At 62.9% G+C, this 57,671-nt stretch carries 50 protein-coding genes, 1 tRNA gene and 1 pseudogene; 28 read left to right on the forward strand and 24 right to left on the reverse strand.

What is annotated here, in order from left to right; genetic code table 11:
* Together folP and QN345_RS00010 are read left to right on the forward strand one after the other, a co-directional pair.
* On the forward strand, positions 1-669 hold a 669-nt coding region (folP, locus tag QN345_RS00005), incomplete at its 5' end, for a dihydropteroate synthase (protein WP_323508271.1).
* Positions 670-672: 3 nt separating this feature from the next.
* Positions 673-1,389, forward strand: coding sequence for a pyrimidine reductase family protein (locus QN345_RS00010; RefSeq protein WP_322137245.1), 717 nt, complete (start codon positions 673-675; stop codon positions 1,387-1,389).
* A 28-nt stretch (positions 1,390-1,417) separates the two neighbouring features.
* Here the strand turns inward: QN345_RS00010 and QN345_RS00015 are convergent, their stop codons facing one another.
* The 3 genes from QN345_RS00015 to QN345_RS00025 are packed head-to-tail and all read right to left on the reverse strand — an operon-like array spanning position 1,418 to position 5,315.
* Positions 1,418-3,094: a DNA repair helicase XPB gene (locus QN345_RS00015; RefSeq protein ID WP_134450056.1), complete on the reverse strand. Its 1,677-nt coding sequence runs from the start codon at positions 3,092-3,094 to the stop codon at positions 1,418-1,420.
* Between the two features lie 54 nt (positions 3,095-3,148).
* Complete coding sequence (locus tag QN345_RS00020; protein ID WP_322140970.1) at positions 3,149-5,035, reverse strand: helicase-associated domain-containing protein; 1,887 nt, start codon at positions 5,033-5,035, stop codon at positions 3,149-3,151.
* Positions 5,036-5,039: 4 nt separating this feature from the next.
* Positions 5,040-5,315: a hypothetical protein gene (locus QN345_RS00025; protein ID WP_134450058.1), complete on the reverse strand. Its 276-nt coding sequence runs from the start codon at positions 5,313-5,315 to the stop codon at positions 5,040-5,042.
* Between the two features lie 93 nt (positions 5,316-5,408).
* On the opposite strand from QN345_RS00025, the gene QN345_RS00030 reads away from it, so the two are divergent.
* Together QN345_RS00030 and QN345_RS00035 are read left to right on the forward strand one after the other, a co-directional pair.
* Positions 5,409-5,789: a cold-shock protein gene (locus QN345_RS00030; RefSeq protein WP_134450059.1), complete on the forward strand. Its 381-nt coding sequence runs from the start codon at positions 5,409-5,411 to the stop codon at positions 5,787-5,789.
* Positions 5,782-6,366, forward strand: a complete 585-nt coding sequence (locus QN345_RS00035) for a DUF3027 domain-containing protein (RefSeq protein ID WP_323508272.1) — start codon at positions 5,782-5,784, stop codon at positions 6,364-6,366. The genes QN345_RS00030 and QN345_RS00035 overlap by 8 nt, the downstream gene beginning before the upstream one ends.
* A gap of 11 nt (positions 6,367-6,377) precedes the next feature.
* Here the strand turns inward: QN345_RS00035 and QN345_RS00040 are convergent, their stop codons facing one another.
* On the reverse strand, positions 6,378-6,611 hold the full coding sequence (locus QN345_RS00040; protein WP_322137249.1) for a DUF2530 domain-containing protein: 234 nt from the start codon (positions 6,609-6,611) through the stop codon (positions 6,378-6,380).
* Positions 6,612-6,619: 8 nt separating this feature from the next.
* The gene (serC, locus tag QN345_RS00045) at positions 6,620-7,738 is read right to left on the reverse strand and encodes a phosphoserine transaminase (protein ID WP_322140969.1); all 1,119 of its coding nucleotides are present in this window, start codon (positions 7,736-7,738) and stop codon (positions 6,620-6,622) included.
* A gap of 70 nt (positions 7,739-7,808) precedes the next feature.
* On the opposite strand from serC, the gene QN345_RS00050 reads away from it, so the two are divergent.
* The 7 genes from QN345_RS00050 (at position 7,809) to QN345_RS00080 (ending at position 14,179) form a co-directional block, all read left to right on the forward strand.
* Entirely contained in the window at positions 7,809-8,516 is a 708-nt protein-coding gene (locus tag QN345_RS00050) for a metal-dependent transcriptional regulator (protein WP_134450063.1), read from the forward strand.
* A 272-nt stretch (positions 8,517-8,788) separates the two neighbouring features.
* Entirely contained in the window at positions 8,789-9,640 is an 852-nt protein-coding gene (locus QN345_RS00055; protein ID WP_322137251.1) for a C40 family peptidase, read from the forward strand.
* A gap of 388 nt (positions 9,641-10,028) precedes the next feature.
* Positions 10,029-10,526, forward strand: a complete 498-nt coding sequence (locus QN345_RS00060; protein ID WP_134450064.1) for an HNH endonuclease — start codon at positions 10,029-10,031, stop codon at positions 10,524-10,526.
* Between the two features lie 118 nt (positions 10,527-10,644).
* On the forward strand, positions 10,645-11,580 hold the full coding sequence (locus tag QN345_RS00065) for a CHAP domain-containing protein (protein WP_322137252.1): 936 nt from the start codon (positions 10,645-10,647) through the stop codon (positions 11,578-11,580).
* Between the two features lie 38 nt (positions 11,581-11,618).
* Positions 11,619-11,690: transfer RNA gene (locus tag QN345_RS00070), tRNA-Arg, on the forward strand.
* A 144-nt stretch (positions 11,691-11,834) separates the two neighbouring features.
* A complete protein-coding gene (locus QN345_RS00075; protein ID WP_322188372.1) occupies positions 11,835-13,169 on the forward strand; it encodes a site-specific integrase in 1,335 nt (444 codons plus the stop codon).
* A 170-nt stretch (positions 13,170-13,339) separates the two neighbouring features.
* A complete protein-coding gene (locus tag QN345_RS00080; RefSeq protein WP_322188370.1) occupies positions 13,340-14,179 on the forward strand; it encodes a hypothetical protein in 840 nt (279 codons plus the stop codon).
* 138 nt (positions 14,180-14,317) lie between these two features.
* Here QN345_RS00080 and QN345_RS00085 read toward each other — a convergent pair whose 3' ends face one another.
* The 4 genes from QN345_RS00085 to QN345_RS00100 all read right to left on the reverse strand — a co-directional run bounded on the left by QN345_RS00085 (position 14,318) and on the right by QN345_RS00100 (position 17,847).
* Positions 14,318-14,530, reverse strand: coding sequence for a helix-turn-helix domain-containing protein (locus QN345_RS00085; protein WP_322188368.1), 213 nt, complete (start codon positions 14,528-14,530; stop codon positions 14,318-14,320).
* Entirely contained in the window at positions 14,527-15,942 is a 1,416-nt protein-coding gene (locus QN345_RS00090) for a replication initiator (protein WP_322188366.1), read from the reverse strand. The genes QN345_RS00085 and QN345_RS00090 overlap by 4 nt, the downstream gene beginning before the upstream one ends.
* A 41-nt stretch (positions 15,943-15,983) precedes the next feature.
* A complete protein-coding gene (locus tag QN345_RS00095) occupies positions 15,984-17,387 on the reverse strand; it encodes an FtsK/SpoIIIE domain-containing protein (protein WP_322188364.1) in 1,404 nt (467 codons plus the stop codon).
* Positions 17,388-17,460: 73 nt separating this feature from the next.
* Positions 17,461-17,847, reverse strand: a complete 387-nt coding sequence (locus QN345_RS00100) for a hypothetical protein (protein WP_322188362.1) — start codon at positions 17,845-17,847, stop codon at positions 17,461-17,463.
* Positions 17,848-18,008: 161 nt separating this feature from the next.
* Between QN345_RS00100 and QN345_RS00105 the strand changes: the two genes are divergently transcribed.
* Complete coding sequence (locus QN345_RS00105) at positions 18,009-19,220, forward strand: helix-turn-helix transcriptional regulator (RefSeq protein ID WP_322188360.1); 1,212 nt, start codon at positions 18,009-18,011, stop codon at positions 19,218-19,220.
* Here QN345_RS00105 and QN345_RS00110 read toward each other — a convergent pair.
* The 3 genes from QN345_RS00110 to QN345_RS00120 form a co-directional block, all read right to left on the reverse strand.
* Positions 19,146-19,739 (reverse strand): NUDIX hydrolase, encoded by a 594-nt coding sequence (locus QN345_RS00110; protein ID WP_322188358.1) that lies wholly within the window; start codon positions 19,737-19,739, stop codon positions 19,146-19,148. The two genes, QN345_RS00105 and QN345_RS00110, sit on opposite strands and share 75 nt — an antisense overlap.
* A gap of 216 nt (positions 19,740-19,955) precedes the next feature.
* Entirely contained in the window at positions 19,956-20,252 is a 297-nt protein-coding gene (locus tag QN345_RS00115; RefSeq protein ID WP_134564062.1) for a hypothetical protein, read from the reverse strand.
* A 484-nt stretch (positions 20,253-20,736) separates the two neighbouring features.
* Positions 20,737-21,243 carry a hypothetical protein gene (locus tag QN345_RS00120; protein WP_322188356.1) on the reverse strand — a complete coding sequence of 169 codons (507 nt, stop codon included), beginning with the start codon at positions 21,241-21,243 and terminating at the stop codon, positions 20,737-20,739.
* A gap of 1,104 nt (positions 21,244-22,347) precedes the next feature.
* Between QN345_RS00120 and QN345_RS00125 the strand changes: the two genes are divergently transcribed.
* The gene (locus QN345_RS00125; RefSeq protein ID WP_322188354.1) at positions 22,348-22,782 is read left to right on the forward strand and encodes a DUF3846 domain-containing protein; all 435 of its coding nucleotides are present in this window, start codon (positions 22,348-22,350) and stop codon (positions 22,780-22,782) included.
* 269 nt (positions 22,783-23,051) lie between these two features.
* Here QN345_RS00125 and QN345_RS00130 read toward each other — a convergent pair whose 3' ends face one another.
* Together QN345_RS00130 and QN345_RS00135 are read right to left on the reverse strand one after the other, a co-directional pair.
* Positions 23,052-23,975: an Ltp family lipoprotein gene (locus QN345_RS00130; RefSeq protein WP_322188352.1), complete on the reverse strand. Its 924-nt coding sequence runs from the start codon at positions 23,973-23,975 to the stop codon at positions 23,052-23,054.
* 81 nt (positions 23,976-24,056) lie between these two features.
* Positions 24,057-24,584 carry a hypothetical protein gene (locus QN345_RS00135; protein ID WP_323508273.1) on the reverse strand — a complete coding sequence of 176 codons (528 nt, stop codon included), beginning with the start codon at positions 24,582-24,584 and terminating at the stop codon, positions 24,057-24,059.
* Between the two features lie 306 nt (positions 24,585-24,890).
* Here QN345_RS00135 and QN345_RS00140 point away from each other — a divergent pair, with 306 nt between their 5' ends.
* The 8 genes from QN345_RS00140 to QN345_RS00175 all read left to right on the forward strand — a co-directional run bounded on the left by QN345_RS00140 (position 24,891) and on the right by QN345_RS00175 (position 39,493).
* A complete protein-coding gene (locus QN345_RS00140; protein ID WP_322188348.1) occupies positions 24,891-27,077 on the forward strand; it encodes a hypothetical protein in 2,187 nt (728 codons plus the stop codon).
* Positions 27,077-28,693, forward strand: a complete 1,617-nt coding sequence (locus tag QN345_RS00145) for a class I SAM-dependent DNA methyltransferase (protein ID WP_322188346.1) — start codon at positions 27,077-27,079, stop codon at positions 28,691-28,693. The genes QN345_RS00140 and QN345_RS00145 overlap by 1 nt, the downstream gene beginning before the upstream one ends.
* The gene (locus QN345_RS00150; protein ID WP_322188344.1) at positions 28,690-29,886 is read left to right on the forward strand and encodes a restriction endonuclease subunit S; all 1,197 of its coding nucleotides are present in this window, start codon (positions 28,690-28,692) and stop codon (positions 29,884-29,886) included. The genes QN345_RS00145 and QN345_RS00150 overlap by 4 nt, the downstream gene beginning before the upstream one ends.
* Positions 29,886-33,074 carry a type I restriction endonuclease subunit R gene (locus QN345_RS00155; RefSeq protein WP_322188342.1) on the forward strand — a complete coding sequence of 1,063 codons (3,189 nt, stop codon included), beginning with the start codon at positions 29,886-29,888 and terminating at the stop codon, positions 33,072-33,074. The genes QN345_RS00150 and QN345_RS00155 overlap by 1 nt, the downstream gene beginning before the upstream one ends.
* Positions 33,075-33,184: 110 nt before the next feature.
* Positions 33,185-34,387, forward strand: a complete 1,203-nt coding sequence (locus QN345_RS00160) for a type II toxin-antitoxin system death-on-curing family toxin (protein WP_322188340.1) — start codon at positions 33,185-33,187, stop codon at positions 34,385-34,387.
* 183 nt (positions 34,388-34,570) lie between these two features.
* On the forward strand, positions 34,571-35,080 hold the full coding sequence (locus QN345_RS00165; RefSeq protein WP_323508274.1) for a hypothetical protein: 510 nt from the start codon (positions 34,571-34,573) through the stop codon (positions 35,078-35,080).
* The gene (locus QN345_RS00170) at positions 35,080-38,268 is read left to right on the forward strand and encodes a type I restriction endonuclease subunit R (protein ID WP_322188338.1); all 3,189 of its coding nucleotides are present in this window, start codon (positions 35,080-35,082) and stop codon (positions 38,266-38,268) included. The genes QN345_RS00165 and QN345_RS00170 overlap by 1 nt, the downstream gene beginning before the upstream one ends.
* A 124-nt stretch (positions 38,269-38,392) precedes the next feature.
* Positions 38,393-39,493 (forward strand): IS110 family transposase, encoded by a 1,101-nt coding sequence (locus QN345_RS00175; protein WP_322188336.1) that lies wholly within the window; start codon positions 38,393-38,395, stop codon positions 39,491-39,493.
* 369 nt (positions 39,494-39,862) lie between these two features.
* Here QN345_RS00175 and QN345_RS00180 read toward each other — a convergent pair whose 3' ends face one another.
* The 5 genes and pseudogenes from QN345_RS00180 to QN345_RS00195 all read right to left on the reverse strand — a co-directional run bounded on the left by QN345_RS00180 (position 39,863) and on the right by QN345_RS00195 (position 43,763).
* The gene (locus QN345_RS00180) at positions 39,863-40,297 is read right to left on the reverse strand and encodes a hypothetical protein (protein WP_322188334.1); all 435 of its coding nucleotides are present in this window, start codon (positions 40,295-40,297) and stop codon (positions 39,863-39,865) included.
* 249 nt (positions 40,298-40,546) lie between these two features.
* Positions 40,547-40,795: pseudogene (locus QN345_RS20475) on the reverse strand (DUF3037 domain-containing protein); the annotation flags it as partial.
* On the reverse strand, positions 40,743-41,519 hold the full coding sequence (locus QN345_RS00185; RefSeq protein WP_322188332.1) for a hypothetical protein: 777 nt from the start codon (positions 41,517-41,519) through the stop codon (positions 40,743-40,745). The pseudogene QN345_RS20475 and the gene QN345_RS00185, both read right to left, overlap by 53 nt.
* A gap of 96 nt (positions 41,520-41,615) precedes the next feature.
* Positions 41,616-42,614, reverse strand: coding sequence for a hypothetical protein (locus tag QN345_RS00190; protein WP_322188330.1), 999 nt, complete (start codon positions 42,612-42,614; stop codon positions 41,616-41,618).
* Positions 42,615-42,956: 342 nt separating this feature from the next.
* A complete protein-coding gene (locus QN345_RS00195; RefSeq protein ID WP_322188328.1) occupies positions 42,957-43,763 on the reverse strand; it encodes an IclR family transcriptional regulator in 807 nt (268 codons plus the stop codon).
* Positions 43,764-43,833: 70 nt separating this feature from the next.
* On the opposite strand from QN345_RS00195, the gene QN345_RS00200 reads away from it, so the two are divergent.
* The 7 genes from QN345_RS00200 to QN345_RS00230 all read left to right on the forward strand — a co-directional run bounded on the left by QN345_RS00200 (position 43,834) and on the right by QN345_RS00230 (position 51,559).
* Complete coding sequence (locus QN345_RS00200) at positions 43,834-44,952, forward strand: 2-dehydro-3-deoxygalactonokinase (protein ID WP_322188326.1); 1,119 nt, start codon at positions 43,834-43,836, stop codon at positions 44,950-44,952.
* A 2-nt stretch (positions 44,953-44,954) separates the two neighbouring features.
* A complete protein-coding gene (locus QN345_RS00205) occupies positions 44,955-45,605 on the forward strand; it encodes a 2-dehydro-3-deoxy-6-phosphogalactonate aldolase (RefSeq protein WP_322188324.1) in 651 nt (216 codons plus the stop codon).
* Positions 45,602-46,750, forward strand: coding sequence for a galactonate dehydratase (gene dgoD, locus QN345_RS00210; RefSeq protein ID WP_322188322.1), 1,149 nt, complete (start codon positions 45,602-45,604; stop codon positions 46,748-46,750). Before QN345_RS00205 ends, dgoD begins: the two co-directional genes overlap by 4 nt.
* A gap of 5 nt (positions 46,751-46,755) precedes the next feature.
* Positions 46,756-48,078, forward strand: coding sequence for an MFS transporter (locus tag QN345_RS00215; protein ID WP_322188320.1), 1,323 nt, complete (start codon positions 46,756-46,758; stop codon positions 48,076-48,078).
* Between the two features lie 207 nt (positions 48,079-48,285).
* The gene (locus tag QN345_RS00220) at positions 48,286-49,407 is read left to right on the forward strand and encodes a nuclease-related domain-containing protein (RefSeq protein ID WP_322188318.1); all 1,122 of its coding nucleotides are present in this window, start codon (positions 48,286-48,288) and stop codon (positions 49,405-49,407) included.
* Positions 49,408-49,986: 579 nt separating this feature from the next.
* Positions 49,987-50,388, forward strand: a complete 402-nt coding sequence (locus QN345_RS00225) for a hypothetical protein (protein ID WP_322188316.1) — start codon at positions 49,987-49,989, stop codon at positions 50,386-50,388.
* A 13-nt stretch (positions 50,389-50,401) separates the two neighbouring features.
* Complete coding sequence (locus QN345_RS00230; RefSeq protein WP_323508275.1) at positions 50,402-51,559, forward strand: cation:proton antiporter; 1,158 nt, start codon at positions 50,402-50,404, stop codon at positions 51,557-51,559.
* Positions 51,560-51,786: 227 nt separating this feature from the next.
* Here the strand turns inward: QN345_RS00230 and QN345_RS00235 are convergent, their stop codons facing one another.
* The 5 genes from QN345_RS00235 to ftsW all read right to left on the reverse strand — a co-directional run bounded on the left by QN345_RS00235 (position 51,787) and on the right by ftsW (position 57,306).
* Complete coding sequence (locus tag QN345_RS00235) at positions 51,787-52,599, reverse strand: anti-sigma factor (RefSeq protein WP_323508276.1); 813 nt, start codon at positions 52,597-52,599, stop codon at positions 51,787-51,789.
* Positions 52,600-52,974: 375 nt separating this feature from the next.
* Complete coding sequence (locus QN345_RS00240; protein WP_323508277.1) at positions 52,975-53,676, reverse strand: DUF4397 domain-containing protein; 702 nt, start codon at positions 53,674-53,676, stop codon at positions 52,975-52,977.
* Between the two features lie 573 nt (positions 53,677-54,249).
* Positions 54,250-55,188: an undecaprenyl-diphosphate phosphatase gene (locus QN345_RS00245; protein WP_322188310.1), complete on the reverse strand. Its 939-nt coding sequence runs from the start codon at positions 55,186-55,188 to the stop codon at positions 54,250-54,252.
* A gap of 148 nt (positions 55,189-55,336) precedes the next feature.
* Entirely contained in the window at positions 55,337-55,930 is a 594-nt protein-coding gene (locus QN345_RS20480) for a low affinity iron permease family protein (RefSeq protein ID WP_416347643.1), read from the reverse strand.
* Positions 55,931-56,049: 119 nt separating this feature from the next.
* Positions 56,050-57,306 (reverse strand): putative lipid II flippase FtsW, encoded by a 1,257-nt coding sequence (gene ftsW, locus QN345_RS00250; RefSeq protein WP_323508280.1) that lies wholly within the window; start codon positions 57,304-57,306, stop codon positions 56,050-56,052.
* Positions 57,307-57,671: the final 365 nt, after the last annotated feature.

Raw genomic sequence — 57,671 nt, forward strand, 5'->3', positions numbered from 1 at the left:
GCGCCCGGCCCGCCCGTCCCCGTCGAACAGGAGATCGACCGTGTCGTCCCGGTCGTCCTGGCCTTGCGCGGCGCCGGCGCGGTCATCTCCGTCGACACTTTCCAGCCGGCCGTCGCACGGGCGGCGCTCGCGGCAGGCGCCGACGTCATCAACGACACCACCGGCATCCACGACCCGCTGATGGCGGACATCGTCGCGGACAGCGACGCGACCCTCGTCGTGACGCACAGCCTCGCTCGCCCGCGGATGCCGCACCCGGCCCCGCGCTACGGCGACGTCGTTGGCGAGGTCGCCGCGTTCCTGCGTGAGCGCACCGAGCTGGCCCTCTCCCGGGGGATCCCCGCAGAGCGGATCATCATCGATCCCGGCCATGACCTCAACAAGAACACCCGGCATTCGCTCGAGCTCACCCGGCGCCTCCCCGAGATCGCCGCGCTCGGCTACCCGACCCTCGTCGCGGTCTCCAACAAGGACTTCATCGGCGAGACCCTCGGCCGCGCCCGTGACGAACGTGTCGAGGGCTCCCTCGCCGCCGCCGTGTTCAGCATCATGCAGGGCGCCCGGATCGTGCGGATGCACAACGTGCGCGCCGCCGTGGACGCCGTTCGGATGACCGAGGCGATCCTGGGCTTCCGCGAACCGGCGTACGAGCGCCACAACCTGGCCTGAACGATGACCGACTTCAGCCAGGCGGGTCTCCTCGACGCCTACCGCATCGAGGACAGGACCGCCGCGCGGCTGCGGGTGAACTTCATCGCGAGCCTCGACGGCGCCGCGACCCACGACGGCCTGAGCGGTGGCCTGAACAATGCCGACGACAAGCTCGTCTTCGACACGCTCCGGACCCTCACCGACGTGATCCTGGTCGGCGCCGGAACGGTCCGCGCCGAGGGCTACGGTGGCATCCGCCTGGATGCCGCAGCCGAGGCCTGGCGCGTCGCGCACGGGCTCCCGCCGCAGCCGCGGATCGCGGTCGTGAGCGGGCGCCTGGATCTCGAGGCCGGGCATCCGCTGTTCACGGACGCCGCGACGCGCCCGATCGTCATCACGCACGCGGGGTCACCTGCCGACAAGCGCGCCGACCTCGAGGCCGTGGCCGACGTGCTCGTTTGCGGGGCGGCGACGATCGATCTCCCGCTCGCGCTCCGCGAGCTTGCCGCGCGGGGCCTGCGCCAGGTGCTCTGTGAGGGCGGCCCGAGCCTGTTCGGGGCGCTGCTCACGGCCGATGCCGTTGACGAACTCTGCCTGAGCCTGAGCCCGGTTCTCGAGGCAGGCACCTCTGGCCGTATCGCGCACAGTGCCGCGGCCGCGTCACGCCCGATGCGTCTCGGCCACGTGCTCACTGCCGGAGACATGCTCTTCCTGCGCTACACGCGCCCGTCGCCCTGACCGATTCCGTCGGATCGGTCAGGGCAGGTCAGCGGATGCCTGCTGCGGCCTCGTCGACCAGGGCGTCGGTGTCGAGGTTGTTCGCGTCGAGAATGGTGTAGCTGTACCCCTGCTCCGCGAGGAAGCGCTGGCGGTTCTGTGCGAAGTCCTGGTCGACGGTGTCGCGGGCGACGAGCGTGTAGAAGTTGGCGGCGAGGCCGGACTCCTTGGGACGGAGCAACCGGCCGAGCCGCTGCGCCTCCTCCTGGCGCGAGCCGAACGACCCGGAGACCTGGATGGCCACGGTCGCCTCGGGCAGGTCGACGGAGAAGTTCGCGACCTTGGAGACGACGAGCAGGTTCTCCTCGCCGACCCGGAAAGCCTGGTAGAGCCGTTCGCGTTCGTCGACGGGGGTCGCCCCGGTGAGTTTCGGCGCGTTGAGGGCGTCGGCGAGTTCGTCGATCTGGTCGAGGTACTGGCCGATCACGAGGATGCGTTCGCCGGGGTGCTTGGCGACGAGACGCTTGACCACGTCGAGCTTGGCCGGGGCGGTCGCGGCGAGCCGGTATCGCTCGTCGTCCGCTGCGGCGGCATAGGTGAGCCGCTCGGACTGCGGCAGGTCGATCCGTACCTCGTAGCAGGAGGCGGGGGAGATGAAGCCCTGGGCCTCGATCTCCTTCCACGGTGCGTCGAAACGCTTGGGGCCGATCAGGCTGAACACGTCGCCCTCGCGGCCGTCCTCGCGGACGAGCGTCGCGGTGAGGCCGAGGCGGCGGCGGGCCTGCAGTTCGGCCGTGAGCTTGAATACCGGCGCGGGAAGGAGGTGCACCTCGTCGTAGATGACGAGGCCCCAGTCCATCGCGTCGAGGAGTTCGAGGTGGGCGTACTCGCCCTTCCGCTTCGCGGTGAGGATCTGGTACGTCGCGATCGTGACGGGCTTGACTTCTTTGACCTGCCCCGAGTACTCGCCGATCTCGTCCTGGGTGAGGGTCGTGCGTTTGAGGAGCTCGTCGCGCCACTGCCTGGCCGAGACGGTGTTGGTCACGAGGATGAGCGTGTTGGTCTTCGCCGTCGCCATCGCGCCGGCGCCGACGAGGGTCTTGCCCGCTCCGCAGGGCAGGACGACGACGCCGGAACCGCCGTCGAAGAAGCTCGCGACGGCCTTGTTCTGGTAGTCGCGCAGCGCCCAGCCGTTCTCGAGCAGCGCGATGTCGTGCGGGGTTCCCGGCGTGTAGCCGGCGAGGTCCTCGGCCGGCCAGCCGAGCTTGACGAGTTCCTGCTTGAGTTGACCGCGGGCCCAGGGTTCGACGAGAAAGGAATCCGGGGTCGGGTGGCCGATCAGCAGGGGGGCGATCCGCTTGGCGCCGGAGATCTCCATCAGCACGGCCCGGTCGTTGCTCTGCAGCACGAGCTGGCCCTCGTCGTCGCGCTCGATGATCAGGCGGCCGTAGCGCCCGACGGTCTCCTCGATGTCGATCCGCACGGTCTGCGGGATCGCGAACTTGGAATACTTCTCGAGGGTCCCGAGCATGTCCGAGGCCGCATGTCCCGCCGCGCGGGCGTTCCAGAGTCCGAGCCGGGTAATCCGGTAGGTGTGGATGTGCTCAGGGGCCCGTTCCAGCTCGGCGAACACGGCGAGGTCGTGGCGCGCATCTTCGGCGAGGGGGTGGGCGACTTCGAGCAGAACCGTGCGGTCGCTCTGGACAATCAGTGGGCCATCAGACATAGCCGTTAATCCTACGCCCGCATGGCTGGGAGCCTCCCATCGGCCCACCCCCGCTTATGGGGCGGGTGTGATGCTGATGATGCTCGAGAGCGGCAGAGTGCGTTCGATGTCGGCACGGCGGTCCCTGGCGCGGAATCGGCCTCCTCCGACACTGGCCGGTTCGAGCAGGTAGTCGACGACGACCCCGCCCGGCATCGCAATGCTGACGATGACGGTCTGCTTGGACTTGATCGCCGAATCGAGTTGGCGGGCGAGCCAGGCGTCGGCGGCGACGTCTTCGCCGCCGTCCGTGGCACGGAGCTTTTCGACCAGGATGAGTGCAAGGTCAGGGGCCTCAGGGGGGAGGACCCTGGCGAGCTGGTGCCTGCGGAGGTGCAGGACCTCTCCGTCGGAGCTCTCCGCTGCGACCGGGTACTTGGCGTCGTTGAGCGCCCAGAACACGACGTCCGAGGTGAAGCGGCTCGTGAGGCGGTGGGCGTCCGCGCGGACGAGTCCGAGCGGGCCGAGGGTCTGGTCGACGGCGAGGGTGCCGAGGAGTTCATCGTCGTCCGAGCGGACGTAGCTCCGGCTGAGCGCGGTCGGTGCGGCCACCTCGCCGACCCGGATCCGTCCATACCGGCCTGCGGACTCCCGGATCAGGTACTCGATGGGCTGGGGGATACCGGTGAGTGAGATCGTGCGCAGGAAGTCGAGGAGTGACTCGGCGGTTTCACCCGCGGCGAGTGCCCGGTTGACCGAGGTCGCCGAGATTCGGTAGCTGAGGGCCAGTTCGCGGCTCTCGACGTCGGCGAGGCCGCGGAGCCGGGCGTCGATCGAGGGAGCCAGGGGGCCTGGGGAGACGATCGAGAGGTCGTTCTGCAGGTAGACGGCGCCGACTTCTGCAGGCAGGGACGCCCCGATCGTGGCGATGGCGCCCTCGAGGTCTTCGGCCAGGACAGCGGCACCGGCCGGGCTCGTGGTCTGGTGAGCGGTGATGCCGATCAGCTCGGCGTCGCGGGCGAACTCGGTGACGCGGGTGTCCATCCACTCGCCGCCTGCTGGGTAGAGCCAGGTCACGAAGCTGCGAAGTCCCTCGCCCCAGGAGACGCCGGGGCGGTGCGCGAGGATGCTGCGCACGTCGGCGGGCAGTGCCGCCTGCCAGGAGCCGGCCAGGGCCGCCCAGCGGTGCGCAGTGCCCTCGAGGAGCCAGGCCTCGCCGGCCTCCGTCTCGTTCCAGTACCCGGTCGAGTGCGCGATGAGCTGCGCCCTGGCTGCTGTCGCGACGTAGGTGGCGACGGCGTCGATATCGATGCCCATGACGGACGAGAGGCGCTTGGTGTCCGGCAGGCCGAGTCCGCCCCGGCTGAGCTCGCGCACGGGCTCCCGGGAGAGTTCGGTGACGAGCTCTGCGATTGAGGAGACCGCCGCGAAGGCACGTTCGGCGGCGAGGCGGTCGGTGAAGCGGCTGTCGGTCGTGATCACGGTAGCGAGTGCGGAGGGCGCGGGTGTCGATGCGAGTTCGAGGGCGGACGGCAGGCCGAGGTCGGGCCAGGTGGCCAGGTGCTCGGCGACCGCCGGATATACCCTGAGGCCGTCGTCGGACAGGAGTGCGAGCATCAGTTCGTCGAGCACGGCTGCGCGCGCGGCGACATCCGCTCGGGTGACGGGCAGGCCGCCGAGCTCGGTGAGGCGGGAAGTGAGCGCATCGAGGCCGAGGGACGCGCCGGGCACACCCGTCGGCTCGGTCGGTTCGGCGGGCGCCTCGGTGGCGGTGATCGCAAGCACGGCCAGAGTCGACCGGTCGAGCCGGGAGAGGGCTGCCTGGACCGCGGCCGGATTCAGCAGGGCTTCGGCGAGGTCGAAGAAATCACGGATGCCGTGGGCTGAGATCGCGCGGATCTCGATCGTGCGGCGCAACGCCGCGTCGTCGAGGGCACGAAGGCGTGAGGCGAGCGTCAGCACGGCGTTACTCCCCGTTCTGTCGTGCCTCGCGAGCGCGGCGGACGGTGGTCGTCACCAGGAGAACGATAATCAGGATGAATCCAATCGGCAGTCCGACAAGCGGGAGCGCGAGGATCGCGGGCCAGACACCCTCGCCGAAGCCGTTGTTGGCGCCGGCGCCGAGCCAGGTGCCGATGATGACGGCGAAGAACGCGAGGATCGACAGGCCGACGGTGGCGGCGACCATATAGGCGAGGATGCGTTCCGGCCGGCCGGCGGCGTGTGGAGTTTGATTGGTCACAGTGTCAAGGATACGGGGCGGGGACGAGTGCAACCGAATAAGCTGGGTGCGGTTGGCGCGCATGTCGCGCGCCCGGAATTCAGCGAGGTCCAGATGCCCACCGGCAAGGTCAAGTTCTACGACGAGGAGAAGGGTTTTGGCTTCATCAGTTCCGATGACGGCCAGGAGGTTTTTCTCCACGCTTCTGCGCTGCCCACCGGAGTGACGGTCAAGCCAGGAACGAAGCTCGAATTCGGCATCGCCGATGGCAAGCGCGGCGCCCAGGCGCTGTCCGTGCGCATCATCGAAGCGCCGCCGAGCCTCGTCAAGCTCAGCCGCAAGCCCGCCGACGACATGGCCATCATCATCGAGGACCTCGTCAAGGTGCTCGACGGCATCGGTGCGAGCCTGCGTCGCGGCCGTTACCCCGATAGCGCCCACAGCCACAAGATCGCCGCCATGCTTCGCAAGGTCGCAGAGGAACTCGATGCCTGAGCAGATCCAAGACACCACACTCGACGTACCGGCTGTCGACGCCGTCGCCGATGACGCCGTGGCCGACGACGCCGAGTCGACGGCAGCGGATGCCGTTCCCACCGACGAGACACTCGTCGCTGCTGTCGAGGTGGCCAGGGCCGCCCTCCTCACCTTCACGCCGGAAGACACCATCGGCGACCCCCTCGGACACGTCGTCGAGGGTGACCGGGTCGTGTCGCTGCTCTTCGACTGCACCATGACCGGGTATCCGGGCTGGCGCTGGACCGTCACGCTCTCGCGCATCGACGGGGAATCCCTGCCGCAGGTGCTCGAGACCGAGCTCACGCCGGGGGACGAGGCCCTCGTCGCACCCGAGTGGATCCCGTGGTCCGATCGCCTCGCCGACTACCGCACGGCCCAGGACCTGGTCGCTGCGACCGCGGCCGCCGACGCTCTCGACGACGACACCGATGACGATGACGATGACGACGACACCGATGACGACGACACCGATGACGACGACGCAGACGACGACGATGATGACGAAGAAGAAGACGATGACATCGACCCGGACGACATCGACGAAGACGAATAGCGTCTGACGCGCTACCGGCGCCTCAGGCGCAGCCAGACCAGCCCGGCGACGCCGAGACCGACCCCGGCCACCGCGCACCACAGCCACCAGCCGAGCCCGCGGGCCGCGAGCTCACCCTGGAAAGCCAGGGCGAGACCCGCGGCCACGAGCCAGGCGAGTGCTCCGATCAGGATCGGCGTGCGCGCATCCGCTTTCGCCGGCTCAGGATCGGGCCGGCGCTCGCTGTCTCTCAGCCAGAGGCGCACGAGGACCGCTATTTGCCCAGGTTGGCGACGACGAATTCGATGGACTTGACGAGCTGGCGTACGTCGTTCGGCTCGATCGCCGTGAACGTCGCGACGCGCAGCTGGTTGCGGCCGAGCTTGCGGTAGGGCTCGGTGTCGGAGATGCCGTTCGCGCGCAGCGCCTTGGCTACGGCGGAGGCATCGATCGCGTCGTCGAAGTCGATCGTCGCGACAACCTGCGAACGGTGGTCGGGGTTGACGACGTACGGCGTCGCGTAGTCAACGGTCGCTGCCCAGTCGTAGAGCACCGAGGAGGACTCGCGGGTGCGTGCGGAGGCCCAGGCGAGGCCGCCATTGCCGTTGATCCAGTCGAGCTGGTTCTCGATCAGGAGCAGGGTGGCCACGGCCGGCGTGTTCAGGGTCTGGTTGAGGCGCGAGTTGTCGATCGCGTTCTTCAGGCTGAGGAACTCCGGGATGTACCGGCCGCTCGCGGCGATCTGCTCGACGCGCTCGATGGCCGCGGGGGAGAAGAGCGCCATCCAGAGGCCGCCGTCGGAGGCGAGGTTCTTCTGCGGGGCGAAGTAATACGCATCCGCCTGGTCGGCGGCGTAGTCGATGCCGGCGGCGGCGCTCGTGGCGTCGATGACGGTCAGCGCTCCGGCGTCGCCGTGCACGCGGGTGACGGGCGCCATCACACCGGTCGAGGTCTCGTTCTGCGGCCAGGCGTACACGTCGACGCCCTCGGTCGGAACGGCCTCGCTGCGCGAGCCCGCCGGGGCCTTGATCACGTCGGGTGCTTCGAGGAACGGTGCGCTCGCCGCGGCAGCGAACTTGCCGCCGAACTCGCCGAAGACGAGGTTCTGGGCCTTCTTGGAAATAAGGGAGAACGCGGCTGCATCCCAGAAGGCGGTGGACCCGCCGTTGCCGAGGACGACTTCGTAGCCTTCCGGAGCGCGGAGCAGCTCCGCCAGGCCGGTTCGGACCCGGCCGACCAGGTTCTTCACCGGCGCCTGACGATGGGAGGTACCGATAATGGACGTGCCAGATTTAAGGAGGTACTCAAGCTGTTCCTGACGGACTTTGGACGGGCCGCAGCCAAATCGTCCGTCAACGGGCAAGAGTTCGGAGGGAATTATCAGATTCGACATGAGGCGATTCTAACGACCCCTAACACGGCGATAAGGTTGTGACGCACACGGAGGCACTGGGAGGCCGGCGATGACTGATCTGATCGACACGACCGAAATGTATCTCCGCACCATCCTCGATCTGGAGGAGGAGGGGATCGTCCCCCTCCGGGCCCGGATCTCCGAACGACTGGGCCATTCCGGCCCGACCGTCTCGCAGACCGTCGCGCGCATGGAGAGGGATGGGCTCGTCGTCGTGTCCGGCGACCGCCACCTCGAACTCACGATCAACGGGCGCCGTAAGGCCGTGCATGTCATGCGCAAGCACCGCCTCGCCGAGCGCCTGCTGAGCGACGTGATCGGCCTCGAATGGGAGTTCGTCCACGACGAAGCCTGCCGCTGGGAACACGTCATGAGCGAACAGGTCGAGCGCAAGATCCTGGAGATGCTCGGGCATCCCACCGAGTCACCGTATGGCAACCCGATCCCTGGGCTCGACGAACTGGGCGACTCGCCCGCCGTCGCATTCATGGCGGGAGTCACGAACCTCGTCGAGGTCGTCGCGGGGTCGACGACCCCGGTGACCGCCGTCATCCGCCGCCTCGGCGAACCGGTGCAGTTCGACCCGGAACTCCTCGCCCAGCTCAAGAACGCCGGCGTGATGCCGGGCAATTCGGCGGTTTTCTCGGCACTCGGCTCCTACGTTCTCGTCGAGGTCGCGGGGTTCGCTGAGGGTCTCGAACTGCCCAATGAAGTCGCGAGCCACATCTTCGTGGCTACCCCGGTCGCCGCTCTCTAACCGCCCGTTTCGCGGGGCAAAATCCGAACGGATGCCGGGTTGTCGTCGGTCGAAAGATGACCCTTTCGTTACGCGTTCGTTACTAAATCGTCACCAAGGGGTGACAAACGGAGAAACCTCACGTACTGTCGGACGAGTCCCACAGGCCAGAACCGGCCGCCGGGCTCGAAGCAGGACGTCTCTCTTCCCGTCTCCTGGTTCGGTAACACATGCGACCAACGCATTGGACGGGGCAACTACCTAGTGTTGTCGAGGCGCCGGAGGTACACACTTTGGCCGAAGAATTAGGTAGAAGACTGTCCCGTCGAGGTTCTGCCCCGACACCCGCACGGCCGGCCCCGACGCCGGCGCAGCGTGAAGAGGCCCCCGCGCGCGGGATCTTCACCCGCCCGTCACGCCGGCGCGGCGCCATCGCCAACGTCGTGATGATGACCCTGGCCGGCGGACTCGTCGCCACCATGGCGATCCCCGCATACGCGTTCGCGCCGAGTTCTCCCGGCACGGATATCGCGCACGGCACGACGGCATCCACGGCCCTCACGCGGTCGGGCGCCCAGTCGCTCACCGTCGCCGACCAGGCCTCGACCGTCAGCGTCGCCCGCGACGGCTTCAGCGCCACGACGCCGGAAGAGATCGCCGCGGCCAAGGCAGCAGCAGCATCTGCGGCCGCCGCAGCAGCAGCCGAAGCGCGCCGCGTCGCCGCGGCCGCCTCCATGACGACGTATGCGGCCGCGTATTCGGGGCCGTCGGTCTCCGACTTCCTGGCGAACCCGTCCTACCCGACGTTCAGCCTCGCATCCGTCTATAACGTCGGCCTGCAGTACCAGGGTGTTCCCTATGTCTACGGTGGGTCGACCCCCGCCGGTTTCGACTGCTCGGGCTTCGTCATGTACGTCTACGCCCAGTTCGGGATCAGCCTGCCGCATTCGGCAGCAGGCCAGGGCGCCGCGGGCACCCGCATCTCCCTCGCCGATGCGCAGCCGGGTGACCTTGTCATCATGGACGGTCACGACGGCATCTACGCCGGCAATGGCAACATTCTGCACGCGCCCTATGAGGGGGCTTCCGTGAGGGTGCAGCCCATCTGGACGAGCTCGTACTACATCGTCCGCCTCGGGATCTGAGTCGCTCCGACGGGCCCGGCGCGGCCGTGACGGGGCCTCGCCGGGCGGCAACGATGTGAACAATGCGTAACAGCTTGCCCACGAAGTGTTGTGGGGTGCTGCGCGGCGTGTCGCTTGTGCGTTAACCTGATGCTCTGTAGTACTGCGAGTCTTTTGGGAGAGCCAATGCGCGAGCGATGCACGATCCACACCATGGATGTGCGCTGCCGCTTTGCGTTGCGGCACGGCAGTCAAACTTGTCTGAGTTGTGCGTGTTCTCGCGTTTCAGACCGTAGGGCGTTGTCATTGTGACAGCGCCCTTTTTGTTTGCCCGTTTGCCCCTGACTCTCGGTGCGAGGGAGTAGATCGAATGGCTGGAAGCCGTCCAGCCCTTTTCGAAAGGGAACGAATGCGCACACTTGTTCTGAACGCGGGCTACGAGCCCCTCGCCGTGGTCTCGTTCAAACGGGCCATCGTGCTGGTCATGAATCAGAAGGCCACCATCGTGGCCGCCGACCAGGCCCACCCGGTCTGGGCGACGACAGGCTCGTGGGATCGACCGAGCGTGATCATCCTCACGCGGTACGTGCATCTCCCGCGCTCCCGTTCGCTGCCGGTGAGCCGGCGCGGCGTACTCCGCAGGGATGACCATCGCTGCGCGTACTGCGGCCGGACTGCGAATACGATCGACCACGTGCAGCCCCGTTCCCGCGGTGGCCGGGACAGCTGGGACAACCTCGTGGCCTGCTGCCTGCGCTGCAACAACATCAAGAGCGATCGCACTCCCGCCGAGATGGGCTGGGATCTGCTCTTCCATCCGAAGATCCCGATCGGGTCCAGCTGGGTCGTGCGCGGAGTCGAGCGACCATTGCCGCAATGGGACGAGTATCTTGCGCCTGCCGCCTGATCAGGCAATGTAACGGATGTGTAACGCCGGGGGTGACTTCTTCGACGGTTTCCCCTAGGGTGGGATGAACCCGATTGATACGCCACGATCCAGAGGAATCCTGTTGCCCGAGTCTGGCGTGTCCGATTCCGAAGCGAGCCCCGAGGTCTTTCTCACTCGTCGCGAACTCCGGGCCAAGCGCGACGCGCTCCCGGCTTTGAGCCCGGCCACGGAGCAATTCCTGGCACCGAAGCCCGAACCCGTCGTCGTTCCCGCAGTGAGGCCGCGTAGCCGTTTTTCGGCCTCGCCCGCGAAGCCGGTCGGTCGTTTCCCACGCAAGCGGCGGCATCCGGTCAAGATCGCGATCGCCGTGTTCGCCATCCCGGCCATCTTCCTCACCGCGGCATTGCCCGCGTACGCCTTCACTCCGCGCGCAGCCGGTGACATGACGAGCGCAACGCACTCGTCGGGGAACAAGACCGTGCAGGGCCTCACCGTCGCAGCAGCGGCGACCGCGGTCACTGTTTCGCGTGACGGCTTCGCTGCCACCACGAAAGAGCAGCTCGCGGCGCAGGCGCTCGCGGCCAAGAAGGCCCTCGCTGCCCAGCAGGTGGCGACCGCCCGTGCCGCTGCGGCGGCCTTCGCCGTCTACGGCGTGCGTGCGGAGGGTGATGACTACCCCTGGTACAACATGCCCACCGAGTCGCAGGGTGGCGGCCTATCCCCGCTCAGTTACTACTACCGCGAGTGTGTCGACTTCGTGGCCTGGCGCCTGAACCGCGACGCCGGTTCGACCGGCTCTTCCTGGCGCTGGACCTGGAACAGCCTGACCCCCGGCGGCGGCAACGCGAGCGCCTGGGCGAGTGCGTGGTCCAACCACGGCTGGACCACGAGCAAGACACCCGTCGTCGGCGCGGTCGCCTGGTTCAACTACAACCATGTCGCTTATGTGCAGTCGATCGGCGGTGACGGATCCGTCGTGCTCGAGGAGTACAACTGGATGGGCAGCCACGCGTATCACAAGCGCACGGTCTCGCCGAGCGACGTCGCGCTGTTCCTATACCCGCCCGCGTGATCCTGATCGGGCTCGCACCAGCTAAACTTTGACAGCCAGCCTCTGTAGCTCAACGGAAGAGCAGTTCCGTCCTAAGGAAACGGTTGGGGGTTCGAATCCCTCCAGGGGCACACTGAAATAGCCTTCGATGCCAGTAAAAGACTGGTGAAGCGCATTTCCTCGTCATCACTAGTCGTCACCTGATATCAGGTGTATGTGTGTACCTATGTGTGTACCCATGTGTGTACTTATGTGTGTACCGAATCGCACGGCTCATGCCTAAGAAGCGATCGCCTGGCGACGGTGCTCTGTTCTACATCCCATCGAAGAATCTCTGGCGCGGCGTCATCGACATCGGCTTTACTCCCGATGGACGACGGAAGCAGGAGACGGTCACCTCGCGCACTCAGCGCGGCGCCCGCGACAAGCTGAACGAGCTCAAGGAGGAGATCAAGATCTATGGCGCGCCACTGGATCGACGGCGAACCGTAGAGCAGTGGGCGAGCCATTGGCTTGAAACTGTCTGTCGGCCCAAGCTCAAGCCGAAGCCGTTCGCCGCCTATGAGTCGGTGACACGCAGCTGGATCGTCCCCGTGATCGGCAAGAAGCGGATGTCCCTTGTGAAGCCTTCCGACGTGCGCGAGGTCTACCAGCGGATTGCGCAGGCGGGCCGCTCGTCGTCGACAGCGCTGAAGGCGCATAACATCATGTCAGCCATGTTCGAATCGGCCCGCCGCGACGGCATCGTCGGCCGTAATGTCGTCGCCGACGTCGATGCGCCGCGGGCCGCGATCTCGAGCCGGGACGCCTTGCCGACTCAGGACGCGATCAAGATCCTCGCGGCAGCAAGCGTGCGAACCGATGGGACCCGATGGTGGACAGCCCTGCTCGGTGGCGTGCGGCAAGGGGAGCGCCTCGGGGCCACCCTCGACAGTCTCGACCTAGACAAGGGCTTGTTCACAATTCAGTGGTCATTGACGGAAGCACGGTTTGAACATGGCTGCGGCGGCAAGTGCGCTGTCAAACGCGGCGGATCTTGCCCGAAGCGTCGATTGATCTTGGCCGATGGCCTTGAGTACCGACAACTCGACGGACGCCTTTGTCTCGTGCGGCCGAAGTCCGGGAAACCTCGGACTTTCCCCTTGATTCCCCAGCTCGTCGAAGCACTCCGTCGCTATCTCGCTGCGACCGCGGATCGGCCAAACCCGCACGGTCTCATCTGGCGCAACCCCGACGGTTCTCCGATCACGTCGGGCCAGGACAGCGAGGAATGGCGAGACCTCCTTTTGGCCGCCGGCGTGATCACCGCTGAGCAGGCGAAGCCACTCAAGGACCAGGCCGAGGGAACGCCACCCGCGCCGACGACACATTGGGCACGGCACACAACGGCGACGGTTCTTATGGAGCTGGGCGTCGACGCCCGCATCATCGGAGAGATCGTCGGTCACGCCTCCGACGAGATCACTCGCCGCTACCAACACGTTTCGAGTGCTGCTGCCAGGGATGCCATGGACCGCTTGGGCACCCACTTCGCCGGGGCGCTATCACCGCATTCAACTAGTCTAGGTACTGCACGACAGCGGGCGGTCAGTCCGTCAATCGACTCGTAGGTGTACACCGCCACCTACGAATCTCGCACGTGGCGGAGGCGATTGCTGGCGGTGTACCTTTCCAAGAATCGCAAGGCCTAACCTGCCGGGCGCCAGCAACACGAGCCGAGTTGTAGGCTGAGGAGCCCTCCGGCAGACCTGAAGAATGCATATAGCTCACAGAGACGATCATGAACAAACTGACCGTAAGGCTCATCTCCTTCCTTGCACTTCTGGCAGCGGCTGGAATTGCTGTCGCTCTCCTGCTGGATGGCCTGATCCCGGCGTGGATGCAAGACCACGCGCTGACTGCCGGAGTCTTATCTGGAACTATCGGTTTGCCGCTCACGACGCTTGTCGCCCTCTTTCTCGTTGATTACTTTGTGGACCGCGCTGAGGCAGCACGCCGGCAACCTCTGATCGCGTTCCTCGTGACGGCGGTTACTCACGATGCCTGGAAGATTCTGAACTATCTGGTACCCCGCGACCCGCACATCAAAGAGAACCGAGTCGGGGCGCAGATGTCGGCCGTTCGCCATGCCGTGGTTGCGTCAGACATGTTCGATATCGTCCAACAAGACTTGGAACAGTCGCCTTCGCCCTTCCTTCCAGAAGGGTGGACGCCATTTCCACCATCGCCTTTCGTGCCAGGCGGCAGCGTTCCCCGCGCTATGCACACGGAACCACGAGTCGTCGACGCGCTCGGCCGCGGGACAGCGGCCCTCCGGCAACATATGCAACAACTCTCAGATGCCCAGGGCAACGTAGCGCTGTTGCACTTCACACATATCCTTGAGGCCGAGTGCCTGCAGTGGGTAGATTTTTATCTTGAAACGGCCCGGATTTCCGGTGGCTCCCAGCCTGATCAAGTTCAGGAACTCGACATATATCGGCGCTGGACTGGCGCCGAGTTGCTGGCAGGCCTACTTATCCACTTAGGTGCAATAGACGTCGGAGAAGAACAGAAGAAATCATGGATAAAGGAACCTCGGAGTCTCGACGATTTTTGGGCGGTATCTAGCCGGACCTAGGTTTGGACCCCCGCCTAACGACCGCGGCTTAGTTTCAGACGGGCTCCCATTGACGGGAGACGAATATGACATCGTCTTGCGAAACGAGGCGTCGGAGCTGACTCGGAGCGACTAGGGACCGAGGATGCCACCCAGCGGTTACAATCGCCTCGGCTCGTCTGGCAGCGTCTCAACGAACTTCCTCAGCTCGTCGATCGTGAAGATCGGCTTCCGCCCTGAATAGCGGGGGAGCAGGTCTCCGCGACGCATGTACGCCCGGACCGTTGACGGGCTCAACCCGAGTAGTCGCGCGGCAGTGCCCGTATCGACGGCGATTGGTTCAAATGCCACCTCGCCGGATTCATCGCTCATATTTCTGGTCCTCCTGCGGAATCGGATAGTTGGCGAGCCGCCCATCGTGCCTCACGTTCGCGGACGGCCGCGGAGACAGCCAGCAAACGCTCGCCGCTTGTCGCGAGACCATGCTTCTCGTACTGCCACTCGGAGTCGCGCTGTGCCGGCTGCTGGGGTGCTGCAGTAGTGACGCCCATTGCCCCTAAGAGGGGGGCGTCATATCTATGGCTTTGACTCTGCTTCCTGTACTCGGACCGGCGTGCCCGCAGGGCAGTCATTGTCGTGGAGTAACTGCGCGACTTCGTCGTGATGTGACCGCGGTAGCCGAGTGCGTGAAGCCAGTCGAGCATGCGCTCGCGCTCAGGATCGGCGGCGATCAGAACGATCGTCCGAAGCAAGTTGCGGAAATGGTCAGAGACTTGCAGATGCTCAATCGCGTATCGACTGATTCGTCGTGGTGCCAAGCCGAAGTCTGCAACGGACTTCGTGACGTACTTGGCGAGGTAACCGGCAACACGGCGACCGCTGGCGGTGGACCCGCCATTATTGAAAGAGGACGCGGTCTCGTTGGTCTCGTCCGGCGTCGGGAGACACTGCGCGTCCATCTGACTGCCGAATACAAGCGCAATAACGTCGCCGTCAGAGCCAGGCACCTCGATGTGCGTTGAGATCGCGGCTTGGCGTGCCAACCCGGCGAGAACATCCGCCGTGATCGTCGTGACAGGCGGTTGAGGTGGCTCCTTAGAGGGCACGTCCGCCGAGTCGAGCCGAATGACCGAATGGAAATGCGGTGCACCCCGACGCTGCATCTCCACAACTTTGACGAACGAAACCCGCAAAGCTTTCGGAGATTCGCCGCGCGATACCAACTCCCGCCGCAACATCCGGCGCAAAGTCAGTGTGAACCGCGCCCACAGCTCCGGTGCGTGCCAAGTGAAGAGCACGTGACCGACATAGTCATAGCAGTCCGGGCAGATCGGCTGTCCAATGAGCTCGTCTGCACCGTCGTGGACCCTGTGGCATTCCATCGGCCGCCCGTGTCGACATTGACGAGGGCGCGAGAACCCATCGTCTTTCGTCGGTGTGCACGTTAGCGGCCCCGCGGAGTGGACGGCGCCGAAGCTTGGTGCCGTGAGAGTGACGAAGACCTTCGGATGAACTGACACGGACTGGGGGACGTCCTGGCCACCACCGAGTCCCGCATGCACGAGGTGCCAAGTGTCGCCGGCATAGAGATCCGAGCACGACGGGCAGACGGCTTGGCGCCGGTTCTTGCAGCGGACCAGAATCTTCGCGCTACCCGTCTCGTCGCTACGTGTGAGGTGAATCGGTGAGGCGCAGTAGCCTGCCGCCGCCACGCGGGCCCACCATCGGTCGTAACCGATCGAGGACGCGCGGGCAATGATCTCGGCGATTTCGTAGTCGTCCACTTGGAGCAGTCGTTGGTCGAACGTGCCAGATCGGGCAATCACTATGCGGACCCTTCGTCGGTGTGTGGTTCCGGCGCGCGGTACGTCGCCGCGAGAATAGCAATGTCGGTGTCGGTGACGTGAAACGCGCGTACGCGGCTAATCCGTGCTTTTCCGTCTTCGGAGACGTAGCCGACACCGGGGGTCTGATCACTGATCAGATCGCACAGCGCGCCGCGCTCGCGTGCGCCGGTTCCGAGGACCATCCCCACTTGAATGCCCTCGGTCAAACGCAGGCCGATCCGGATTGGGAAGAGCTGCCTGAGCGACAGCACCTGCTTGCTCGGATCTTGAACGCAAGCGATGACGGTTACCCCGACGGCGCGGCCCTGCGACAGGATGAGACCGAGTAACTGCTCGATCTCCGCCTTAAGCTTCCTGTCGGTCAGATACTCGGTAAGTGTCGCGAGCTCGTCGATGACGATCACGATCAGTGGTTCCTCGACTGTGGGGACGTGCTGACGGGTCACCCCGCGAAGTCGGTTCGCGCGAGCTACGAGAATCGAGCAGGCGTCCCGGAGGAGTGCGAGGGTGTTCTCTCCGGTGTCATGACTGAAACGGGTGAAAAGGGCTTCGCCGGCGGCGAACTCCATTCCGCCCTTGGGGTCGACGACCCAGAGGGCGACCAGCCCGTCTCGAATCGCGGGCGCCAGGCCGCAGATCACCGACCAGACAACGCTGCCTTTGCCGGCACCGGTGGCGCCCGCGACCAGCATGTGGTGCCCTTGGATCCCAAGATTCCAACTCAAGCCATCGTCGCGCAGACCGACCCGGACGTGCCGCAGGTCGGTGGGCTCCGTTGGCGCGGGCGTGATCAGGGGAGTCGCGAGGACGTCGGAGTGCTGCACGGTGATCACGATCCAGCCCGGCGCGATCGGTTCGATGTGCACGGCCATGGCCCCGAAGGCGTAGGCGAGCGATTCGGATCGTGAGGACCAGTCGCTAAATGTCTGGCCGATCAGGATATTGACCGTCAATTTATCTCGGTCATAGCCCACCTCGACCTTGCCGAGCACCGGAACCAGCACGGTGCCATCGAGACCGGCCGTCAGACCGTGCAGAGCGCACACGCTCGGCCACCGGCGCAGGTAGTGAAACCGGCGGCGCCGCTTCCACATGCGGCCGGTGATCCAGGCTCGAAAGGACAACGGTCGGAAGATTCGCCACAGCACGAGCGCAGCAACGAAAGTCAGGGCGAGGGCGGAACCCTGCTGCCAGCCACCCTTGGTGAATACCCACACGGATAGGAGAATCGGGACGCTGAGGATCGGGAAAAGAAGGGACCACCACGTCAGGCGTGCCACGGTGCGGATAGCCAGCCAGGTGAGCTGAACCACGGCGACGATCAGAGCGTCCAGGATGCCGGTCGCGACGAGTGGCGGCTGACTGTTTTCGCTTCGTACCACTTTGGACCTCCCTACAGTTTGGTTGCAGGCCCGCTCAGCTCGATGGGGTGAGCTGAGCGAGCCTGCGTCTGGACTACGCGCCTGGCTTGCCGGCCGGGTTTCCGGTGGTACCTGCCGGGCGTTCGGCACCCGTCGCGGAGTGAGCTCCCGGAATTGCGCCGCTGGCTGTTCGCAGCGCGGATGCCCGGTATGCAACACCGGACCTGTCGCCCTGGGTCCACGGGATCGCAACCAGGTTGTCCACAGCTACGGCCGACCCCACCGCGACGGCGGGCTGTCCGACGACGGTGATCGCCAAGACCTCACCGCCCGTCGAGTCGAGTGCCGCCACCTGCACCTGCCACAGGGGCAGCCCGGTTTCGCGGTCCAAGCGAGCGGCCCCGCTCTCGCGGTCTGTCCGCGCTTCCGGCGCGCGAGTGCAGAAGAAGGCAACGCCCTCCGTATTGATCATGAGCTTCATGTGTGTTTCTCCTCCTCGATGTGTGGCCTCGGAGCGGGCCATACCTGAAGCAAATCGCCACGGAGGAATGAAGATAAGTGACGCTGGTTGACGGGGGCTGACGCAACCGTCTCTTCGAGTAACCCTTGAATTCCGCCTTGATCAGGGCATGATGAACGATCATGGTCGCTCCCGCCGCGGTCCCAACAGGTGCTGGTCCCGCCTTGCGCGGCGCGCGCCAGGCACGGGGTTGGAGTCAAGACGCCGCGGCGAATACGTTTATCCGGATCTCCGAGCGCCTCGGCATATCGGCCGGCGAGTTCGGCTCCGTTCGAACGGCTTTCTCCCGCTGGGAGAACGGGAAGCGAACACCGGACGCGGCCAACCGTCGAGTCCTTCGCGAGATGTACGGCCTCACGGATGTTGAACTCGGCTTCTCAAATGGCGACCCGGCGCTCGGATCCGTCGATGCCTTTGCAGAGCTGTCGGCTCGCGTGCTTAGCGCCGAACGAGTCGACAGCGCTCTCGTCACCCTCATGAAAACCCAGACGCACTACTTCAGGCTGCAAGACCGACGCTTTGGCGCTGCGATCATGCTCGATCAGATGACCGCGCACGTCGACATGCTTAAGGGGTTGCTCGCACATTCCGTCGCTGCCGGCCAGCGGGAAGCGCTGGCCCGTGTCCTTGCTGACGCTGCGGCCCTGGCCGGATGGCAGGCCCTTGACTCAGGCGCCGCGAAGCGCGCATGGGATCACTTCACGACTGCTCGCCTCGCGGGTCTTGAGGGGAACCAACCCGCACTGCTCGCGCACGCCATCGGCGAACAGGCCTATGCGCTGCTCGAGTTGGGCCGACCGACGAAAGCCCGCGAACTGATCGCGTACGCCTCGGCACTTGCGCCGCTTCCTCCGATGTTGCGTGCATGGCTGCTTGCAGCGGAGGGGGAGTTCCTGGCGGCCGAAGGCGCTGCCGAACCAGCCCGACGCGCATTCGAGCAGGCCTTCAAGATTCTTCCCGCTGATCCGGTGGACTTCGAACTACCGTTTCTAACGCTGGATGTCACTCACCTGACTCGATGGAGGGGCAGTGCATTGTCACAGCTGGGCGACCCGGCTGCGATTGACGATCTCAGGAACGTGCTCGTCGACCTCGATCCGGACTTCGTTCGCGCGCGGTGCGCCGTTCACGCTGATCTTGCGCGAGCCTTGGCCGCTGCAGGTCAACGTGATGAGTCGAGGCAACACATCCGGCTCGCCAAAGAGCTTGCTCGCGAAGTCGGGTCGCAGCGGCTTCTCAATCGCCTTGCGGCAATCGAACTACCCAGTCCTCGAGGCCAACAATTGGAGCAACCCGACGATCGACCCAGCACCGGCGATCAACCCCGCCGATAGGAGGGATGCAACTTCTGTCAGCGGCACCCATTTAACGATCGACGCTTCTTCGGCATCCGTGGGCTCGCCGACATGCTCAGCTCCATAGGCCGTGAAGATGACGTGCGGGCTGTCGACCATCCCAGGCATCGGCTGAAACTCTGCCAACCGTTCCAACGTCAGCGGCTTCCAGCCAGTCTCTTCAACGACTTCCCGAATGGCAGTTCGATCATCGCTCTCACCGGCCTCTGCGATCCCGCCAGGAAGTTCCCAGCCCCAGGAATCCGGTACGAAACGATGCCGCCAGAGAAGCAGAACGCGGTCGATGTCGTCAACGACCGCGACCATGACCACGCGCTGCAAGCGGACGACGTGGTGTTCGAACCGGTTGCCGTCGGGAGGTGTCACGTCGGCAAGCGTCAGACGCACCCACTTATTCTCATACAGGGACCGTTCCCCGTGCTGTACCCAGCGCAATTCGTCGATCTCTCCGAGACCGCCCAGCTCTGGCAGAGAATCCGCCCCAACGTTAGGTTCCACGGTCTGATCGTAGCCAGATGCGGCGGCAACCGACTCCGGGTCAGGGCGATTCTACTGAGAATTTCATTCGCGTCGGATTTCTGCAGGCAAGGCGGCGCGGTCCGCTTCGCTCCCCGCTCCGCCGCTGCGCAACCACCGGGCTGGACCTCAGCGTGAAATCAACCCTCGGTCCGTGTCCAAATTATCTCTACTCCGTCAAGTAGGCGGAGCCCGCAGTCAAAAGGGCCGTACGACGGACCAGATACTTGCTACAGCCCCGAGTAACAGACCTGAACCGATGAAGACAAAGTCCCTGATCGCAGCTTGTGGCCGGCCAAGTGCCGCGCGGCTTAGAAAATCGACAAGAACATTCATTTGTCCGAAGGTTGTCCCTTCTCCGTTGGCTGACGTTGGAGCGACCTCGTATGTTCTCGTATCGCCAACAGCAGTGCGATACAGGCCCCACAGGCCAATGGCTGGCAACACGGCGGAGCCAACATAGAGGCCGACGATCGATAAAGTATCCCAAGTCATGATTCGGACTCTATCGGCCCAGCAACTCAAACCGGCCTACAGCTTCGCTATCCCGAAAGTGGATCAACTCCGCTAGAGGCAGCTCCAGCGTCGAATGACGAACCTTGGAAACACTAAGGACGTCCGCTGCATTGTTGAAGCACGGAACGCACTCGTCGCCTCCTCGGTGCCGAGGTCCGAATTGGCGACCTGACTGAGCCCTGGGATGACGCCGGGTATCGAGTCAAGAGGTCACTCCGTCCTACTCCGGCAAGATCATTCAGACCCATGTCGTGTGGACGCTGCATTGCGGCCTCACTCCCGCCCGCGGAGCATCAGTACTCTTGCTCTACAAGCACGAACGCTATGCATGGCGCTGCGGACGCAAAAGCGTGTTCCGACGGGCAATCGCGATCTTTCGGTATAGCCTTCCCCATAGTCAGTCGGCCAAGGCTGTGGGCTGGCTGTCGAGGTCCTTGCTCGCACTCTGCTCCCCGACTTTGAGTCAGCCCATGCAGTGCACGTCGGTTATCTTGAATGACGTTCCGTAGCCAAGATAGTTTTCCAACATCGCGCTTGCGTCACTGGCTGCGGAGAGCGCGCCAGTTATCTTGTTCGTGAACCCAACTGACGACGACCCGTCCATGATGCTTGCGGCGATGTAGACGCCAGAGGCACAAGCGGCAAACGTGTAGATGTAGACCGCCGCGCACGGAACGCTGCCGCAGGTGAAATTCTTGTCGGGCGCGAATCGGAAGTACAAGTCCTTGGATGCGGGGGAATAACCCTGGTCCTTCATCGCGTCGTCTTGCGACTTCTGTGCAGCTGATGCCGTGGCGGCGGCTGCGTTGGCGGCTTGACGAGCCTGGAGTGAGGCCGCGGCTTTGGCGCTGCGCTGGTGGGCAGCTACTTGCGCTTGGTCAACGTCAGACTGGGCGGTCGCGACCTGTGAGGCCGTGTATTGGTTGAAGCCGATGCTCCCTCCGAGTAAGAGGCCCGGTATCAGAATCATCACGGTCGCCCAGGTCGCAGACAGGCCTAATCGCTTTTTCGGCTCCTTTGATCGAGGAGCTTCCTGAACCGAAGTTCGAACTCCTTCGTCCGGCGATATCAATGAGCGTCCCACGTGCTGACCTCGGAGGTCAGCTTGTGAACGAGTTCCATGTTGAGCTGGCTTCGATATCCGTAATACGCGGCTGCGCCTACCAGCAGGGCTGCGATCGTTATGACGATCCAGGGATGCCTGACATGTCGTCGCAACCTCGTCGGCTGACGCGGCGCCTTGAGCTTGGCGCGTGGGTGGGAGCGCACTCCCTCGGCCTCAAGATCCAGCCTTGCGTCCGCAGCAGCTTCGTCTGCCCATAGTTGGTCGCGCATAGGTCGAACATTGAATCGCTCGACATAGTTGACTTCGTATTCGGTAAGGAACCACGGCCAACCAGACTCGGGCCTTGGGTTAAAGCCCCTGACCGGAACCGCCAAAGCTATCTCGGTACCCCGAACGCTGTCGTTCAAGGTTTCGACCCCCCCATTTTCATCGTGCGCCAACTTGCATCCCGGTCCCGCGCTCGTCGCGTGGAGAGCTAGTGCCCCTCTCGACACACTAGCTTCGAAGGTGCATCTCATTCCTGTTTGAGGAGGGTGGGAGCACGAATTGAGCCCATCTTTGGGGTGTTCCCTCCCGGCCTCATCCAGCAGTTGATGGAGACTCCTCGATCCGGACGAATCGTCGGTCGATTCAGCTGAGGCTCGACGACAGCTGCGACCACCTCCACGTCGACGTCGTCTACATAACCGACCCGCTCAATCTGCTCTGAAACGCACAACCCATCGCATGATCCGTTCGCATCGCTCGAGGAAGGAGGCGCTCATGCCCAGGACGAAGGGCCTCATGCCAGTGCTGGGTGGAGCCGCTACGCGGCACTGTGCTGGTGAGGCTTTTTTGACCTTTCCGGCTGTCGACCGTAGCTCGCTCCGTGGCTCCGTGCCCAGATTTTCGGACGCGGTCGCACGCTCCCTTATTTCGCCCCAAATTCTGGGCACTCCACCACTCCCGCTCGCTATCGATTCTCTCGCCGGAAGGCAAAAAAACCAGTCGATCGAGAAGGAGAGACCAATGACCACCACACCCAAGACCCCGCTCCGGGCCCTGCGCATCACCCACGAGCAGATCCAGCACGTCCACATCCAGCCCGACCCCAACAACGTCGAAGCCCTCCAGCGCAGCATCCCCTGCGACTACTTCGACGTCGTCCGCCTCGACGGAGACATCGACCTCTTCGTCGACGACGAAGGCGCCATCAACGGATCCCCACTGAACCTCTACCTCACCATCGTCGCCCACGCCCTCGGCACCCCCGCCGTGCTCTTCGGAACCGGCATCGCCCTCGGCTGCAACCCCAACACCGGTGACACCATCAGCCTTACCGACACCCAGCTCTCCCGCATCAACCGCGTTTTCCAGAGCAAGCCCGACCCGAAGATCGTCGACCGCCTCGCCGAGAGCCTCGCTCCCTTCCCCGCCCTCGTCGCCCTACTCCGCCGCAACTAACGCCCCACGCTAGTCAGGGACTATGCCATTCAACGGTGACCGGTGAATAGCCGGCCGAGTTGCTTCGGCAGGACAGCAGGACACCCCGACGAACGCAATGCTCGTCGGGGTGCCTGGCGTGATGGCTTCCAATCCTTCGGACGAAGTGGGCAGAACCGCAATAGATGAAGCAGCGGCCTGACGCTGCGAGGGATCTGGTAGTGGAATTTGTCTGGACCCGGGACGCGAGGCCCCCGAGAGCGAGCGTCGTCCTCGCGTTGATCGACCGCCTAGCCGTTCAAATGCTGGACAGCGTAGTCAGCTTCATCAGCTGTGAACTTTTCGCCGTAAGCGCTGGAGAGCTGATCACGAATCGCCTCGGGCGACATGGACATTTGATCCTGGTACGACTTCGCCTTGGCGAGAGCGTTCGCGTTCCAGTCGGCCTGGACATTATCCACCGCGTATTGAGCCGCCTCCGGCGGGAATTGCTCGCCAAACTCCGATGTGAGCTGATCGTAGATTCCCGCCTTACTCATATGCATCGTCTTCGAGTAGCTCGTGGCCTTGGCCAACGCGGACTTGTACGCGGCGGGCACCGCAGGAGCCGGAGCAGCCGCAACCGGTACGGCAGGCGCAGGTACGGTCGTCTCCTGGACCGGCGCAGTCGCCTCCACCGGTGCGGGTGGCACGGTTGCAACCGGCGTCGGTGTTGCAGTCGCGAGGGGCGTCGGTGCAGCACTGGCGGTCGGTGCCGCGCTGGGGGCGCTGACGGACACCGTTGTCGCAGACTTGCCCGCGTTGGCCGCGTTGACAGTCGAGGTGATGATCGAGAGCAGGATGCCGGCGGCCGTGATGATCAGGGCGATCTTTCGGTGTTCCCGGTAGCCGACTAGCGAGTGGCCCTGCTTGTCGCGCTGAGCTCCCGCGAGCACAAGGATCAGGTCCACGAGCCACCAGACGCCGAAGCCGCCGAAGGTAACCAGTTTGAGTAGGCCGGTGCCGATCTTGCCGAGGTAGAAGCGGTCGATGCCGAGCCCGCCGAGCAGCCAGGCGAAGAGCCAGGTGACGACGAAGGATTTTCCGGGGGTGGGTGCCGGCGTGTAACCGCCGGGCGTGCCTTGGGTTGTCGGCGCGGCGTAGGTATTGACTGTCTGTTCCTTCTGTCCGGCGGGAACGCCAGCTGGGTTGGTCTGGGGGACGTTGTTGGTCATGGTGTGTTCTCCGGTTCGGTGTGTGTGCTGCTGACAAATGTGAGTGGGACTGAGTTGGACAGGGATAGGAATGCGAGGCTGCTACTTCGCGACGACCTCGATCACGATGTCGAGGCCGTTGTCCGGGTGATATCCCCACGACGCGGAGTAGTCCTTCCAGCTCGCGGTCTGGCGGCCGTCGAGAGCGCGGGTGCTATCGATGCGGCTGATCATGCTGTCGGGGGCTTCGAGCTGGGTGAATATGCAGGAGAGGTCGGTCATCTTGGCACCTGTGGACTTGGCGCCGGTGCTCTTCATCGAGATGCTCTGTCCTTTGTCGCCGACGGTGATCGACGCGTTCCCCGTGACGTGGCAGGCCGTGGCGGCATCCGTCATCGGCGTGGTCGCCGCGAGCGTGCTGATATTGCTGGCGAGCAACCCGATGCCGACGGTGCCGAGAACGCCGACAAATAGTCCGAGCCCAATGCCGGCGGCCCCGAGACGGAGCTCTCGTTTGGTGAAGGCCGATGCCGACGTGAGTGCCGGATGTTCCTCACGCGGGGCGCCCGTTACTGGGTCGCCACTGGCCATTGTCGATTCCGGTGTCGCGTGTTCATCGTCTATGTGCATGTTGGGCCCTCGTGTCGGTGTCATGGTGGGGGTAGTGCTGCGAGTAATTGGTCGTTGTTCGGCTGGCGTCTCAAGGTGGGGAGTGGGTTGCAGGCGCCGAGCGGTTGTTCCCCCTGGTGCTCGCCCGGCGCCTGCCTACGCCGAATCCTTCGGGTGAATCGGGCGCAAAGCCAAGGTAGAGCCGGGTATCGGACGCTATGGAACGAGAGTGTGATAAAGGGGGTTATCACTAATCCGACTCTTCAGTACGAATTGTGGCCTAGCCTGAACTCACGCCAACAACGGACGATGAAGGGGGAATCGCACATGAGCATCGCCGAACCGGCACTTATGGTGTCGATGTCCGACATCGCAGCGCTCGCCCGCGTGCAGCGCCCCGTCGTCTCGGTCTGGCGCAGCCGGTCCGCGCTGACGGACACGCCATTCCCGGCCCCTGCTGCCGTGCGAAATGGTCGCGAGTTGTTCGACGCCCACGCGGTCGGGACCTGGCTGCACGATACCGGCCACGGCAACAATCCCCAGGCGTCAGCGGATGCCGCTGCGCACGCGGTCCTGGACGGTCAGACTCACACCCAGGCCGATACCTTCCGCAAGGTAACGGCACTCCTCGCCCTCCGCAGTGTGATCGGTCGGTCTCTGGGTGTGCTGACGGGTTCAGACCTCGTCGATGCCGCCGATGAACACGACCCCGACGATGACGCGTTCTACCGTGAGATCGAGGCGATCGGCGCGGAATGCGCTGGCCTCGTCGGCTATGTCGACGCGCTAGTCGAGGCTGCATATGGCGAGGCCGAAGCATTCGAGCGGCTCCTCGCGGATCGGTTCAAACGCGAGCCCCAGGGCGCTAGCGATACGACCCTGAACGACCTGGGCCTAGACCTGATTGCTCGCACCGCCCTCGCCCTCGCCGCAACCCAGCCCAGCGAGCCAGCGTTTGTCGACGCGACCGGCGGCGCAAGCGACGTGCTCCTTGCCATCGCCCGCACTGAATCCGCCTCTGGCGACGTGACCGTTCTCACTGCGAACGACGACAGCGACACCGCGCGGCTGGTGCGCCGACGCCTGCTCGTGCACCGCATCGCCCGGGACGGGCTTGAGATTCAACCGTCGGGAGCCTTCTCCGTGACCGGCCGCGCCGTGCATGTCGCCCAGCTGCCCTCGGCGAACGAGCCCCGCATGAGTGCAACCGACATGCTCTCCGCGGTCGAACAGATCGTGCTGCAGATGGACGATGACCAGCTCGCCGTGATCCTGGCGCCGAGCGCCGTGCTGAGCGACTCCGGCCTCGCCCGTGACACCGACGCCGTGCGGTCGTCCCTGCTGCGCTCCGGACGCGTGCGGGCCATCGTGCGGCTCCCCGCTGGGCTCCTCACTTACAAACCGCAGCAGGTGCAGACCCTCTGGGTACTGGGTGCCGCCCACGCCCGCGTCCCACTGGCCGATCGCTGGACCATGGTCGCCGACCTCTCAGCCCAACGACTCAATCCAACAGCCATCGAGGACCTGGTCAGCGACCTCGTCGCATCCCTCGGCGACCGTGTCACCGTGCGCGCCCACGCGTTCCGCTTCGCCCGCCTCGTGCTCACCCGCACCCTGCTCGCGAGCCGCGACTCCCTTGTTGCCGGCGCGCACATTGCTGCATGCGCGGCGAGCAGCACGCGGGGTACAGAACTGGCCGTGCGCGTCGACGAGCTCCTTCGTGCTCTTAACGACCCGGCATCTGAAGTGCCGCCGGTCGGAGAGGCGACGACCGCCTCGGATACGCCCGTCCGCTCCGTCGGCCTCGCGATCACGCTCCCACCAATCAGCGCCGACAACGCCGCCAGCTCCGTAGCGCAGCCAACGACTGCATCAGTCGAGCAACTACTCGCAGGGCGGCATCTCCGCTACTTCCCGGGCAACCGCATCGATGGCGCTGATCTCAACGAGACGCCTCGAGGCGACGCCGGCGCTCCGGCCACAGGCACTCGCTCAACGGGCATCCGTGTGATCGGTCTGGCAGAAGTCCGTGGCGAGGCTGCCGTTGGGGACCGTCGGATCGACCCATTGCTTTTCGCCACCGACTATCCCGCCGGCCGTGTGACGGAACCAGGCGACGTGATCTTCTGCACGGCCCCGACCCCCGCCGCCATCGTGGACGAGAACGGCACCTCCGCTGTTCTCTTCCCCGCCCGGATCCTGCGCATCAACCCCGGCAACCCGAACGGGCTACTCAGCGCGGTACTCGCCGCCGACATCGCAGCGCTTGCCGCAGGAGACAGGCGCTGGCGACGGTGGCCGCTACGCCAGATACCAGACGCGCAGGGCGCTGCCCTCGCCCGCATCCTTGCCTCGCTACGGTTGGAGCAGGAACACGCACGGCGACGCCTCGCGCAGCTCGACGAACTCGCCGGCCTGCTAATGGCCGGTGTCACCGCCGGCACCCTCACCCTTTCTCAGGCCGCTGGCCTACAGAACTCATCATCATTCGCTCCACCGGAAGGAACCCCCTAGTGCCACCGAAGGTCAAAGTCACCGCGCTGCCGTCGACAATGAAAGAGCTCAAGGACACCCTGTGGAAAGCCGCAGACAAACTTCGCGGCTCCATGGATGCCTCGCAGTACAAGGACGTCATCCTTGGCCTCGTCTTTCTTAAGTACGTCTCCGACGCTTTCGATGAGCGCCGCGAGCAGATCCGCTCCGAGCTGGAGGCCGATGGCCAAAACGACGACCAGATCGGCCAACTAATCGACGATGTCGATGAGTACACCGGTCGGGGCGTGTTCTGGGTCGGCGCCCGCGCCCGATGGAGCTACCTCGCCGAGAACGCGAAGGGCCTGCCAGCCATCCCAGGAGAGACACCGAAGTTGATCGGACTACTCATCGACGAGGCGATGGACCTGATTTCCTCCGACAATCCCACTCTCGCCGGGTCGCTCCCGCGCATTTACAACCGTGACAACGTCGACCAACGGCGGCTCGGTGAACTTCTCGACCTGCTCAACTCCGCTCGCTTCACTGGCCACGGTGCCTCCAAGGCCCGTGACATCCTCGGCGAGGTATATGAATACTTCCTAGAGAAGTTTGCACACGCCGAGGGCAAGCGCGGTGGTGAGTTCTACACGCCTGCCGGCGTGGTCCGAGTGCTCGTCGAGGTGCTCGAACCCACCCACGGTCGAGTGTACGACCCGTGTTGCGGATCGGGCGGCATGTTCGTGCAGACCGAGAAGTTCCTCGAGTCGCACAACAAAGAGGGCTCCAACATCTCCGTCTACGGGCAGGAGCTGAATGAGCGCACTTGGCGGATGGCCAAGATGAACCTCGCCATCCACGGTTTGAACGGTAACCTCGCCAGCCGTTGGGGCGATACCTTTGCCCGCGACCAGCACCCCGAGCTTCAGGCCGATTTCATCCTCGCCAACCCGCCCTTCAACATCAAGGACTGGGCGCGGAGCGAGAGCGACCCGCGCTGGAAGTACGGCGTCCCCCCGGCCGGAAACGCGAACTACGCCTGGATTCAGCACATCATCTCGAAGCTCGCCTCCGGCGGTAGCGCCGGCGTCGTAATGGCGAATGGATCGATGACGTCGAACTCCGGGGGCGAGGGTGACATACGCTCTCAGCTAGTCGAGGCAGACCTCGTCTCCTGCATGATAGCGCTGCCCACTCAGCTGTTCCGCAGCACGCAAATCCCGGTCTGCACCTGGTTCTTCGCCAAGGACAAGGCGGCCGGAAAGCACGGCAGCATCGACCGCACTGGTCAAGTGCTCTTCATCGATGCGCGCAACCTGGGTGACATGGTCGACAGGGCAGAGCGTGCACTTTCGAGCGCGGACATCGCGAGAATTGCTGGCACCTTCCACTCGTGGCGCGGCACGACATCGGAAACGGAGATTTCGCTCGCGTACGAAGACCAGCCGGGCTTCGCGTACTCCGCGTCTTTAGCCGAGATCAAAGATGCGGACTATGCGCTCACTCCTGGCCGATACGTCGGTGCTGCGGAGGTTGAGGGCGACGGGGAGCCGATCAAAGAGAAAATTGCGCGGCTCAGTGCCGAGCTCTTCGCGCAATTCGACGAGTCGGAGCGGTTGGGTGTTGTCGTGCGCGAACAGTTGGGGCGCGTTTCATGACGAAGGAAATCGTCTTCAACGAGCTCTTGGATTACCCCCTGCGCAGCGGTGTCACGGTTGCGGCCGCAAGTCGCGGTTCAGGCATCAAAATGCTCAACATGGGCGAGCTTTTCAGATTCCCCCGAATTCCAAACGTTGAGATGGCGCGTGTGAATCTCACAGGATTCAATGCGCAACGGAGCTTGCTCAAGCGCCATGACCTCATGTTTGCGCGCCGTTCCCTGACGCTCGAAGGTGCGGGAAAGTGCAGCATCGTTGAGCAGGTCCACGAACCGACTACGTGGGAGAGCTCCATCATTCGTGCTCGATTGGACCCCTCGATTGCCGATGCGCGCTTCTATTTCTATTACTTCAACTCTCCATCTGGCCGTCGGCAAATGGAAACGATTGTGGAGCAGGTGGCAGCAGCAGGTATTCGCCTAACCGAGCTGGGGAAGCTCACGGTACCATTCCCCACACTTCATGCGCAGCGAGCAATCGCCGATGTCCTTGGAGCGATCGACGACAAGGTCACTTCTAATTCAAGCGTTGGAGACGCGGCCTTCAGCCTCGCGGGCGCCCTATACGACCAGGCAGTGGCCGGTGTCCCCGTGCGCGCAATGGGCCAGGTATTGAACCCAATCCTTGGGGGTACTCCGGCGAGAGCCAACCTTGAATTCTGGGAGGGTTCACATTTCTGGGCGTCCGCCAAAGATGTCACGGGGGCGAGCTGCGGAGTGATCATCGATACTGACGAAAGGATCTCAGACAGTGCGATTACGACCACCAAAGCGAAGCCCCTCCCTGCGGGTAGTGTGATCCTCACGGCGCGTGGGACGGTCGGAGCAGTTGCCAGGCTAGCCAAACCTTCTTCCTTCAACCAGTCATGCTACGGGTTTGCGCCGGGAAGGCTCCCCGCGGGAGTTCTCTATTTCTCGATCCTTCGTGCGACCGCACGCGCGAAAGCATTTGCGCACGGATCGGTCTTCGACACCATCACGATGAAGACTTTCGATCACTTGCATCTTCCAGACTTGGACGCAGCAGGAGCGTCTCGCATCGAGGCGGTCGTGACACCGCTCTTAGACTCGGTGACTGCCGCTGTGATTCAGAACAGTGTGCTCGTCGCAACCCGCGACGCACTCCTCCCGCAGTTCATGTCTGGCAAGCTTCGGGTGAGGGATGCAGAGAAAGTACTTGAGGGGGTGCTCTGATGGCGGGGTTTTCGGAGGCGGAGTGGGAGCAGGTGGCTCTCGAGCTGCTCAGCGAACCGCTGGGTTGGCAACCGACGGTGGGTGAGCAGATCGCGCCGGGTAGCGGGGAGCGGGACAGCTGGGATGAGTTGCTCATCCGCCCGAGACTGTTGGACGCGCTCCGCCGGCTGAATCCGGCAGTTCCGGGGGAGTACCTGCTGCAGGCGCTCGCCGAGATCGCCTCGCCCAAGTCGCAGGACGCAATCACTGAGAACCAGCGCATCCATGAATACCTGATCGACGGGTTCCGACTGAGCTACATCGGTGACGATGGCATGGAGGTGAGTCCGAGCATCCGTCTGGTCAGTGCCGAACCGTCGGAGAACGACTGGCTCGCGGTGAACCAGGTCACGCTCATCCACGGCGACTTCAAACGGCGCTTCGATCTCGTGATGTACTGCAACGGCATGCCGATGAGCATCGTGGAGCTCAAGAAAGCCGGCAGCGAAACTGCCGATGTCGCCGCGGCGCACGCCCAGCTGCAAACCTACCTGCGCGAGTTCCCGATGGCCTACCGGTTCTGCGTGTTCACGCTTGCCAGCGACGGGATTCTCGCCAAGTACGGCACGCCATTCACACCGCTCAACCACTTCTCGCCGTGGAACGTCGACGACGACGGCATCCCGGTGAAGCCGGGTGACACGAACGACTGGGACGCGACCACCGGCATGGAGATAGCGCTGCTGGGCTTGTATAACCAGGAGCGGTTCCTGCAGCTGTTGCGTTCCTTCACCGCTTTTGATGAGGGGGCTGATGGCCTGGCCAAGCGCATCGCCAAACCTCACCAGTATTTCGCCGTAACGAAGGCCGTGGGCAGCACGGTGCAGGCGGTGGAGAGCAACGGCAAGGCCGGCGTGGTGTGGCACACACAGGGCTCGGGTAAGTCGATGGAGATGGAGCTCTACACCAACCTGGTGTCGCGGCATCCGATGCTCAGAAACCCTACAGTCGTGGTAATCACCGACCGCAACGAACTCGACGGGCAGCTATACGAGACGTTTGCGGCAAGCCTGTTGCTGCCGGAGAAGCCCCGGCAGATCAAGCGCCGCAGTGAACTGCGGGACGAACTCAGCAACCGCACGACTGGTGGCATCTACTTCACCACGCTGCAGAAATTCGGCCGCAGCGAGGCTGAGAAGCAGGCTGGTGCGGAGCATCCGCTGCTTTCGGACCGACGCAACATCATCGTGGTCGTCGACGAGGCGCACCGCAGCCACTATGACGACCTAGACGGATATGCTCGCCACTTGCGCGACGCCCTACCGCACGCCACCCTCATCGCCTTCACAGGCACGCCCATCTCGTTCGACGACCGCAATACCCGCGAGGTTTTCGGTGAGTACATCGACATCTATGACCTCTCCCGTGCCGTCGATGACGGCGCCACCGTGCCGGTGTATTTCGAGCCGCGTCTGATCAAGGTGACCTTGGCAACGGCCGTCACGGACGAGATTCTCGACAAAGCCGCAGATGAAGCCACCGTGGGACTCGATGACACCGAACGGGCGCGGATCGAAGCATCCGTCGCTGTTGTAAACGCCGTCTACGGCGCACCGGAGCGAATCGCCGCCCTCGCCGAGGACATCGTGGCGCACTGGGAGAACCGGCGCGCGCAGATGACCAAGTTCATCGAGTCGCCCGGCAAGTCCATGATCGTGGGTGGTACGCGCGAGATCTGCGCGAACCTGTACTCAGCGATCGTGGCGCTTCGACCCGACTGGCACGCCGACGACCTCGACAAGGGCGTCATCAAGGTCATCTATTCGGGCACGGCATCCGACAAGCCGCCCGTCATCGACCACGTGCGCCGCGATTCAGCGAATGCCGTTATCAAAGCACGACTCAAAGACGTCGACGATGAGCTACAGCTGGTGATCGTGAAAGACATGATGCTCACCGGCTACGATTCACCGCCGTTGCACACGCTGTACCTGGACCGGCCGCTGAAGGGCGCGCTGCTGATGCAGACTCTCGCCCGGGTGAACCGCACGTTCCGCGGCAAGGAAGATGGGCTGCTCGTCGCCTATGCGCCGCTGGCCGACAACCTGGCCAAGGCCCTGGGCGAGTACACGAAGACCGATCAGGACCGGAAGCCCATCGGGCGCGATATCGACGATGCCATCGTGCTCACGGTGTCCCTCGTCGACACGCTGCGGGAGATGCTGACCGGGTACGACTGGAATGCCGATCTCGCTAAGGCTGGCCCCAAGCGCTACCTGCACGCAGTGACCGGGTCGGTAAACTACCTGCGTGATCCGGCGACGCCGGGCAACCAGGTCGAGGAGGGTGTTGAGAATCTTGCGGCCGCGTATAGGCGCTATTCGGGGCAGCTCTCACGGGCGTGGGCGCTTTGCTCGGGTTCCGGATCGCAAGAGCTCGAGGAACGTCGGCCTGAAATCCAACTCTACGAAGAGGTCCGGGTATGGATGGCCAAGTTCGACGCCGCCGACCGACAGGCCAGGGGAGAGCCTGTGCCCGAGGATGTTCAGCGTCTGCTCGGTGAGCTGATCGCATCCGCCACGTCATCGGGCGGTGTTCTCGACATTTACGAGGCCGCAGGCATGCCAAAGCCGACCCTCGACGACCTTAGCCCTGCGTTTATCGCTAAGACGCAGCAGGCCCGCAACCCGCAGCTCGCAATCGAGGCGCTACGGAAGCTGCTCACTGAGGAGTCCGCGCGCTCCACACGCCATAACCTCGTGCGCCAGCGCGCCTTCTCGGACCGGATCTCCGAACTGATGAGCAAGTACACGAACCAGCAGCTGACATCCGCGGAAATCATCGCCGAGCTCGTTGCCCTGGCCCGTGAGGTCGCAGCAGAGGCGAACCGCGGGGCCGAATTCGCTCCTCCGCTGAGCCACGACGAGCTCGCGTTCTACGACGCCGTCGCGCAGAACGAGTCGGCCGTCGCAGTGCACGGCGAGGGGGTGTTGGCGGAGATCGCCCGGGAGCTGGTTGCCGTGATGCGCCGTGACGTGCGTACCGACTGGACCGTACGCGACGACGTCCGCGCGAAGCTGCGTTCGTCGATTAAACGTTTGCTAGTGAAGTACGGGTATCCGCCAGACCGTCAACCCGTCGCCATCAAGCTCGTGATGGAGCAGATGGAGTCCATGGCACCGCGGTACAGCGAAGAGCGAGCGGCCTAGCTTGGACGATATTTAGCGTTGGCCCGCAGTACGTTAACGCGCTCGGGAATTTCGGGGGGCATGTCGACTTTCGCCGTGCAAGTCACCTAATACCAAAAAGTGGGGGAGAAGTGGCAAGAAAAAACTGGTCCGTAGCGAGTCTTGTGGAAGAAAGCGGCCTCGATGTTGAACAGGTCCTTGTCGCCTTATGGGGTGAGGGGATCAACTACGTTGATGAGTCCTCGACACGTCTCCGACCTGAGGATTCCAAGCGGGCCGAAGTCGCCGTCGGAATTGCTGGTTCCCGTCGTCGACGAGTTTCTTACTGGGAGTACGAGCTGGCCATGTCAAGGTCGGAGATTTCAGCGCTCCTCCTGGAGACTGGATACACGCTTCACGAGCAGGCCCGCAACATCCCAAAGGGGGCCATCAAGCGCCTCGAGCACATACAAGACCTGCGCGCAACTGCGTCATCGACGAACGAGACCCAAGAAGCTCTCCCGGCTGCTCCTCCATTCGAATGGGCCTCTGTTGGCACCCGTCGAGCGGTGTTGTGTCTCGAATCCCACGAGGTCCGAGACATTCACGCGGAGCTGGAGCAGGATTTTCTTCTCACTGACGATCCCATCTATCCCCCGGGTATCCGATACGAGGACCTTCTGGAGAGTGCTGTTGAACGCCAGAACGCAGGCTACGGTGGCGAGCGTAAGTACACTTCCCTGTCTGCAACTGCGGCGGCCTTGCTTCACTCCCTGGTGCAGAATCATCCGTTTCATAACGGAAACAAGCGCACGGCGTTGGTCGCCATGCTCGTCATTCTCGACCGAAACGGTGTGGTCCTGGAATCGAATCAGGACGACTTATTTCGTTGGATGGTGCAGGTGGCAGCTCACGATCTCCTACCCTCGGGCCTTGAGTATGACCAGAAAGCCGAACGTGAAACCTATGCAATCAGCGAGTGGATTCAGAAGAATAGTCGCCCCATCAGGAGGGACGAGCGCACCGTAACGTGGCGCACCCTGCAGCGGATCCTCAGAGGCTATGGATGTGAAATTCGACAAGTGCGGGGGGAGAAACTGGAAATCTCTAGGGCGGTGGAAGTTCGACGGCGTGGCCTATTTAGATCAAGGAAGATGGAACTTCTGGCAACCCATTTTGTCAGCACGGGCGATGGGCGAGACGTGCCGCGAGGCCAGTTGAAACGAATACGCGATGATCTGAAATTGAATGACGAAAACGGAATTGACTCCGAGAACTTCTATTCGCGTGACCGTGAGCCTGATTATTTCATTGCTGAATACTCGAAACTCCTGCGGAGGCTTGCACGAGTTTGACTGTATCGGGGAGTACGTCGTTGCGCTCGTGCGGCAAGGTGAGGCCGAAGTTACCACTTGATCTGGTTCTGAACCCAGAGACGAACGGCAGGCGGCCTGAGAACTGATCCTCACAAATCAGGAGTCAATCAAACCGACAGCAGTCCCGACTCACTTGACGATCAAACAGTTGACCATTTCAGTTTGCCCGCCTTCGACGGCGGAGCCATGCCGGCGCCGGATTCAGCCAGTGACATCAAGAGCGCCAAATTCCGACTCGATCGACCGGTCGTATTGCTCTCAAAGTTGAACCCACGTTTCCCACGGGCGTGGAATGTTGAGTCAGTCGGCGACCGGCCTGCCTTGGCCTCCACTGAGTTCCTGGTCTTGGAACCAGTGAATTCGAATACGGCTGCGCTCTGGGCTGCTATTTCGCAGCCTGAATTTTCAATCGCGCTTGACGCAAAGGTTTCTGGGACTTCAGGGAGCCATCAGCGTGTTAAACCGAACGACGCGCTAAACACGTTGATTATCGATCCGCGCCTAATCAGTCGCGAACGTAGCGAACTAGTCACCAATCTCGTCAGTCTCGCGGGGAGAGCGCGCAGAGAGAGCCGCACCCTCACCGCAACCCGCGACGCGCTCCTCCCGCAGTTCATGTCTGGCAAGCTTCGGGTGAGGGATGCAGAGAAAGTACTTGAGGGGGTGCTCTGATGGCGGGATTTTCAGAAGCAGAGTGGGAGCAGGTGGCGCTCGAGCTGCTCAGCGAACCGCTGGGCTGGCAGCCGATGGCGGGCGAGCAGATTGCGCCGGGCAGCGGGGAGCGGGACAGCTGGGATGAGCTGCTCATCCGGCCGCGGCTGCTCGACGCGCTGCGGCGGCTGAACCCGACCGTTCCGGGGGAGTACCTGGTGCAGGCGCTCGCCGAGATCGCCTCGCCCAAGTCGCAGGACGCGATCACCGAGAACCAGCGCATCCACGACTACCTGATCGAGGGGTTCCGCCTCAGCTACATCGGTGACGACGGCACCGAGGTGAATCCGAGCATCCGTCTGGTCAGTGCCGAACCGTCGGAGAACGACTGGCTCGCGGTGAATCAGGTCACGCTCGTCCGTGGCGACTACAAGCGGCGCTTCGACTTGGTGCTCTACTGCAACGGCATGCCCGTGAGCGTCATCGAGCTGAAGAAGGCCGGCAGCGAGACGGCCGATGTCGCCGCGGCGCACGCCCAGCTGCAGACGTACCTGCGGGAGTTCCCGATGGCGTTCCGGTTCTGCGTCTTCACGCTCGCCAGCGACGGGATCCTCGCCAAGTACGGCACCCCGTTCACACCACTCAACCACTTCTCGCCGTGGAACGTCGATGACGACGGCACCCCGGTGAAGCCCGGTGACACGAACGACTGGAATGCGACCACCGGAATGGAGATCGCGTTGCTCGGCCTGTACAACCAGGAACGGTTCCTACAGCTTATGCGCTCCTTCACCGCGTTCGACGAGGGAGCCGACGGCCTCGCCAAGCGGATCGCCAAACCGCACCAGTACTTCGCCGTCACCAAGGCCGTCGGCAGCACCGCGCAGGCGGTGGAGAGCAACGGCAAGGCCGGTGTGGTCTGGCACACCCAGGGCTCGGGCAAGTCGATGGAGATGGAGCTCTACACCAACCTGGTGTCGCGGCACCCGAAGCTGAAGAACCCCACGGTCGTGGTGATCACCGACCGCAACGAGCTCGACGGGCAGCTCTACGAGACGTTCGCGGCCAGCCTGCTGCTGCCGGAGAAGCCGCGGCAGATCAAGCGCCGTAGCGAGCTGCGCGACGAGCTCAGCAACCGCGCCACGGGCGGCATCTACTTCACCACACTGCAGAAGTTCGGGCGCAGCGAGGCCGAGAAGCAGGCCGGCGCGGAGCATCCGCTGCTCTCCGACCGGCGCAACATCATCGTGGTCGTCGACGAAGCGCACCGCAGCCACTACGACGACCTCGACGGCTACGCCCGCCACCTGCGCGACGCCCTGCCGCACGCCACCCTGATCGCATTCACCGGCACGCCTATCTCCTTCGACGACCGCAACACCCGCGACGTGTTCGGCGAGTACATCGACATCTACGACCTGTCCCGCGCCGTCGACGACGGTGCCACGGTGCCGGTCTACTTCGAGCCGCGCCTGATCAAGGTGAACCTGGCAACGGATGTCACGGAAGAGATCCTCGACGAGGCCGCGGACGAAGCCACCGTGGGGCTGGACGACACCGAACGGGCGCGGATCGAGGCCTCCGTCGCCGTGGTCAACGCCGTGTACGGCGCCCCGGACCGCATCGCCGCACTCGCCGAGGACATCGTGGAGCACTGGGAGAACCGGCGCGGTCAGATGAACAAGTTCATCGAGGCGCCCGGCAAAGCAATGATCGTGGGCGGCACGCGCGAGATCTGCGCGAACCTATACTCGGCGATCGTGGCGCTGCGCCCGGACTGGCACTCCGACGACCTCGACAAGGGCGTCATCAAGGTCGTCTATTCGGGCACCGCGTCGGACAAGCCGCCGGTGATCGACCACGTGCGCCGCACCTCGGCCAACGCCGTGGTCAAAGCCCGACTCAAGGACGTCGACGACGAACTGCAGCTGGTGATCGTGAAAGACATGATGCTCACCGGCTACGACTCGCCGCCGCTGCACACGCTCTACTTGGACCGGCCGCTCAAGGGCGCTCTGCTCATGCAGACGCTCGCGCGGGTGAACCGCCCGTTCCGCGGCAAGGAGGACGGTCTGCTCGTGGCGTATGCGCCGCTCGCCGACAACCTGGCCAAGGCGCTCGGCGAGTACACGAAGACCGACCAGGAGAGCAAGCCCATCGGGCGCGACGTCGATGACGCCATCGTGCTGACCCTGTCGCTGGTCGACATACTGCGCGCGATGCTCGCCGGGTACGACTGGAAGGCGGAGCTCGCCAAGGGCGGGCCGAAGCGCTACCTGAACGCGGTGACCGGTTCGGTCAACTTCCTGAGGGATCCGGCGACGCCGGGCAGCCAGGTGGCCGAGGGCGAGGAGACCCTGGCGGCCGCGTATCGGCGCTACTCGGGCCAGCTGTCCCGGGCCTGGGCGCTGTGCTCGGGTGCCGGGTCGCAGGAGCTCGAGGAGCGTCGGCCGGAGATCCAGCTGTACGAAGAGGCCCGGGTGTGGATGGCCAAGTTCGACGCCTCCGACCGTCAGGCCCGGGGGGAGCCGGTGCCCGAGGATGTGCAACGCCTGCTCGGCGAGCTGATCGCTTCCGCGACGTCAGCGGGCGGGGTGCTCGACATCTACGAGGCGGCCGGGATGCCGAAGCCGTCGCTTTACGATCTCAGCCCGGGGTTCATGGCCAAGACGCAGCAGGCGCGTAACCCGCAGCTTGCGATCGAGGCGCTGCGCAAGCTGCTGACCGATGAGGCGGTGCGCACGACGCGCAACAACCTGGTGCGCCAGCGCGCCTTCTCAGACCGAATCTCCGAGCTGATGAACAAGTACACGAACCAGCAGCTCACCTCGGCCGAGGTAATCGCGGAACTCGTCGCCCTGGCACGTGAGGTCGCCGCCGAGGCCAACCGCGGCGCCGGCTTCGCGCCGCCGCTGAACCACGACGAGCTCGCGTTCTACGACGCCGTGGCGCAGAACGAGTCGGCCGTCGAAGTTCAGGGCGAGGGGGTGCTGGCCGAGATCGCCCGCGAGCTCGTTGCGGTGATGCGACGCGACGTGCGTACCGACTGGACTGTGCGCGACGACGTTCGCGCGAAGTTGCGTTCCTCGATCAAGCGTCTGCTCGTAAAATACGGCTATCCACCGGACCGCCAGCCCGTGGCCATCAAGCTCGTGATGGAGCAGATGGAGTCCATGGCCCCGCGCTACAGCGAAGAGCGAGCGGCATAGTGGACACCGACAATTGCATGGGTATCTAGACGATATGAGTGTGTTCAGCTCTTGAGGCTGGGGCCTCCGTTCAAGTAGACGTGGGTTACCAGCCTTGGAGGGTTGGCCTATCCACAGTTGAACTTTGGAGGCCCCAGTGAGTATCTCTCGTAATTTCATTGGCTTGGATGTCCATGCCCGCAGTGTCGTAGCTTTCGCAATCGACGAGGAGACAGGTGAGGTTTTGCGGCGTCGCTTCGGCGGCGATCTGCTCGAAGTCGTGGCGTGGGTTCGGTCGTTGCCGGGCCCGCAGACGGCGACGTATGAGGCCGGCCCGACCGGTTTCGGTTTGTTCCGGCAGCTCTCTGAAGCGGGAGTGACGTGCGTGGTCGCAGCGCCGTCGAAGCTGCAACGTCCAACGGGTGACCGGGTGAAAACGGATGCGCGTGACGCCGAGCACCTGGCTCGGCTGCTGCGGATGGACGAGATCACCGCGGTGCGGGTTCCCTCGGTCGAGGAAGAAACCGCTCGTGATCTCGTGCGCTCCCGAGAAGACACCCGACAGGACCTGATGGGCGCCCGGCACCGGCTGTCGAAACTGCTCCTGCGACACGGATTCGTCTATGCCGACGGCGCAGCGTGGACGCAGAAACACGATGCTTGGCTGAGATCCCACCGCGGCGGTGACCTCGCGTTCACGACCGCGTTCGACGCGAACTATGAAGCCGTGATCCAGACCTCCGCCAGGCGAGACCGTCTCGACAAGGCCATCAACGCGATGGCTGCGGACTCACAGTTCACACCATTGGTGAACCGGCTTGGTTGTTTGCGTGGCATCGGCCCGTTGACGGGTTTCGCGTTGGCTGTTGAAATCACCGACTGGCACCGCTTCACCGGCAACACCATCGGATCCTTCCTCGGGTTGGTGCCGGCCGAGTATTCCTCGGGCCAGTCCCGTCAGTTGGGCGGGATCACCAAGACCGGCAACTCCCACGCCCGAAGGCTGCTCGTCGAGGCAGCATGGCAGCATCGCCGCGATTACCGCCCAGGAAAACAGTCCGTGATGCAGGCCAGGTGGGACAGAGCGCCTGTCGAGGCGCGCCTCCGCGGCCAGGCCGGCAACGAACGGTTATATCGCCAATGGGCGTCATTCACGATGAGGAAGAAGCGGCCCGTGATCGCGAACGTCGCCATCGCTCGAGAACTCGCCGGCTGGTGCTGGTCCCTCGCCGTCATGGACGGATAAGCCCCTCAAGACCGGCTGATCGCCCCGGCCGGAGCGACCGGCAAGCATGTGGAGTGACCCGCTTTTCAACTATGAGCAGCACGACATTCAGGTCGTGCGACGCCCGACCCTAGACCTGCGGCACCACTCCCGCCGAACACTTCGCCCTGCGGTAACCAACCCGCGCATATCAGTCTGACCATGCGTCGATAAGACACGCTCGACGCTCCGGCCCCGGCGACCAGCCCCGCAGCACCCGAGACTCAACTCTCTCGGATCGTGGCCGGCGGAAGCGGGGAAAAAGCACCCCCGCAGCCACCAACCACAACCCGAACGGCCATCATCACGGGCGCCGCTCAAACACGCCCTCTTGACAAAAAACCGCACATATCAGTTGACAGAAACTAGATCGTCTTCCCGTGCCGAGTTAAGAAACTCGTCAAGTGTTCTAAAAGTCACATGGTTGATTTCCCAAGCCTCAATAGCGGCCTCAAATATGTCTGTGCGCCATTGGCGGTCGGATTGAGACCGCAGCGGGTCGTAGATGACTTCGACCGGAGTGTCTGGAGCTAGCGCGAGTTCTCTATTGCCCGCGATGCGCAAGGAAGCACCATCCTGGCGCAGACGGCTGACGAGGAAATTCCAGGACTGAATCTCGCGTTCCAGCGGCTCCAAAGTCGCCACATTGAACGCCCAGACGTTAGTGACGCGCTCGACTAACCGCTGGGTGCGGACGACATCGAACGATCCACGTTGCTTCCCGATGATCGCTTGAGGTTGAACAAACAAGTCGTGACCAAGTCTGAAACCCATCTCGTGAACCATGGTGTCTCGAACCTCGGCCCTTAGGGAACGCCTATTCACAGTTCGTTGGCGCCGAGAACTTTCGCGCTCGACCAGATGAGGAAAGAGGAGAGCAACCCCTTCTCGCCCGGACGACACGTCAATCGGTGCTCTCGACGAGAACTGCACGGAGTTTGCCTGCCGCGACCGAAGGTGCTCGATCCAACCGCTGCCGACGACCATGTCATTGGCGGATAGCGACGAACGGCCAGGAGACTCGACTGTTCGCCTAAACCATGTAATCCACGAAGTTAACTCACTCAAATCATTGCTTAGCGTCCCGTGATTCTTTACCGAGTGCCTGTCGAATTCCACCGCCCAGTCGCCGCCGTCGCGTCCGCACACAACGCCTATGTTGGTGAACTCGCCGCGCGCGACATTTGGGACATATCGAATCACCCAATACTGGTACTCCACAGGTCGCCTCCTAGTCGTAGCTTGAGTTCTTAGCTGCCGTCGCCAGACGTTTGGCGACACCATCGGTACGTAAATAAAGCATGTCCGCCAGGATGGAAAGGTCCGACGAGGGAATTCCCCATTCTATGGGCACTGACTGCGTAACGCTACGGATCGCATCCCGATCCAGTGCATCTACGGCCGTGGCTGCGTCTCGGAGAGCTGCGGCGGACGCGACGCTGGGGTCAAGATCGTATTGCCACGGACTCGTTCTAACTCTTTTGAGTGATTCGCTTGACCAATCTCCATCGCCTCCCAACCAGAATCCATGATCGAAGGTCCAGATCGAGTAGTCATCCGATGTGTCATGGAGCCATTGAGGGTCGCCGCCCATGCAAAGGTCCCAGAGCGCAAACACTTGCGCTTGCCGGGCACGGTTGTTGTCACGCGCCGAGTACGTAGTCCATTCGTCTGAAACGATTACCGAATCGACATTCAATGATCCGTGTCCGATGCCGCCGGTCAGTTTGTGCTGCGGGGTGAACCACCAATTCAGGGAATTCATCGAAATGGGGATGTTCACCAAGGCGGTCCGGCACACTGGGGCGCCGATCAAGGCCCCAATCCCGTGCACGACGACCTCAGCAGCAAGCGTGCGTACGCCCTGCGGGTTATTTGGGGCTTTGATCCAATACTGATTCCCATCGGAGGCCAACCCTAGAAAGGTTCCAGATCCCGACTCGGTGGTTTGGAGTGGCGCAACGAGCGTGACCAATTGGAGGTTTTGATTATCCGAGGGCGTTGCCACTCGCTCAGCATATCGACGGACGATGCTTCACTAGACCAACCCTTCGTCGGATATCGACGCTTCCAACTCTTAGTCGACTCTTCCACTCATAGCGGTTTACCATCGATGCGGTGAATCAGCGCTATGGCGTTCTGGGGAGCAGAGCCGTTCCTCACGGTCGCTCTTCGCCCGCCCGTGCAGTTCGGTGTAGCTCATAAAGGGCGGCTCGGATGCGTCTTCCGGCTGAGCCCATGCCGACTTGGACCGGTGCCCGTACAGGCGCAGTGCTGCCTCTAGCGTCTCAACCCCGAGTCGGAGGACGATAGCTATGGCTGCAGCTGAGGACGATTGGCGTACGTGGGCCGACTCATCCGCTTCGTCCACGATCGCTTCGCTGCGTTCCATAGATACGATGAAGGCCCATTGCTTTCCGTGACTCAACCCGGAGAGCAGTTGCCACCATGCGATGAGCGTCATGCGACTCACGGTCGGTGTCGACGGGTCAGACGCCATGATGGCATCCGCGTTCTCTACCAGGTCGCTGTATTTCAGCCTTGCGAACCGAAAAGCTAGGGGCTCACCGAGGCTAGGCCGCGTGGCGATAAGCTCCTTAATCTCACTTTTCGCACGTTCGTGAAGCGAACTGTTCGGATTGCCCATCGACGCCGCGAACGTGTCCTGATATTTCGCGTCTTCCACCGCCGTCAAATAGCTCCGGCGAAGGCGTTCGTCTCGATCATTTGGATCGAGTAAATAGATCGCGAGAGCTGCGCTTTCAGTGGCCGCTCGAAGCACCGGATACAGCCCGGACATGGGCAGCTTCCCCGTGCCGGCAATAACGGGCTCAAGAACTGCCTGCACCGTCATGAGCGCGTCGACCGCGGCTTGCATCGCAGCGACGTGCAGGCTGCCAGTGCGCCAGGTACCCAAGTAGCGATCGTCAAGCCGAAGGCTGGAGCGGTCTTCTACGACCTGCACATATATTCCATCGAGCTTCGCCTTGGCCGCCGCGATCCGAACGAAGGTGAGCTGCCAGAGGGTGACGGCCACCTGCTCAGAATCGGGCGCGATCGAGCGGTTGAACGGAAAGCCGTTTGGTCCCTGAGAGGTGGTCATAGCTGACCTTAGGTCAAATGCAACGACGAGGTGTGTCATCGCGGCAGAAATAGGAACTGGGCTGTTGCGGCCGAGAAGAGGTCGTCAGGTGATGGTGTGCTGACCTGCGTTTCGTCGCGGAATCTGTGGCGCGCAGTCATCGACATCGGCCTCACTAACGACGATGACCGCAAGCAGGAAGACGTTGGAGCAACAGGCGACGCACGGCTGGACGCGGTGTGGTGGCCCAGGCTGCGGCCGCACCTAGTGTGGCATCCACTCCGACCACCGGTGGGTCGTGCATGGAATGTGGGGACGTGGGCGAATGGCGGCCGAGACTATCCGACGATCAGGACGCGAAGCTCACGCTGGATCAGCGTGGAAGGTTCGTCCCGCGTAGCCGAGCTTCCTTGATATCGCGAGAGCGGTTTGTTGCATCACGGGTTGAAGAGCCTTCATCCTCTCAGCTGGCATATAGGGGGTGATGGCCGAGATGCTGATGGCTGCGACGACGGCACCGCTTCCGTTGTGCACAGGTGCCGCAACACAGCGAATTCCTGGTTCATTCTCTTCTAGGTCGAGTGTTGAACCTTGTTTCGCGTACTTGGACATGCGGGTCAGGAAGAGCTTGCGAACGTCATTTGGAGTATTGAGCCCGTGGTGCTCTTGGTCGAACACGGCTTCCCAGCGGTGCGGTTCGTCCAGGAGGAGCGCTTTCCCGATGCCTGTTTGACTCAGAGGCATCCGGTAGCCAATGCGCGAGCGCATTTCCGCGCCGCGCGAGCCCGAGATCTTGTCAACATAGAGAACCTGTCCTTCTTCCTCGATGGCCAGGTGAATGGTATCGAGGTACTTCTTGGACAGGAGTTCCAAGAAGGGGCGGGCAACGGTGGATGCCGGGCTTTGGTACAGCGCCTGGAATCCGAGTTCGATGAGTGTCGGCCCAAGAGAATAGTCGGCGCCGTGAGTACTGCGCAGATACCCGAACTGTTCCAAGAGTTGGACGAGACGGTGAGCGGTGCTTCGGCCTATGCCTGTCGCCAGACACACGGATTTCAAATCGGTGGCGCCAGTCGCCACTGCGCGCACTATTTCTAGACCGCGGGAGAGTGTTTGCGTTCCTGGCGGGCGGGATTCGACGTTGTTGGACGTTTGCACCGGGTCGGTCATCTTTGCTCCCGCTGCTCGCAGACCGAGCGACTATTTCGCATACGCATGATCCCAGTATATGAGACGACGTTTGAATTATTGGGATGATCCCGTCAGTCTTGTTGTGCGGGCAGGGATGCACATTCCCCTCAGCGAATCAGCAGGGAACCAAGAGTCGATGACGAATCAAAGCCGAGCCCGATTGATAGCACTGGACTGGGGGACCAGCTCGCTCAGAGCGTATCTGTTGGGAGATTTCGGAATTGTGTTGTCCGAGCGCCGGCAAAGTTCCGGTGTTCTGGCCGTGACGTCAGATGCGAATCGGGCGGGAACAGATCATGCGCAGGCTTTTGAACACTGCTTCGAGGCGCTCTGCGGCGATTGGCTCATGCTTTGGCCGGACGTTCCCGTCATTGCCTGCGGCATGGTCGGGAGCAATCAGGGCTGGGCCGAGACCCCGTATCGCAAGCTGCCTTCTGATCTTGCCACCGTGGGAATCCTGACTCCCGTTCCAACGAAGCGACACGTCATGGTTCACATCATTCCCGGGCTAATCGTTGATTCAGATTTTCCTGACGTTATTCGCGGCGAAGAAACACAGGTACTTGGGGCATTGATGAGCGCCCCTCAGCTCAACGCTCATCAGCGCGACGAGCGGATCGTTTTGTTGCCGGGGACCCATTCCAAGTGGGTGCGGGTTTCGGGAACGACCGTGACCGCCTTCACGACTTACATGACCGGCGAGTTCTTTTCACTGCTCGCGACTAAGAGCACTTTGTCCCTTCAAGCTGTCCGATCGCAGAAGCCCGATTGGAAGGCTTTCGCCCGGGGCCTCGAGGTCGCTGCGGCTCCGAACGGTGGAATCTTGATGACGGCCTTCTTGGCTCGCACGCTCGTCATGACTGGCAAGTTGCACCCGACCCAGGTTGAGGATTATCTCTCAGGCCTGTTGATTGGTACCGAAATCGCCGGCATTCGAGCATCCTGGCTCGGCGAATTCTCCGGCGAGATCCTCCTGTGCGGTGAGCCCGACCTCAACGACCGATATCGGCGAGCACTCAAGAGGTTCGGATTGCAGGTGGCACACGAGACGACTACTGCGGCTGTGGCAGGGATGTGGCACGCCGCCACTGCGGCCGGGCTCCTCTCCGAGACCAGGATCCTGCCCTCCCAACCCTTCCAGCAACATCCTTCAATTTCGAAAGGCTGAGCGTGAAATCCACAATCGAAACACCCATGAATTACCCAGGTCTCATCGCGATTCTTCGGGGTCTGACGACGGAGGAGGCCCCTGAGGTCGGCCAGTGCCTGTACGACGCGGGCTTCCGGTCCCTTGAGGTGCCGTTCAACTCGCCCGACCCTCTCGCAACGATCACTGCCCTGCGCGAGCTGCTTCCACTGGATTGCCTAGTGGGTGCTGGAACTGTCCTCACTGTGGATCAGGTCCGTCAATGCCACGACGCCGGGGGTCAGATCATCGTCTCACCCAATACCAACACCGCTGTGATTGCAGAAACCGTGCGTCTAGGGATGCAGAGTTTCCCCGGAGCAGCCACGCCCAGCGACGCCTTCGCTGCTATCGGCGCCGGCGCGAAGAACGTCAAGATCTTCCCCTCCGAACAGGTCGGGATCAACGGGCTCAAAGCCTGGACTGCAGTCGTTCCCAAAGAAATCCATTTAATTCCTGTTGGCGGCATTGAAGCAACCAACATCGGAATCTGGATGGCAGCCGGCGCAACCGGTTTTGGAATCGGCTCGTCACTGTACAAACCAGGCATCGCTATCGAGGACCTCCGACAGCGTGCCATCGCCATGATTGCAGCCTGGAAATCGGCACTCGCCTCGACAAGGAAGTCAGCATGAAAATCACCAAACTCACCACCTACTCGGTACCACCGCGCTGGCTCTTCCTGAAGATTGAGACGGACGAGGGCATCGTCGGTTGGGGTGAACCCGTGCTCGAGGGGCGGGCGGCAACTGTGGCCGCAGCGGTTGAAGAACTCTCCGACTACGTGATCGGCAAGGACCCCCGCAATATCGAAGACATCTGGACTGTGCTCTACCGTGCCGGCTTCTATCGTGGAGGCGGAATCCACATGAGCGCCCTCGCCGGAATCGACCAGGCGCTGTGGGACATCAAAGGCAAAGCGCTCGGCGTCCCGGTACACGAACTGCTCGGTGGGAAGGTCCGCGACAAGATTCGCGTGTATTCCTGGATCGGCGGCGATCGTCCCTCCGATACGGCCAAGGCGGCCAAGGACGCCGTCGACCGCGGTTTCACAGCGGTAAAGATGAACGGCACCGAAGAGCTGCAGTTCATCGATACCTGGGACAAAGTGGAAAAGTGCATCGCGAACGTTACCGCGGTGCGTGAAGCTGTCGGCAAGAACGTCGGCATTGGTGTCGACTTTCATGGTCGCGTCCACAAGCCGATGGCGAAGGTGCTGATCAAGGAGCTCGAGCCCTACAAGCTGATGTTCATCGAGGAGCCTGTCCTCAGTGAGAACGTCAGCAGCCTCCTGGACGTCATGAGGAACACTCCCACACCTATTGCACTAGGCGAAAGGCTCTTCTCCCGGTGGGACTTCAAAGACATCATCGCCAGCGGGGCTGTAGACATCATCCAGCCCGACCCGTCGCACTGCGGTGGCATCACCGAAGTTCGTAAGATCGCCGCAATGGCAGAAGCCTACGACGTCGCCGTCGCGCTGCATTGCCCACTCGGACCGATCGCCCTCGCCGCTTGTCTCCAGGTAGATGCCAATGTCTACAATGCCTTCATCCAAGAGCAAAGCCTGGGTATTCATTACAACAAGTCCAATGATCTGCTCGACTATGTGGTCGATCCTGGCGTCTTCGCCTACAACGACGGTATGGTCGCCATCCCGAACGGACCCGGCCTAGGCATCGAGGTCAACGAAGAGTATGTCCTCGAGCGCGCCCAGGAAGGTGCCCGCTGGCGCAACCCAGTTTGGCGTCACACCGACGGTTCATTTGCGGAGTGGTGACTCACATGTCGACCACGACCCAAACACGCCCGGAAAGACCCCGCGCACTGGCGGGTACTACCAAAGTCCGCTATGTGATCGCGATAATGCTGTTCGTTACCGTGGTTATCAACTACATGGACCGAGCCAATCTCTCCGTAGCCGCACCACTCATCTCCAAAGAATTTGGTCTGGACACGGCGCAGCAAGGACTCCTTCTATCTGCGTTCGGCTGGACCTATGCCGCCCTTCAGCTCCCTGGTGGCTGGCTCGTTGATCGCGTCCATCCGCGTCTCCTCTACCCGGCGTGCTTGGTACTCTGGTCAGCCGCAACGATCTTCATGGGTATCGTCGGCAGCTTCGCGGCGCTCATTGTGCTCCGGCTCGCCGTTGGTATCTTCGAGGCCCCCGCCTATCCGATCAACAACAAGGTTGTCACGAGATGGTTCCCTGAGCGGGAACGCGCCACCGCCATCGGGTTCTATACCTCGGGCCAGTTCATCGGTCTGGCTCTGCTGACACCCGTGCTGACGTGGCTCCAGTTCGTGCTCAGCTGGCACTGGATCTTCGTTCTGACTGGTTCGGCGGGAGTGGTCTGGGCGCTGGTCTGGTACATCGTCTACCGCAACCCTCGTGAGTCGGCCAAGGCCAATGCCCAAGAAATCGCATACATCAAAGAAGGCGGCGGTCTCGTCGACTTGGATGCGACGCCGACCAAAGCCCCAAGAAAGCGGATTGCCTGGACGGACATGTTTATTGTTCTCCGCCGACGCAAGCTGTGGGGCATCTACCTCGGCCAGTTCTGCTTAACGTCAACCTTGTGGTTCTTCCTGACCTGGTTCCCCAGCTACCTTGTGAACTACCGCCACATGGACTACATCAAGAGTGGATTCCTAGTCTCGCTCCCGTTCCTGGCCGCACTCGTAGGGGTGCTTCTCGGTGGGGTTCTTTCCGACAACCTCGTCAAGAGGGGATTCAACCTCGGGCTGGCACGCAAGCTACCGATCATCGCTGGTCTGCTCCTTTCAATGACCATGATCGGAGCGAATTTCACGGACGACACCACTCTCGTCGTCATGTTCATGTCGGTGGCGTTCTTCGGCAATGGCCTGGCGTCGATTACGTGGTCTCTGGTCTCGGCAATGGCTCCAGCCCGTCTGATGGGCCTGACCGGTGGCATGTTCAACTTCATCGGTAACCTCTCGTCAATCGCGACTCCCATCGTGATCGGCTTGCTCGTTTCTAAGACCGATTTCGCCCCCGCGTTCGTCTACATGACACTCATCACGGCGGCCGGGATCTGCTCCTACGTGTTCTTGGTTGGAAAGGTTGAACGCGTGATCGAATAGCGTTACCGACCAAGAGGCGTATGCAACCGACATGACATCGGGGCATGGAACCTGAGGCGCTGACATCGTTGCGTGAGCACCGGACGGCGTCTCGGGTTCCGTCGTTTCGGCGACGTGCGCGGAGTTCGGTCGCCTCGAACCCCATAGTGGGGGACGAGGATGTCGGTCGCGTGCGGGTAGCGTCAGGCTACGGGGGTACGGGTGGCGATGTCTGACGATTTGGACGGGCGCGTTGACTTTGCGGGCATCCAGGCGTTGTCCTCGCGCGGAGCTGGCTACTCGGTGGCGGCGAAATGTCTACAGGTCCAGGCTGCCGCTGAGGCGCTCGATCCTTCACTGAGATCCCCCGCCGGGGTGACGCTGTGTGCTGATGCCTGGTCCTGGTACGCCGGAGCTCTCGGTGAGATCGAGGTAGGCGCCCTACTTACCGCGCTCGGCCCGACGTGGTTCGTGCGCCACGCGGTGCCGATCGGTGCCGGCACCAAGGACGTGGACCACCTCGTGATCGGGCCCGGGGGAGTGTTCGCGATCAACACGAAGCACCATGCCGGCGCATCCGTTTGGGTGGGCGACTTCGTGCTTCGAGTCAACAACGCGAATACCCGCCACCTGAAGCAGGCGCAGAGCGACACGATAGATGTGGGCCGACGGCTGACGGCAAAAGTCGGGTTCCCCGTGCCGGTCATTTCCGTCCTGGCCATTCTTGGTGCGAGGTCGATCAGCGACAAGCGGGTCCCCGACGAGGGCATGGTTTCTGTTGTGGACGCGAAGGAACTTGTCGCCTGGCTCCTGGCCCGGCCTCAGCACTTGAGTGACAGCGAATTGGCCTTGATCGAGTTCGCAGCGGAAGAACCGGAAACCTGGCATGTCGACCCGAGAGCAGCAGACACGCTGCGGGTGATGCCACGTTTCGAGCGACTCGTCGTTCAGGTCGTGACGCCGAGCGTTCCCACTGCGGTTCGCTCTCGAGCCAAGGCCGCGCCGACTCGAAGCACATCTCGCCCCGCGACCCGTGCTCCCAACTGCGCTCCGAATCGCGCTCCCGTCCGCAGCCGCGCGACTCCGCCTCGCTCCCCGGCACGACGGAAGGGCCGACTGCGAGTGACACTGAGTGACCTCGTAAAGCTGTGGCTCGCTTGCGGACTCATCATCACAGCGATGTCGATGCTCCAAGGCGTCGCGAACCAGCCGTGCACCTCCCCAGCCGGTTGCGTGCTGCCCTCGCTGCTCGTGGCGTTCGCTCCGCTCCTGAACCTTGGAGTGGTGGGTGTGATCGTTGCGGCTCTTGTCGGGTCGATTCTCTGGTTTGTTCGACGATTCACGCACTAGACGATGTCGCGACCTGAGGTTGTGATCGCGGAGCCGCTATGTGTGTACTTCTGTGTGTACCTAGATGAATTTGGCATTCTTAAATCTTGATCAAAGGCATATTTACGTCGAAAGTGATATCGCTTTCGGTTGTGTCCTAAGGAAACGGTTGGGGGTTCGAATCCCTCCAGGGGCACACTTTTTCGGGCCGAAACGGGCCTAATCAGCATTCTCGGTCGAATTGACGGTGGTTATCCGCTGTTTCTTCGGCAGTCCATGTGTGTACTTATGTGTGTACCAAATAGGGAATGGTTTGCGCCTCCCCGATTCCTCGTACTACTGCGGTGAAGCGAGACTTAGCCATCGTTCTTCGATGACGAATCCGAGATGTTCGTTCATACCGATGCTGCCGGCGTTGGACTGAGCGGCCGCCCAGCGCAAATTGATGCACCTACTACGCCTGCATCGCGGTCGCCTCCATGGCGGCCGGATCACTACTACGCTCAAGCTATCAGGCGGTGGATTCTAGCCCGGGCCGGACCGGGCCGGGCCGGAAAGTTCATTCCCAAAGCCTGCTCGAAAAAACAACGGAAGACCACCATGCCCAAAAAAGTCAAATGGCTGGAGTCGCCCGAGGCGCAGGACTACCCGAGCGCCGCGGACTACTTGCACCTGCTCCTGCAAGCTGAGAGCGTCGACGCCACCGTGCAGGCGCTCCAAGACACGCCGATCACCATTCAGAAAGCCAAGGACATTCTCCGGGCTGCGGGCCTGCCGCTCCTTGACGTGACCAACCCCCACGTCGCCTCTGACTTGCTGAAAATCCGGACCGGCGTGAAGCTCTCGCCAATCCTGCTCGTTCGTGGCAATCTCTCTTCGGCGGTGCCTCTACACATTGCCGACGGCTACCACCGGGTCTGTGCGACATATCACACCGATGAGAACACGAACATTCCCGTGCAGCTGGCCGACCTGATCTTGGGGCGGCCGGCCGTCCCCTAGTGGTGGGTTAGCGATGACATTCCAAACCCTGGCGATCATCTCGATCGTTGCCCTGCTCGGGCCTTTGCTGGCGATCCCACGACGGTGGAATCTTCCGGTGACGCTGGGCGAGATCCTGGCGGGCATCCTCGTTGGCCATACGGGGCTCCGTCTGGTCGATTCGTCGGACCCATCGATCACGCTGTTGGCCAATGTCGGATTCGCTCTGATCATGTTCGTGGCCGGCTCACACGTGCCCGTGCGGGACGCGCAGATCCGATCCGCACTGGGCACGGGCGCAGTTCGTGCGTTGTTCACCGGAGTCCTGGCGGTGGCGCTTGGTATTGGTGCCGCCGTCGTCTTCGGGAGCGCACACGCTCCCCTTTACGCCGTACTGATGGCATCGTCCTCCGCGGCACTCGTCCTGCCGGTGATTGATTCCCTGCGGCTGCGCGGAAACTCGGTGCTGCAACTCACTGCCCAGGTCGCCATCGCCGACATCGTCGCGATCATCGCCCTGCCTCTGGCGATCGATCCGCCCAACGCCGGCCGGGCGGCCCTCGGAGCGGGCGCCGTCGCAGCGGCCGCTGCGGTGCTCTACCTGACGTTGTCGCGTCTGGAGCGAAACGGCGCTCGACTGCGGTTGCATCGGCTCTCCGAGCAACGCAAGTTCGCTCTCGAACTCCGCATCCAATTGGCGGTCTTGTTTGCGATGTCGGCTCTCGCGGTCTTCGGCCACGTCTCGATCATGTTGGCCGGGTTTTCCTTCGGACTGGTCGTCGCCGCCATCGGCGAGCCCCGCCGGCTAGCCAGACAGCTGTTCGCACTCGCGGATGGGCTCTTCGGACCACTTTTCTTCGTGTGGCTCGGCGCGTCCCTCAACCTCGGTGACCTCCTCACACACCCGCAGATGATCCTCCTGGGCCTCGCGCTCGGTGGCGGCGCCCTGCTCACCCACGCCGCCACTCGGTTCCTCGGTCAGGAGCTGCCTCTGGGCTTACTTTCTGCTGCCCAGCTCGGGGTTCCCGTCGCCGCGGCCACGATCGGTGAGCAAGCCCACCTACTCGTACCCGGTGAGGGCGCGGCCCTCCTCCTCGGCGCGCTCGTGACCATCGTCCTCTCCTCACTCGCGGGCGGGCGCGCCGCGAAGCGACAAGCGAACATTTCTGCCGCACCTCCTGCGGCACCCTAGTCTCAGATCCAGCCGCGTCGGGAGGACGACGAGAGTTTACCAAAGAGCGCCTCGGCCGCAGCCCTGGACGGTTCCCACCTGCCGCCTCGCCAGCGGCCCCGATCGCGCCCCCGTCTGTTGCTCCGGACTGCCCGATTCCAGGCAAGCTAGAGTGCCACGGCGCGGATCACCTACGTTTCCTTTCGGCGGTCGAGGCGTTCTCACGTGTTTGGGCCTGCGAGTGTGTGTCAAATGGCTTGCAGGTGTCCACGCACGATCGTGTTCCCAGAGTGCGCGGGGTTCCCGTTGTTGGGTTGAGCTGAGATGTCGACGAGGGGATACTGGGTGAGGTCGACAGTATCGGGGATGTCGAAGCGGCCCGTGTTTCCGTCAAGCAGGCCGATGCTGATAAGTCCTGAGGCGTCTGCTTTGATCAGCCAGACCTCCCGTAGAGAGCTATCCGGGGTGGCGGGAGCCGTCAGGTCGACGGTCACGTTGCGGTGCCCATCCGCGCTCTCCTTAACCGACGCTTGGCCATGTGCTTGCCAGCCGGGGAAGGGGGTGAGTTGCGCTTGGTAAATCACTGTTGGTGCGGCGGCGTGCTGAAGTGAGTCGAACCAGATACCACCGGCCAGGCCCGCGATGAGGCCGACGAGCGCGGCTGCGAAGGAAACAGGTAGCCACCGACGGCGACGCGGCGCCAGATCAACGAGTGTGCGAGCCCTCGTCACGGTGAGATGATCCCTCGAAGTTCGGGTTTGGGCGGGCTCCGGGACATTGGTTGCCGCTGCGGGCGTTGCGCCGACGAATTGGTCACGTCGTGGTGTGCTCTTGACAGCAGCACTGAGTCCGAGAGCGCCATGAATCCGCTCCCAGACCGCTTCGGCAGGCTCGGTAAGGGACACGTTGCGCGCCGCCTGGCCGACAACCACGGTGTGCTGGAGGGAAAGGAGTTCGAGCGCGCACCCCGGACATCTCGTGAGGTGCCGGCGTTCAGCTGCGGTGAGGTCGGCCCCGGCCAGGGCGATGATGGCAAGGTCCTCGGGGTCAATGTGTGTCATCGCTCGCCTCCAATCGGTTACGTGCTCCGCTGAGGATTCGAAGACTGCGGTTCATCCCGGTGCCCGGGCTATTCGCAGTCAAGCGTCGACCGGCATGTTGCTTGTTCATGGTCCCCCCGTCGACGGTGGGCGCAGATCGGTGTCAGGCAGAGAATAGCCAGAAGCTCCTTTAGAGAGCCACTAACAATAGGTTTGGCCGTCGAAGGGATTTTGTGTCCTCGTGGCTTGGGCCGAGTCGGGGGCGTACGCCGGTCTGGCCGAGGAAGACCGGTGGAGCGCACCGTCTTGTCGGACGGGTTTGGTCTTGGTTGTGTGGGATTAAGCGGACACCTCCTGCACTCTGATGGCAGAGCGCAGGAGGTGTCTGGGTGTTGCTTAGTGGTGGGCCTTGTCGAGCTTGACGGTCTGCACGGCGAAGGCGAGGTTGTGGTCAGCGAGGCTGCCCCACGCGTACACGATGGTGTTCGTGCGCTTGGCAATGGTCACGTCGGCCGGACCGATCAGCGCTGCGGTCGTGCCGGTCGCCGCGACGGCCGCGCTGATCGTCCCCGTCGGGAGGGTCAGTTCGACCTCGTCAGGGTTGGTCAGGTCGGTAATCGCGGCGGCACCGTTGGCCAGGATATCGACGGAGGGTGCAGCGGCGACGTGGCGGACCGTGAGTCGACCCTTGCCCTTTCCGACGGCATCCGGGTTGTTCTGGAACAGGGTCGCGGTCGGCATGCCGGCCTCCGTCAGGTGTGCGACGGCGGTGTAGTTGTTGCCGCTGCCCAGCTTGAGATCGATCGGGCCGATCACAGGATTGGAGGCGTCTTTGGCGTCAGCGGCGGTGATCGCTACGGAATACGTGCCTGGGTCAAGGCTCAGAGTGTCTGAGAATGAACCGGGGGTGAAATTATCGAGAGTGAGTGCTCCGTTGACGTAGACGTCGACCGTGACGCCCGGGATTGCGTGGAACACGGTTAGTTCGGCGGGGCCGTTGTCCCCGTGGCTGTGGTTCTCATTGGCGTTTGCCGGCATGAATCCCGCGAGGGCGACGAGTACACCGACTACGGCGCCGACAGCGATGGTCTTGCGCATGGTTACCTCCTGCTAGTTGTTCTGGACGGGAAGCGTCATCGCCTCCCAGACTCTCTTCTGATTGAACTTCCGTTTTGGATGCACGCGACGCTAACAATTTTCTGGAATCCATCTGCTGAACCCTGGCTGGCGCTGCCAGCGCGAATCTCTCAGCCGGGTCCGCAGTGTGGTCCAGGGCCGCGAACTGTCCCTCGTAGGGTGCGATTCTTATCACTTGGTCGATGATCCTGTCCCGTCGGTATGCCGGGTCAACTTTCCGAACTCGGATTCTGGCGCCAGCTGAGATCCGCAAAGTCGCGGCTGGGTAGGGACCTCTGACAAGAGACAGGCGCGACCTGTGATCGGGCGGGTCGCTTGCTGTCGACATCGAGCACAGATCCTGAACCCGCTGCACGATCGGCTATTTGGATCCCCGTGATGACCTCGAAGTGCGGATCGGCGCGGGTGATGCGGCCATAATGCACGTCATCGCCAAGGATGCCTCAGCCGAGCGAGGACGTAGGGGGTGATGACCGTGTGGGCTCCGAGGAATGGAATCTCAACTGATTTGACGTGCGGTGTCCTGACGGACTTCTAAGGGAACGCGAGCAGGACTACGAAGAAGATGGTTCCGGCGACGATGCAGTAAATCGCGAAAGGAGTGAGTGTCCTGGTCTCGAAGAAGCGCAGCAGGAACTTCGTGGCTAACCATGCGGCAACGGCCGAGCAGAGCGCACCGACGAGGAACGCGCCGCTCTCATCGGCCATCTGTGGGCTGAACAGTCCCGGGAGTTTCAGTGCTGCCGCGGCGCCGATGATGGGTGTGGCCAGTAGGAAACTGAATCGGGCAGCGGTTTCGTGGTTGAGTCCGGAGAGGAGCCCACCGACCATGGTTGATCCTGATCGGGATATTCCCGGAAGGAGGGCGGCCGTCTGGGCGACGCCGATTCCGAACGCCTGTTTCCAGGTGAGCTTGGCGATCGTGGTGTCGGAGCTCTCGGTCTCGGACATTTGCGTGTTGGCCGAGCCCGCGGGGATGGGGCGTCCGCTCGCAACAGCATCAACGCTCACCCGTCCGGTCTGAGCCCGGTTCGGATGCCGTCGGAGGCGTTCTGCGGTTAGAAGGATGAGGCCGTTGATCACAAGGAATGCGGCAGCGATCAGTGGGGATGCGAAAAGGGACCGGAGGGGCTTCTCCAAGAGCAAGCCCACGATCCCCGCGGGGATTGTTGCGGCGATGAGCAGCCAGGCGAGTTTCGCGTAGATGTCGTCGGGGCCGATTTTACGATCCCGGATGGAACGTCCGAACCCTTGGAAAACCCGGATCCAGTCCTTTATGAAGAAGAGGAAGAGAACGATAGCGGTAGCCAGATGGGTGGCAACGAGAAGCCCGAGGAAGGCGGGGCTGCTTTGGTCGATGTTCCAGCCGAAGAGTGTGGGCAGGATGACACTGTGGCCAAGGCTGGAAATTGGGAACAATTCCGTGATCCCTTGGAGGAATCCCAGAATCGCCGCTTGAATCAAAGTGATCATATGAACAGGTTAGAGGCTCTGGTCACCTGCGCCGGCGTGCGCCGCTAACGGTGAAGTCAAGGGTTCCTCCACGTGAACGAAATCCAACGACTGGGACGGTCGGCCAGACCGATCCCGATCTGGTCGGGACGTGGGCCACATCGATTCCTTACGTCAGGGGATTTACCGCCGGTGGCGGGGCATCCGTCTCGAGGGCTCGTTTTCGGGTCTCTTGGCTGAGGTCAGTGAGGGCCTCCAATTCGTCGTCCGACGCACCTTCGAGCGCGATGAGTCGGTCGTCGGCAGTTGGCTGGGCGCGTAGTAACTCGTCGAGCTTGCGCTGGGTTACCGACTGTTGTCGTGCTTGCGTATGTTGGATTGCGAAGACCATAACGACTGTCACGGATGAACTCGCAATGTAAAGGACGTTCTCCCACCATGGAGGAAATCCCGCCGCTATCCCGACCGCGACCCACACTACGAGTGCACTTCCGGCAACCAATCCCGCGGCGGCGTGTTCGCTCACTGTGCCGATATGGTGCAGGACCCTGCTGCTCCACCGTTTGTCGGGCACGCTCGTCCGGTCCTTCCGCGTCATTTCGCGAGATCGATCCAGCCGTTTCTGGTGGTCCGCGTTGATCGATTCGTAGCCGTTAGCCCCATTCTGCACACACGAAAGACTAGGCGTTGTTCCCGTCAAAACAACTGTTGACTCGACGCGCAAACCCGGTGGTGCGAGGCACTGTTTCGGTGGACGGTTCATCGAGGCGAAAACGGCGAAGGATTTCACAGCGTCGACACCGTGGGTGGACCAAGAATCGATTCCGTGCCGTGTCCACTTCAATCAGCGTGCTGTGTTGCGACGAGAGCGCGCGGGACGAGTTACGGGTGGTCGGCGTCCGGCATTCCGGGTGGAGGTGTGCGTGTCGGCGACGCCTCGCTGTGTGCAAAGGAGAGCACGATTCCGATTGCGATGAGGGTGGTGAGGAGGGCGGTGCCCCCAGCAGAAATGAGGGGGAGTGGCACGCCGAGGACAGGGATGAATCCGAGGACGACGCCCATGTTGACGAGTGCTTGACCGATGATCCAGACCATGACGGCCGCAGTACTGACTTTGGCTTGAGGGCTGGTCGTGGCGTTCATGATGCGGAGGAAGGCGATGGCCAGCAGGACGAAAAGGGCGAGCACCACGACTGCGCCGATGAGACCGAGTTCCTCGCCGATGATCGCGAAGATGTAGTCGTTGTCCGCGGCTGGAAGCCAGGACCATTTCGCTTTGGAGTTCCCGAGTCCAACGCCGAAGATGCCGCCCGACGCGAGGGCCCACGTGCCGTGCAAGGGTTGCCAGCATGCGGCGGAGATCGTGCCGGTTGAGCCGTCGCAGCCGGTGCCGAAGAAGCTCAGTATCCGGGCCATCCGGTTTCCGCTGGCCATGGCCGCAGCCAGGGCGCCAAGGGCGCCGATGCCCAAGGGGATGGCGAGCATGCGTAGTTTTACGCCGGCGAAGAAGAGGGAGCCAAAGAGGATGCCGGCGAGGATTACTGTTGTCCCCAGATCGCCGCGGATCATGACGAGCATGACGGCCGTGCCGCCGATGCCGAAAACGGGCACGAGGACGTGGCGCCAGTCGTCGAGGTGATCTTTCTTCTGTGCCAGAAGCATGCCCAGCCAGATGACGAGGGCGACTTTGATGGCTTCAGATGGCTGGAATTGGAAACTGCCAATGGACAGCCAGTTGGTGTTCCCGGCCACGGTCACACCTAGCGGGGTGAAGACGAGCAACTGAACGAGGCAAGTAGCGATGAGCGTCGGCCAAGCGATACGTTGCCAGAACTTCAACGGCATCCGGCTGAGCACGAGCATCAATGGGACGCCGACCAGGGCGATGGCACCTTGATGAAGCACAACGCCGAAGAAACCCTCGTGAGCAACAAAGGAATCTACTGATGACGAAGACAGGACCATGATCAAGCCCAAGATGACCAAGAACAGCGTCGTTCCCAGGAGCAGAAAATAGTTCGGGGATTCTGAGCGGATCAAACGGCCCACGCTAATGCGCGTTGACTGTGACGGTCTATTTGACGGAACCCTGTGGTCGGTCTTTGAACGTGGCGCACGGGTCGGGTTGCGCGAACTCATCACGAACCGAGCCCCTTCTCAGGGGACGTCGCGGAGGTGGAATTTAGTGTGGATTGACCACAATTGCTCGGTACTTCACATACGGTCATATGCGGGGAGTGTCCTGCCGGGTGTGGGATCAGATCAGAGTGCGCGGCAATGGGCTGGGGCGCCACCACGACACTACTGAGGGAATCCAGAACCGCTCGTTCATCCCACTCGTGTCGCGTCGGGTCGCATGTCTCTCCCAGATTGTGTCTGCTCGGAAATCTCTGCTGGAAAAGCCTCGTCGACGTTGAGCTCGACCGACAAGGGGCCGTGGAGGTGCGCAGGCTGCCTGTATCGCCGGCTCGGACAAGACAGTTCACGGCGTTGGCGGTCGCCGT

The sequence above is a fragment of the Cryobacterium sp. 10I1 genome, from assembly GCF_035019805.1.
Taxonomy (GTDB): domain Bacteria; phylum Actinomycetota; class Actinomycetes; order Actinomycetales; family Microbacteriaceae; genus Cryobacterium; species Cryobacterium glucosi.

Coding starts and splice junctions, on each gene's coding strand:
- serC (WP_322140969.1), bottom strand. CDS start 7,738: ATGTCGAATCTGATAATTCCCTCCGAACTCTTGCCCGTTGACGGACGA.
- QN345_RS00015 (WP_134450056.1), bottom strand. CDS start 3,094: ATGTCTGATGGCCCACTGATTGTCCAGAGCGACCGCACGGTTCTGCTC.
- QN345_RS20480 (WP_416347643.1), bottom strand. CDS start 55,930: ATGAACCGTCCACCGAAACAGTGCCTCGCACCACCGGGTTTGCGCGTC.
- QN345_RS00140 (WP_322188348.1), top strand. CDS start 24,891: ATGAGCATCGCCGAACCGGCACTTATGGTGTCGATGTCCGACATCGCA.
- QN345_RS00190 (WP_322188330.1), bottom strand. CDS start 42,614: ATGACCACCTCTCAGGGACCAAACGGCTTTCCGTTCAACCGCTCGATC.
- QN345_RS00215 (WP_322188320.1), top strand. CDS start 46,756: ATGTCGACCACGACCCAAACACGCCCGGAAAGACCCCGCGCACTGGCG.
- QN345_RS00155 (WP_322188342.1), top strand. CDS start 29,886: ATGGCGGGGTTTTCGGAGGCGGAGTGGGAGCAGGTGGCTCTCGAGCTG.
- QN345_RS00115 (WP_134564062.1), bottom strand. CDS start 20,252: ATGACTTGGGATACTTTATCGATCGTCGGCCTCTATGTTGGCTCCGCC.
- QN345_RS00150 (WP_322188344.1), top strand. CDS start 28,690: ATGACGAAGGAAATCGTCTTCAACGAGCTCTTGGATTACCCCCTGCGC.
- QN345_RS00075 (WP_322188372.1), top strand. CDS start 11,835: ATGCCTAAGAAGCGATCGCCTGGCGACGGTGCTCTGTTCTACATCCCA.
- QN345_RS00035 (WP_323508272.1), top strand. CDS start 5,782: ATGCCTGAGCAGATCCAAGACACCACACTCGACGTACCGGCTGTCGAC.
- QN345_RS00060 (WP_134450064.1), top strand. CDS start 10,029: ATGCGCACACTTGTTCTGAACGCGGGCTACGAGCCCCTCGCCGTGGTC.
- QN345_RS00135 (WP_323508273.1), bottom strand. CDS start 24,584: ATGCACATAGACGATGAACACGCGACACCGGAATCGACAATGGCCAGT.
- QN345_RS00170 (WP_322188338.1), top strand. CDS start 35,080: ATGGCGGGATTTTCAGAAGCAGAGTGGGAGCAGGTGGCGCTCGAGCTG.
- QN345_RS00085 (WP_322188368.1), bottom strand. CDS start 14,530: ATGAGCGATGAATCCGGCGAGGTGGCATTTGAACCAATCGCCGTCGAT.
- ftsW (WP_323508280.1), bottom strand. CDS start 57,306: ATGAGTTCGCGCAACCCGACCCGTGCGCCACGTTCAAAGACCGACCAC.
- QN345_RS00230 (WP_323508275.1), top strand. CDS start 50,402: ATGACATTCCAAACCCTGGCGATCATCTCGATCGTTGCCCTGCTCGGG.
- QN345_RS00235 (WP_323508276.1), bottom strand. CDS start 52,599: ATGACACACATTGACCCCGAGGACCTTGCCATCATCGCCCTGGCCGGG.
- QN345_RS00180 (WP_322188334.1), bottom strand. CDS start 40,297: ATGGTTCACGAGATGGGTTTCAGACTTGGTCACGACTTGTTTGTTCAA.
- QN345_RS00080 (WP_322188370.1), top strand. CDS start 13,340: ATGAACAAACTGACCGTAAGGCTCATCTCCTTCCTTGCACTTCTGGCA.
- QN345_RS00050 (WP_134450063.1), top strand. CDS start 7,809: ATGACTGATCTGATCGACACGACCGAAATGTATCTCCGCACCATCCTC.
- QN345_RS00010 (WP_322137245.1), top strand. CDS start 673: ATGACCGACTTCAGCCAGGCGGGTCTCCTCGACGCCTACCGCATCGAG.
- QN345_RS00105 (WP_322188360.1), top strand. CDS start 18,009: ATGGTCGCTCCCGCCGCGGTCCCAACAGGTGCTGGTCCCGCCTTGCGC.
- QN345_RS00220 (WP_322188318.1), top strand. CDS start 48,286: ATGTCTGACGATTTGGACGGGCGCGTTGACTTTGCGGGCATCCAGGCG.
- QN345_RS00125 (WP_322188354.1), top strand. CDS start 22,348: ATGACCACCACACCCAAGACCCCGCTCCGGGCCCTGCGCATCACCCAC.
- QN345_RS00240 (WP_323508277.1), bottom strand. CDS start 53,676: ATGCGCAAGACCATCGCTGTCGGCGCCGTAGTCGGTGTACTCGTCGCC.
- QN345_RS00195 (WP_322188328.1), bottom strand. CDS start 43,763: ATGACCGACCCGGTGCAAACGTCCAACAACGTCGAATCCCGCCCGCCA.
- QN345_RS00030 (WP_134450059.1), top strand. CDS start 5,409: ATGCCCACCGGCAAGGTCAAGTTCTACGACGAGGAGAAGGGTTTTGGC.
- QN345_RS00130 (WP_322188352.1), bottom strand. CDS start 23,975: ATGACCAACAACGTCCCCCAGACCAACCCAGCTGGCGTTCCCGCCGGA.
- QN345_RS00225 (WP_322188316.1), top strand. CDS start 49,987: ATGCCCAAAAAAGTCAAATGGCTGGAGTCGCCCGAGGCGCAGGACTAC.
- QN345_RS00100 (WP_322188362.1), bottom strand. CDS start 17,847: ATGAAGCTCATGATCAATACGGAGGGCGTTGCCTTCTTCTGCACTCGC.
- QN345_RS00120 (WP_322188356.1), bottom strand. CDS start 21,243: ATGATTCTGATACCGGGCCTCTTACTCGGAGGGAGCATCGGCTTCAAC.
- dgoD (WP_322188322.1), top strand. CDS start 45,602: ATGAAAATCACCAAACTCACCACCTACTCGGTACCACCGCGCTGGCTC.
- QN345_RS00245 (WP_322188310.1), bottom strand. CDS start 55,188: ATGATCACTTTGATTCAAGCGGCGATTCTGGGATTCCTCCAAGGGATC.